The following is a 57,671-nucleotide window of genomic DNA, read 5'->3' on the forward strand; positions in this document are numbered from 1 at the left end:
TGATAAATTTGATTTTAGTTAACCTGTTGCCTTGTGCAGGGTTAATTGAAATATAAAAAAACTCAGGAGGTTATATGCCATGGCCAAGTTGCAAAAGAGTACAATCCTAACAGTCATTGCAGCACTGATGTTTGTCATTTTGGGGAGTGCGGCTCCCAAAGCCGCAGCAGCTTCAGGTTTTTACGTGAACGGAGGCAAATTGTACGATTCTACGGGTAAACCATTTTACATGAGGGGTATCAATCATGGGCACTCCTGGTTCAAAAATGATCTGAACACGGCTATCCCTGCAATTGCAAAAACGGGTGCCAATACGGTACGAATTGTACTGTCGAACGGTACACAATACACCAAAGATGATCTGAATTCCGTAAAAAACATCATTAATGTCGTAAACGCAAACAAGATGATTGCTGTCCTTGAAGTACACGATGCCACAGGCAAAGATGATTACAATTCGTTGGATGCAGCGGTTAACTACTGGATCAGCATCAAGGAAGCACTGATCGGGAAGGAAGATCGGGTTATTGTAAATATTGCAAACGAGTGGTACGGAACATGGAACGGCAGCGCCTGGGCTGACGGGTACAAAAAGGCTATTCCAAAATTAAGAGAAGCGGGTATTAAAAATACCTTGATTGTAGATGCAGCAGGCTGGGGTCAGTATCCTCAATCGATCGTCGATTACGGACAAAGCGTGTTCGCCGCGGATTCACAGAAAAATACGGTGTTTTCCATTCACATGTATGAGTATGCAGGCAAGGATGCGGCCACCGTCAAATCCAATATGGAAAATGTGCTGAACAAGGGGCTGGCGTTAATCATTGGGGAATTCGGAGGATATCACACCAATGGAGATGTCGATGAATATGCAATCATGAAATATGGTCAGGAAAAAGGGGTAGGATGGCTTGCATGGTCTTGGTACGGTAATAGCTCTGGACTAAACTATCTTGATTTGGCAACAGGACCTAACGGCAGCTTGACGAGCTATGGTAATACGGTTGTCAATGATACTTACGGAATTAAAAACACGTCCCAAAAAGCGGGAATCTTTTAAAATCTATACCATTTTCAATCGATATTGTTCGGTAATGATGGTTGAAGTTTAAACTGCATGTTGAAACTCTATTGGTTTTTCACTGCATTCTTGACACTCTGACGGCAGCGTCAGGGTGTCTTTTGATTAAAGACATTAGTAAGGATAACGATCTTTTGATTATTTCCGTTTATATTTAAAATCTTTTGTTTTCAAAACAAAACAAAGATGATAAACTCTGATTAGGAATAAAACAAACATTATCGGAGGGAAATGAATGGTACAGAGTTTATGGAATTCTTCACAGGCATCTGAGCAAACAACGGGACTTGAGCAGCTGGTTTACCGATCCAATCTGATTGGCGCAGACCGCAGTGTATGCAACATTTATGGTGGAAATACCTCTACCAAAACAACAGTGAAGGATTTTCGTGGGCGCGATGTAGAAGTCATGTACGTGAAAGGAAGCGGCTCCGACCTGGGCTCGATGCAAGCGAAGCATTTTACAGGCCTGGCTCTGGAAGACATTCGTCCCCTGATTGAACGTGAATCAATGACGGATGAAGAGATGGTTGAATATTTGGGTCATTGCATGATCGATTCCAAGCACCCTCGTGCCTCGATCGAGACATTGCTGCATGCCTTTCTTCCGTACAACCATGTGGACCACACGCATCCGGATGCGATTATCAGTCTATGTTGTGCAGATAACGGCAAAGAGTTGGCGCGAGAGATTTATGGAGATCGGTTTGTGTGGGTCCCATATGTTCGCCCAGGTTTTACGTTATCCAAGATGATTGCTGAAAGCGTATTCGCGAATCCGAATGCTGAACTGGTTCTGATGGAGAAGCACGGACTCGTCACTTGGGGAGAGACATCCGAGGAATGTTACGCACAGACCATCAAGATTATCAATGAGGCGGAAGCGTTCATTGAAGCTCGTGTGGATGAAGGAAGTTTGTTTGGTGGTGTTAAACATCCGGCACTTGCTGCTGAAGTGAGACGTGAGATTGTAGCCAAAATCATGCCAACGCTTCGCGGTGCCGTATCGGATAGCAAAAAAATGATTCTGTCCTATGACGATCAGGACGATGTACTTGCCTTTGTTGGTGGAGCCAATTCACCAGAGCTGTCACAAGTGGGGGCGGCTTGCCCGGATCATCTGGTACATACCAAAGTCGTTCCGTTGTTCATCGACTGGACGCCGGACGCTGAGGATGTTGATGGTCTGAAAGCGAAGCTGACAGAAGGCGTAGCTGCATACAAAGAGCAGTACAAACAGTATTTTGAAAGCAACAAAAACGAAGGCGATGTCATGTTTGAAGCAGCTCCTCGCGTTATTCTCATCCCGGGTGTAGGTATGATCAACACAGGTAAGAGCTGGGCGCTATCCCAAGTAAGCGGAGCACTGTATCACCGTGCGATTGCCGTTATGCGGGGCGCGACGAGCCTGGGTAAATTCGTATCGCTAAGTGCCAATGAGTCCTACAATGTAGAATACTGGCCGCTTGAATTGTATAAATTGTCCCTTGCACCGGCTGAAACGGAATTTTCCCGGAAAGTGGCGTTTATTACAGGTGGAGCCGGTGGGATTGGCAGCGAGACTGCACGCAGGCTGGTATCCGAGGGAGCTCACGTCGTTCTGGCTGACCTGAACCTGGAAGGCGCTCAAAAAGTAGCGCAGGAAATCAACGACCAATATGGTGCGAATCGCGCATATGCGCTAAAAATGGATGTAACCGATGAGGAAGCCGTGCAGTCGGCGTATGCTGAAGTGGCTGTACAATATGGCGGTGTGGACATTATCGTTAACAATGCGGGTCTTGCCACATCGAGTCCATTTGACGAAACCTCCCTGAAGGAATGGAACCTCAACATGAATGTGCTGGGTACCGGATACTTCCTCGTTGCCCGTGAAGCGTTCAAGCTGATGAAACAGCAAGGGATTGGCGGCAGTATGGTCTTCATCGGGTCCAAAAACTCGGTCTATGCCGGTAAAAGTGCATCAGCTTACAGCTCGGCAAAAGCACTTGAAGCTCACCTTGCACGTTGTATCGCAGCTGAAGGCGGCGAATATGGCATTCGTGTCAACACGATACTCCCTGACGCGATTCTGCAAGGGTCTGCGATCTGGAATGGTTCCTGGAGAAACGAACGTGCGGCAGCGTACGGGATTGAGCCCGATCAGCTGGAAGAGTACTATCGCAAGCGTACGACACTGCTCGTGAATATTTATCCGAAAGATATTGCGGAAGGTATTGCCTTCTTTGCTTCTTCCAAATCCGAGAAAACAACCGGATGCATGATGACCATCGATGGCGGTGTACCGGCAGCATTTACACGTTAAGAGGAGGGTTTCTGCGAATGGATAACCAAGTCAAGCAAGCGTATGAAGCAGCCAAATTGTTATATGCCCAGCATGGAATCGATACGGATGAGGTATTGGAAAAGCTTGCAGAGATCAAGGTATCTGTGCATTGCTGGCAAGGTGATGACGTGAAAGGCTTTTTGAACCAGGATGGAGAGTTGACGGGAGGCATCTCCGTTACAGGTCAATATCCGGGAGCAGCAACCACTCCTGCTGAACTTCGGGCAGATCTGGAACAAGCGTTTTCGCTGATTCCAGGGAAGCATAAGGTCAATCTGCATGCAATCTATACCGATACGGATGAAAAAGTGGAGCTGGATCAGATTGAGCCCAAGCATTATGAGAAATGGGTGCAATGGGCGAGGGAGCAGGGGCTGGGTCTTGATTTTAACCCGACATGCTTTTCTCATGAGAAATCAAGCGACGGATTCACACTGAGTCATCCTGATCCGGAGATTCGCAAGTTCTGGATTGATCACTGCAAGGCGTCTCGTCGCATCGGCGCTTATTTCGGCGAACAATTGGGCCAGACGTGCGTAACGAACGTTTGGGTTCCAGATGGGTTCAAGGATAATCCGGTTGATCGCATGACACCGCGTAAACGCCTCAAGGATTCGTTGGATGAAGTATTTGCAGAGAAGCTTGATCCGAAGCATAATCTGGACGCAGTTGAGAGTAAACTGTTCGGCCTTGGTTCGGAAGCGTACGTGGTTGGATCACACGAATTCTATATGGGATATGGATTGCAAAATGATACTTTGATCTGCCTGGATGCAGGCCACTTCCATCCTACTGAGGTCATCTCCAACAAGCTGTCTTCCCTTGCGCTCTTTACTAGTGGCATTCTGCTGCATGTGAGCCGTCCAATGCGTTGGGATAGTGACCATGTCGTCATTATGGACGATGAGCTGTTGGAAATTGCACGCGAACTTGTTCGTCACGACCTGTTGCCAACGACGCATGTGGGCCTCGATTTCTTCGATGCCAGCATCAATCGCGTAGCCGCCTGGGTTGTCGGTACGCGCAACACGATCAAGGCTTTGCTTCGTGCCATGCTGGAACCGGTGGATGCACTAAAAGCCGCTGAGCTGCAAGGTGATTATACGGTACGGCTTGCGCTGACCGAAGAATTCAAATCCTATCCATTTGGTGCCATCTGGGATTATTATTGTGCCCAGCAGGGAGTGCCTGTTCGCGAGAAATGGATCTCCGAGATTAAAACCTATGAAGAAGATGTTTTGCTGCAGCGTGGTAAATCGCTCGTTTAACTTGTTCTTATAAAAGGAATTTTGTATTAATTACTTTATCCTAAACTGATAAAAGTCCGCCGTGGAGCCAGCGTTCCTTGCGGGCTTTTTGGCATGGCGATATTCACGATGCATAAGTGAACCGAGAAATACCATACTACAAATACATAAACAGGCTTGTAGAATAGCCCAGTTACTGCAGCAAAGCGAAAAGGAGGATGCTTCAAATTGAATCTAGCCCACAATAAGTTGTATGTCGCTGCACTTGGCGGCGTAAACGAAATTGGTAAGAACATGTACATTATTCAGTACAACCAGGATATTATCGTCATTGATTGTGGTTCCAAATTTCCGGATGAGACCTTGCCGGGCATCGATCTCATTATTCCGGACGTCTCCTACTTGCTGGAGAATCTGGACCAGGTAAGAGCGCTTGTTGTTACCCACGGGCACGAAGATCACATCGGGGGCATACCTTATTTTTTGAAACAAATGAATATCCCCGTATATGCATCCAGGCTTACCCGAGGGTTGATTGAACTGAAACTGAAAGAGCATAATATGCTGCGAACCGCAGATCTTCATACAATCGATGCTCACTCCACTGTAAAGCTGGGGGATATCGACGTTTCCTTTTTTGCAACGAGCCACAGCATCCCGGACTGCCTGGGGGTATTCTTCCGGACACCTGGTGGAAATGTGGTACATACCGGCGATTTCAAGTTCGACATGTCACCGGTAAATGGACCTTATCCTGACCTATATCGAATGGCCGAGATTGGTAAACAGGGCGTTCATCTGCTGCTGTCCGAGAGTACAAATGCCGAACGACCTGGATTTACACCTTCTGAGCGTGTTGTAGGGGATCGCATTCTGGATGCATTTATTCGAGCCAGGCAAAAAATATTCATCTCCACCTTTGCTTCCAATGTCAGCCGGGTCCAACAAATTGTGAATGCCACCTTTGAGACCGGCCGCAAACTGGCCTTGCTGGGCAGAAGTATGGTTAATGTCGTATCTGTTGCTAGTGAGCTCGGATACCTGGATGTTCCTGACGGCCTTCTGATTGAAGCGATAGATGCGGATCAGTTTCCTCCTGAACAAGTGGTTATTCTCTGTACGGGAAGCCAGGGTGAACCTATGGCTGCGCTGTCTCGGCTCGCGACAGGTAAGCACCCTCACGTGAGAGTGGCAGCAGGTGACACCGTCATTATTGCGGCAGGAGCAATTCCGGGCAACGAACGCAATTTAGCCCACGTTATTGATAACCTGTATGTACTGGGGGCAAGAGTACTATATGGTTCGAGCGGGTCGGGGGGCATGCATGTTTCGGGGCATGGCAGTCAGGAAGAGCTGAAGCTGATGCTGACACTGATGAAACCGGATTATCTGGTTCCCATCCACGGCGAATTTCGCATGCTGTACCAGCACAGATTGCTGGCTGAATCGGTTGGCATCGATCCGGATCACGTATTTATCGTAAATAATGGTGACATGATTCAGTACAAGGACGGCGTAGCATCACCGGGTCCCAAAATCGCTTCAGGCAACAGTCTGGTTGACGGCTTAATTATGGGGGACGTAGGTAATATTGTGCTTCGGGATCGCAGACAGTTATCGTCAGACGGTATGCTTGTCATTGTGACGACACTTAGCAAAACGGAGAAGCAAATGGTCACATCTCCCGAGATTATTTCCAGAGGATTTGTGTTTGTAAAAGACTCGGAGGAATTTATGCGAGAAATTCATGGATTGGTGCTATCCAGAATGGAAGAACTGACCGGAGCCGGAGTGAACCAGTGGAATGTCATCAAAAGAAAGCTTAAGGACGAGATCGGACATTACATTTATGCCCAGACGAAACGAAGACCGATGATCCTGCCTATTATCATAGAGGTATGAAAAATGGTTAGAATAAGAAAAAGCCTGAGGAATGCTCATTCATATTTGATGAATAGGCAACTCCTTCAGGCTTTTTGTTTTTGCTTGCTTTAGAGAAAACTGTTCACTATCTTCTGCGACTATTAATCCTTCAATAAACCGGATTGTCTTACGGAGGAGAGGAACTGATGGAATTGTTCGATGTTCAACTGCTGCGCACTATCGGATAGCGCGACCGCTGGATTGGGATGCACTTCCACCATAACGCCGTCGGCACCAGCCGCCAGGGCAGCTTTGGCGCATGGAGCCAGAATATCTTTGCGTCCAGTAGAGTGGGTTACATCCACCAGCACGGGAAGATGGGTTTCCTGTTTTAGAATAGGCACGGCAGAGATATCAAGGGTATTGCGTGTGGCTTTTTCATAAGTGCGAATTCCTCGTTCAATCAGCATGACTTGTTTGTTCCCACGGGACACGACATACTCTGCAGCATGCACGAATTCATCAATGGTTGCTGCCAACCCTCGTTTAAGTAAAATCGGAATACGAGCGTCGCCCGCTGCTTTGAGCAGCTCAAAGTTTTGCATGTTTCGGGCACCGATCTGGATCACATCAATATAATCCGCTGCCAGCTCGATATGGCCTGGATGCACAATCTCACTGATCGTTTCGAGACCGAACTCGTCAGCTACTTCCTTCAGAATTTTCAGTCCTTCAATACCTAATCCCTGAAAATCATATGGGGAGGTGCGTGGTTTAAACGCTCCGCCGCGCATAACCGAAATCCCGGCTTCTTTCAAAGCCTTGGCAACCTCCCGGACTTGCTCGTAACTCTCGACGGAACAAGGTCCGGCAATCATGATTGGTTTACCCGCGCCAACCTGAATGTCACCAATGGAGACGATCGTATCCTCCTGCTGGTTTTTACGGCTAACGAGCAGCTGTTTCTTGTGTTCGTCAACCTGTAAATGCAGCGAAGCCTGAAAGATCTGCTTGAACAGCAGCTTGATGGCATCATCATGGAAAGGCCCAGGATTGGCTGCCGTCAATTCTTCCAGCATTTCTTTCTCACGAACGGGGTCAAACTTGGGAACGCCCTGTTTTTCCTTGATCTGACCGATTTCCTGTGTAATTTGCGCCCGCTCTGATAGTAAGTGAAGCAGATCATGATTAATCTCATTTAATCGGCTTCGTAATTGTTCCAAGGTTTTGTTCTCGTCCATTTACAACCACTCCTCCGTTACGTTGGATATGAATTCATTTTTATTGAAAAACAAAAAAAGCCCTTCATCCGCAAGGGACGAAGAAGCCGTGGTACCACCCTAATTAGAAACGGTTCAGCCTGATTGCAGGCATGCCGAATCTCACTTTGACCTTTTAACGCAAGGAACGGATTGTCCTAGAAGCTGACGCTTGAAGAAGCCGCTTTTCAGCAATCGGCTCGGGAGTGAACTTCGGCGGATGGTTGCCTCGGGTGCTCTCAGTCTTTGGCACCACGTCCCTGTAATCAACGCCAGATTCCGCTTACTCTTTCCGTCATAGCCTGTAATTGTTTATTGATATGTTAATATTCCATCGTGCACGATATGAATTGAAGTTATACTAGCATGTACACCTTCTGCACGCAATGAATTGAAGTGATGCCGCACATCAATAACGCTGTACTGCAGCACATCAATAACGCTGTACTGCAGCACAATGATATTCGCCACATCGACATCAACCAAGTATAATAAGAAGGGTGCATTATCCATTTTCATTTTTAAGCTGTACACAAGAGGAGTAACTATGAACAAAACCATATCTGATATCGCTCAACTGGCCGGCGTGGCCAAAAGCACCGTTTCCCGTTTTCTTAATGGCGGTTCGGTCAGTGAAGATACACGCCAGAAAATTGAGCGGATTATTAAACAATACAATTACGTACCAAATACCTTTGCTCAGAGCCTCAAAGCGAAGAAAACCAGTATAATCGGAACGGTCGTCCCCCGGCTGGACTCATTTGCAACTTCACAGACGCTTATCGGCATAGATGAGGAATTACGAACCAATCAGTACCAGATGTTGATTGCCAACACAAGCCAGGATATGCATCGCGAGATCGACGCCATTTATGATTTTGCAAGGCAGAAGGTATCTGGCATTATTCTGCTTGCCGCTGAAGTAACTGAAGCACATCTGAAGGCAGTCGAAGAGATTGGTATTCCGGTGTTGTTGGTGGGACAACAGCATGAACGTCTGCATAGTTTGGTTCACAACGATGACCAGGCCGGATACGATATGGGCAAATATGTGGTGGAGAAGGGGCACCGCCAGATTGTTTATCTTGGTGTAACGGAGAGGGACCAGGCCGTCGGCATACATCGTAGACAGGGATTCCAGCGTGCCATCGCCGAATATGGCGGGAGTGGGTGTGATGTTACCTACTACGAGACAAGCTTCAAAATGTCCGAAGCGATCGTTACAGCAGAAGCCATTCTTCGGGACAATAAACCGAGCATCATTGTAGGTGCCACGGATAACATCGCACTTGGTGTAATGAAGACAGCTTTCTCTAACAAGATTCGAATTCCCCATGAATTGTCGGTAGCCGGATTTGGCGGATACGATATCACGGAAATGATTCATCCGGCGCTGACAACAGTGAAATTTCATTATTTGCAAGCCGGTAAACTGGCTGCGAGCCATATGATTCGTCAGGTTACAGGTGAGCCGGTAGAGAAGCAAACTATACTTGATGTGGAATTGATTCCCCGAGAAAGCGTTGACAACGTATAAACTTATCCTTTATGATAATTCCATCGAACCGGTTCCATTCGTTTGAGATATTCGAATTGGAATAATGGTTTTGGCTGTATGCTGTGGAATTATTTTTTTATTTGTGTTGGAACCGGTTCCTCTTTAATGTAATAATTTTGGGCAAGGTTAGGAGATATGTTATGAAAATGACCAGAGAGCAGCGCTACCGATTCATTGAGCAGGCGGAAGAAGGAGAGATTGAGAAGCTGAAAGCAATGATTTCCGCTTGCTCGTGGAGACAATCCTATCACATTCAACCTGTTACGGGCTTGCTGAATGATCCTAACGGATTTTCATATTACCAAGGACACTATCATCTTTTCTATCAATGGTTTCCTCTGGGAACAGAGCATGGAATGAAATATTGGTATCATGTTCGCTCGACAGATCTTGTGAACTGGGAGCAGGTCGGCATCGGCATCCGTCCGGGTGATCCATTCGATTCGCACGGGGCTTACTCAGGAAGTGCCATTGTTAAGGATGACAAGCTGCACCTGCTCTATACAGGCAACACCAGGGATGAAACATGGATAAGACATCCCTATCAATGCTTGGCGGTCATGAATGAAAGCGGTTCAGTTGTGAAAGCCGACCAGCCTGTTATATCGTCAGTACCATCCGGGTACACAGAGCATTTCAGGGACCCGAAGGTTTGGCAGGATGGGGATACCTATTATTGTGTAATCGGAGCACAGCGGACAGACATGACAGGATGCGCGGTGTTGTATCGATCATCCAACCTCACAGCGTGGGAGTTTCTGGGTGAGATCCAGACGCATCTCTCCCAATTCGGCTATATGTGGGAGTGTCCGGATTACTTTGAGATGAATGGCAGAGGCGTGCTTCTTTTTTCACCACAGGGTATCGAAGGTGAAGGGGATTTATACAACAACATTTTTCAGTCAGGTTACCTGATTGGTGAGCCATTGAATCTACAGACGAGAGCGTTTGATCATGATTCTTTTCAGGAATTGGATCGCGGGTTCGATTTCTATGCGCCACAATCGATGGAAGCGCCGGACGGAAGACGCATATTGATTGGATGGATGGGACTTCCGGATGTGGAGTATCCAACCGATGCGAGCGGATGGGCCCATTGCCTTACGATCCCGCGCCAGTTGTCCCTCAAAGACAGCAAACTCATTCAGCAGCCTGTTGATGAGATGAAGAAGCTCCGTCGACAATCCGAGGGGTACCGTTATCAAACGATACTGGAGAACAGATCTGAAAGTATTGCTGCATTCAACGGGACTGCCTATGAGCTGGAATGTGAAATCAGTCATTTTGATGCTGAACGATTCGGGATTGAATTTCGAACAGGCGGTGAAGAAAAGACCGTTTTGCAATACGACCGTCTTCAGCAAAAGTTGATATTGGATCGAACCTCTTCAGGTGCTCCAATGGGGGGCATGAATGGCACGGTACGCCAGTGCACGCTGAACGGAGATCGGATCAAGTTACAGCTGTTTGTAGATACGTCGTCGGTTGAAATCTTTGTCAATGATGGGGAAGAGGTATTCACAAGTCGAATTTTCCCAAGCCCCGAAAGTACGGGAATTCGCTTTTTTGCGAGTGGAGGCAAGGCTGAGTTCAAAGCGACCAAATGGGATTACTAGATATTAGGTGAGGGGAATGAAATACCATGTCGGATAATCAACAAATAGCCAAGGAAGTTATTCAAGCCATTGGGGGCAAAGATAACATCGCATCATTTGCCCACTGCGCGACACGTCTACGCATTATGGTGAATGACAAAGAGAAAATCGATCAGAAGCAGGTCGAGAATATAGACAAGGTCAAGGGTGCTTTTTTCAATTCCGGACAGTATCAGATTATTTTTGGGACAGGTACCGTGAACCGGATCTTTGAAGAGGTCGAGAAGCTCGGAATCGAAGGTACCTCCAAGGAAGACGTGAAGAATCAGGGGAAAAAGGAAGGCAACGCATTTCAACGGGCAATCCGCACGTTCGGAGATGTGTTCGTACCTATTATTCCTGTACTGGTGGCTACAGGGTTGTTCATGGGGCTGCGCGGATTGCTTACCCAGAATGAAATTCTGTCCTTGTTCGGTGCAACCCCTGAGGACATTTCGCCCAATTTCCTGTTGTTTACGCAAGTTCTGACGGACACTGCATTCGCATTCCTGCCTGCACTGGTGGCCTGGTCTGCATTCCGCGTATTTGGCGGCAGCCCTGTGCTCGGAATTGTGCTCGGACTGATGCTTGTCAATCCGGCTCTGCCGAATGCTTATGCTGTGGCAGATGGATCGGCTCAAGCATTGCACATGTTTGGATTTATACCCGTTGTAGGCTATCAGGGGTCCGTTTTACCTGCATTTTTCGTGGGACTTATCGGAGCGAAGTTCGAAAAGGTTCTGAGAAGACGCGTGCCGGAGGCGCTGGACCTGATCCTCACGCCTTTTATCACACTAACAGTTATGATTACATTGGGGCTCTTTGCCATCGGTCCCGTCTTTCATTCGCTTGAAGAGTGGGTGCTGCATGGGACGACAGCTGTTCTTGACCTTCCATTCGGTATTGCCGGAATTATTATTGGTTTCTTCAATCAGATTATTGTCGTTACCGGTGTGCATCATATCTTTAACTTTTTGGAAATCCAGCTGCTGGAAAAAACAGGTTATAATCCATTCAACGCCATTGTAACTTCTGCGATGGCTGCACAAGGAGCCGCTTGTTTAGCCGTAGGATTAAAAACAAAAAATACAAAACTCAAGGCTCTTGCCCTGCCATCATCCTTATCCGCTTTTCTCGGAATTAGCGAACCTGCCATTTTTGGCGTAAACCTGCGCTACATGAAACCGTTCGTTATGGGACTGATTGGTGGCGGTGTTGGTGGTTTTCTCGCATCCTTGTTCCATCTGAAGGGTACAGGCATGGCCGTAACGGTGATTCCCGGTACATTGCTGTATCTGAACAGTCAGCTGCCCCTGTACATTCTTGTGAATGTGGTTGCTGTGGGTGTGGCCTTTGCATTAACCTGGTTCTTCGGTTACAAGGATCAGCCGCTTGCTGTAGATGAGATAACGAACAGTGGAAATGAGAGTGATCCTTCGGCTGTCCAAACCGCAGGTACGGATGATCGGACCAATCAAGCAGCGGTACATCGGCCCCAGGTGGATAAGCTGGAGATTGCTTCGCCGATGACCGGTACAGCGGTGGCTTTGGCCAACGTACCTGATCCTGCATTTTCAGAGAAGCATATGGGTGAGGGGATTGCCATTGAGCCTACGGAGGGTAAGGTATACGCACCTTTTGATGGCATCGTAGCCCATGTCATGAACAAGAGTAAACATGCTGTCATTCTGGAGCATGAGAGTGGTCTGCAAATGCTTGTTCACGTTGGAATCAATACCGTTGGTCTAAAGGGAGAGGGGTTTACCGCTCATGTCCAGAGCGGAGATGCAGTCACCGCTGGACAATTAATGATTGAGTTTGACATGAACTCCATTCAGGCGGCGGGGCTGCCACTCATCACTCCCGTTCTGATCCCGAACGGAAATGAAATCATAGAAGAAGTGCAGACGGCCAAGATTGGCAGTGTACAGGCGAATGGGGACAACATCCTTGTCGTAAAGTTTAAACAATAATGAACAAAGCAGGCAGAGAGAGCTGATGAATTTGACCAGACTCATTGCCTGCTTTTTTTGCTATTCATACAACGTAACATGTGTATTAAAACGAATAATAGGTGAGCGCATATTCCATCAAAAAAGAACGCACCTGTTCCTGGCTCATAGGTGAATTCCCGCCATTCTCCAGATTGAAGATCAGATTGTCTAGGCATTTTAGAAGAAAATGAGCACGGACCTCTCCCCACAGACTTTGGTGCTCGCTGATGTAATGGATAGCTCGCTTCGTTCCAACCCTTTTAACCCTGCGAATACCGAAGCCCATTTGACCAGATCAGCAGGCTCTGAACCTCGCGGTAAATTGAATTCTGCAAATCCGTTAATACCTCCACACGAAATTTTGAACAAGCCGCAGTAGCCGCCTGAATGTTCATGAGGGAGTAACGGCAGCTTTCGCATATCGTACCGAATGATTTCCATGGAAGTAATCTTCGTTTCATGGTTTATGGTAATTTGATTTATAAGTTCACAGCTCGGAAACACGCCACCAACCTCCATCGAATGAATGCGACTTTATGTTCTTCAACCTTTGGTTTATGTTACGGCTGAGTGACGATGAAGTAAAATGTTGGGGATCTTTTATTTACCGCATTTAAGTGCTTCCGGGTGAACATTTCCGTGATGTAAGCGATTAAATCGGGTTCAGTCTGCTATTTTTGCTGATTACATCCGTTTATTTCATTGGGGCATTTCCTCCACGGTAAACGGAAGCTAGAGGAAGCCAGCTGTAGATTAGGGTTAAAAAGAACTTGAGATTCGCCAGAATTGGTTGATTTACGCAGTAAATCGTTCCCTTACGGCCTTGCAGCCCTGCAAGTACAGGACTATGATTCGCTCATACCGTGCCAGAGGATATTTATTCTTGCTGGCTTGGAGACGAAGGGGAGGGAGTACGATGGTGGAAGACGCTGTAATGTTAGTTTCAACGGGACAGAGCTCAGCAGGAATGGAGTTTGTTCGTTTATTGCTGAAGAGGGGGATGGATGTAATCGTGCTTGTCCACAATGCAGAAGAGGAACAGCAGCTGACTGAATTGATCGGTAAACTCTCTGTGTATCGCCTTTATCACTCTGGTTCGGCAGACAAGACGCCCATTGCTTTAGATTGGGCGGTGAAACATGCCTTTGTATTTGAAAGAAATCTGCCAGAGTGCTGTCAGGACATTCAATTATGCCATAGCTGGTGCCCGCAGCGGCTTTATGTAGTTACAAGCAGCCTGAATCCGGTGCAGCTGGTATACCGCGGGTTGGGAGCCTCATATGTCATACACAGCCGAAGCGGTGATATATCGTTTGTTTTATGATGGGACGGTCATGCAAAAATAACAAGCGGTGATCTCGAATAATGAGATGACCGCTTGACATATGTTCAGCACTACAATCCTGCTTGGCGCTTCAGCCGTTCTGCAATCTGTAACAGATCTTCCGCAGAGACGCCAGGGGCGAATTCTTCCGGCAGGTCAGGCAGATCGGGAATAGCACCACTGTGTCCGGGCAGTCCTGCAAATGCCTCCAGTTTTCCGCCATCTGTCGGATGTGTGCCTTTCCAGATTTGGGCGATATTCTGGTAGTCCTTGTCACTAAAGGTGTATAGCCTGCGATGTTCGCCCATGGCTTCCCATTTCCGGGTCGTGTCAAACACCTTATTGTCCAGGCGGGGAATAGGGAACATCTTGGTCACATCAACGCCGGTTGCAATCTGCAGCGCTTTGGCATAGGCAAGAATATGTACGCCGCCACGGACGAGCAAATAACCGGTCATCTCTCTCGCAGTTGGATGATCCGTCATCTCGTACACCCTCATCTTGTGAGTACGTGCGCCGCATTCGAGGAAAAAATTATGCAGCAGGTCGAAGATCAAATTGCCGCTGTTCACGACATAGGAGCCGTTCCAGGGTCTGCCCATGGAATCAAAAGGGAGCGCGGTCTGAGCCGATTCAATGAAATGGGAAGTAATACGGGCATCCTTACCTGCACGAAGCGGGGTAGTATCAGGGTCTCCCGGAGCAGTAGTGCCAACCAGCATCAGATTAATGGTATTGGCGACAAGCTCCACATGACCGAATTCTTCAGCCGTAATACTTGCCACAATGTCATAAAAGGCACGCAGCTTTTTTTTGCCCCGGAAGTTGAAGGACTGGAACATGTAGTTATTTAGCGTGGACATCTCGCCGAACTTTCCACCAAGCAGTTCCTGGACTGCGCTTGCTCCATTGGGGTCAGGGTTATTGGAGATCGGCAGTTCAATTGCAAGGCGGTCTACCCGTTTAAACATGATTTTGCCTCCTCAAGCCAAATTACTGTAAAGGTATGAGGCATGACTTGTACGTTATTCGGACTTTGGTCAAAACAAAAACGTTCTGCCAGAGCTTTGCTCTGAACAGAACGTTCGCATTTGCAACTTAAGACGTTTGACCAACGACACTGGTACCGTTCTTCGTTATTGTGTAGGTGAGCACCTCGCCACTCCAGAAGTGGAATTTGAGAATAACCTCACCATCATTCGTTTCGTTGAAGAAGTTTGGTTTCAGTTCAATGACATTGCGGCTGTAATCCGGGCTAAAGGTGTAGGAGAACTCCTTGAAAGAAGTCCAGTTTTGCGGACCGGCGTTACCTCCGGTGGCATAAGTTGCTTCCATGGTAGCCAGCTGGTTTCCGTTAAACGTGGTTGGAATTGCAAAAGAATCGGTAGTTCCTGTAACATCGCTCAGCACAGGTGTATCATACGTAATGATATTCAGGTGCCAGTCGGCGCCTTTGTTGAATTTCGCTGTAAGCTTCGCATTGACACCAAGATTGCCGGAAGCGGTCAGTTTGCTTAACAGACTGGATTTAAGGGTCAGCACGTCATCCTTAATCGTGTAATCCTTGCCTTTAGACAGTTTCTTGTTACCGTTAGCCAGGGATATGAAGGTGTTTCCATTCAGATTCAATCGGATCGTTTGATCTTGAACGACTGCTCCTTTTTTGAGATGGACCAGATCGGATTCGGCTGTGGAGGAACGACCTTTCCAGCTCGCTTTCATCGTATTATAGAGATCAGGGTCAGACCAAGTATAGTTTGTACGACTGAAATGCTGCCCGTTATCCCACAGCATGGTGGTCATCTTCTTTTGACGCAGATACTGTCCAACGAATTCGAAGAATTTCAGTTTTTCACCTTGTTCGATGACACCCGTATGCTGGTCGAAACCCAGCAAGCCATATTCACCAACAATAACAGGAATGCCTTTGGCTACAAAAGCGTTGTATACGCGATCGAATGTATCCGTGATGTCTTTTTGTACTTCTTCATTAAACTTGGTAAAACCAGCGATGTTCACACTAAATGGCCAGAATCCATAATAGTGAACTGTGGCAATTATGTTTGGATCGTTCAATTTCGTAATGGTCTCATTCAATGCATCCAGATCGGCTTGGGCGGATGAGGTGTGCATCGTTGGGAGTACGAGTGGACGTGTCTTGTTGTTTCCGCCAGAAGACCTTACAATTTGATGAAAAGAAGTATTAAGCTCATCGAGCATACGGTACCCGACTGCGGCATCCGTTGTTCCACCTTCTGTGAAACGGGGCTCGTTAATACTTTCGAACATCAGCTTGGAAGGAGCATTTTTAAATTGGTTCGCAATCTGGGTCCATACGGAATTATAGCGTGCCAGCACAGGGTCATGATCCTTCTCCATGTAACTGACCCATCGCCAGGAATCGTGGTGGATATTAAGCATGACATAGAGATTGGCATCGAGTGCCCAATCCACAACTTTCTGTACACGGTTCATGTAGGCGGGATCAATGGTGTAGTCGGGTGCGTCGCCGATGTGGGCTTCCCAGGTCACAGGAATGCGAATGCTCTTATAACCTTGCTTTGCAATCTGCTTGATCAGTTCCTTGGTAATCCGCGGGTTACCCCAGGCTGTCTCGTCTTCGCCCACAGCGTCGAGCGAATTACCCAAATTCCAGCCTGGTTCCATGGCGCTGACGTAGGACTGGATTTTGGTTGGGGCAGCAGGTTTACTTGGCTTGCCTTTGTGATCAGGAGCTGCAGAGGCCATGGCAGAAGAGAACAGAGACAGAATCAGGGCTGTGACCAGTGTGAGGGATAGAACATTTTTACGAATTTTCTTCATTAACAGTGTCTCCTTCATGCTTGGAATAGTTGAACTGATGAATTAGGCTTGCTCAGATGGAGAAAAGCTCAGTTATAAAACAGTCCAGACAGGATTTACGAAGGAAGGATCACCTCCAAAATTTGTATTGAAAGCGTTTTCGTAGATGTTAATATAACATAGAATAAAAGAAGAGAGTACCCTCATAATTGGAACAGAAATCAGTTGTAAATTAGTGATCCGTCTCGCGATAATAGGATGGATAAACTGTTCGTATATGAAAGCATGAGTTTTCGAAGAGAAGCGGGCTTTAATGTGTAGATATGTTCTATGCAATGAGAAATATGTTTCTATGACTGGAGTGCAGCCTTCTTTAAAATGAAGATATCGTTAGCAAAATCAGCCATCCAGCTGCATGAACAGGGTGATATAATAAGTTCACCAGAGGGCAGCAAAAGGAGTCGGTTTATATGCGGAAGTGGCTGGGGTGGATGATCCCCCACAAGCTCAAATACCGTTTGTTTGCAGGGTTCGCGCTTGTCATTCTGCTTCCATTCAGTATTCTCAATCTGTACAACTACGAAAAAATTGAATCGCTTGTGCAGCAGAAGATTAGTGAACAGAGTCATGAACAGCTGGATAATCTCCACCAGTCGCTGGAAGATCAGCTCAGTATCGCTTTCAAAACATTGATCTTTCTGGAACAGGACTCTGAAGTTCGCCGAATTCTTCAAAATCCTAGCGAGCACAATGTCCTGGACAACAAGGAACGTATGGAGGACAAATTCAAGGGTTTGAATAACAGCTTTTTTCTCTACAATCCATCGGTTTATTTTACGCTGCTTGATGAAGACGGGCATATCTACACCTCATATCAGCCCAAGGTCCCGCTAGATTATGACACCGTTGCATCAGATCGTTCCTTCTTGGCCCTTCAAGACAGCGGAACTTCATATGTATGGACGTCGAATGACGAGAATTATGTATCCCGTGATGTGACCAGGAGCCCGACCCTGTTATCTCTTTACGCCAAATTACGTGACCGGAATAACAATACATACGGACTGGCAAGAATCAGCATTGATTTCTCCTACTGGTTTCAGTCTGTATTGCAGAAGTCCGAGAGTGACCAGCTCTATTTTATCATGACCCGACAGGGCGAAGTGATTGCTCGTTCCAATTCCGAGTCTAAGCTGCCCGTTGAAGTTATTCGTGAGGTTTCCCGCGAGCCGAGTAATGGATACTGGACTGACAAGTCCAGTGAGTCACTCATTAACTATAGTTATCTGCCTTCACTGGATTGGTATATGATAAACCGCATTCCCTTACAATTGCTGTTTGGTGAGATTGAAAGCCTGAAGAAGCATTATTTCGCAACGTTCTATGCCATTACGGCGCTTTTTATTGCTATTGCTTTCATGATTGCTTACACATTTACAAGGCCATTATCCCGTCTACAGGTCAAGATGAAAGAAGCGGTTGGCAAGGATCTCCGCATTCGGCTGCCAGAGGAGAATCACCGGGGAGAGGTGCTGGATCTTACACGGACCTTCAATACGATGATGGTAGACATGAACCGACTGGTTCAACAGCTTCGTGCCGAAGAAAGGCAGAAGGATGCCGTCCATTTTCAGATGCTTCTAGCTCAGATGAATCCACATTTTCTGCTGAATACGCTCAATACACTGAAATGGATTGGCCTGCGGAACGGGAATGAAGAAACGGTGGAAATATGTCTTTCACTCGGTAAACTGCTGGAAACCAGCCTTAATTCGGATGTGGATCTCATTCTCCTACGTGATGAAATGGATCTGACGCGAGCTTTTCTGTATATCCAACAAGTCAGATATGGAAATGTGTTTGATATAGAGTTCAGTTATGACGAAGAGCTGCTGTATGCCCTGGTTCCCAAGCTCAGTCTGCAGCCTTTGATTGACAATGCGATTCGCCACGGGATTGGCAATATGGCAGAGGGAGGCCGGATACAGATCCGGATGTTTAGAAATGCAGCTGTGCCTGATCGTTTGACGCTGGAGGTCGAGGATAACGGGGTGGGAATGGATCATTCGAAGAATAACAGGGAGCAGGGTCGTCAGAGACCGAGTATTGGGCTGCAGAATATCAGGGAACGGCTAAGACTTCTATTCAAGGACAAAGGCGAGCTCGAGGTGATCTCGTTGGAACAGGGGACATTGTGCCGGATTCATCTGCCTGTTTTGCTGTCCGAACCATATGCGAACCAAAACCTGGGCAACAAGAATGACGAGGATTAACGGAATGGAGGGACTACGATGTGGAAAGTATTACTGGTGGAAGATGAGACATTCGTCCGGGAGTCCGTGAAGGAGATCATTCGTTGGGAGGACATGGGGTTCACGCTAGCCGGAGAAGCAAGCAATGGGTTGGAAGCGTTACCAATGATTAAGCAGGACCCTCCGGATCTTGTTCTGTGTGACATTGTCATGCCGCAGATGGACGGACTAATGTTACTTCAGGAAACAAGGAAGGCTGGCATCCAATCCAAATTTGTCATGCTGACATGTATGGGCGATTTTGAATCCATGCGGCAGGCCATGGAATACGGAGCTTCCAATTACATTCTGAAGTTGTCGATGAGTGTGAAGGATTTGCGCGAAACTCTCGTTAAGGTAAGCAAGGAATTATCGAATAACGGAGTGCCACAAGAGCGCGCCATTCGTCCCGCATCCACAGCGCCCAAGGAGAAAATTACGCATCCGGAAGTGAATAAGATCATCCAATACATTGAACAGCATTATGATCAGGATATTACACTGAAGTTCCTCGCACGTTACGTCATGATGGGGGAAAACTACGTGAGTGCCCTGTTTAAAAAGAAGACCGGGGAGACGCTGATTCATTATTTGCATCGAACACGTATTAACAAAGCGATCGAGTATCTAACGGATACCGATTGGCCTGTGAACCAGATTGGCCACCAGGTCGGTTTTATGAACGATAATTATTTTATCAAAATCTTTAAACGAATGACGGGTACAACCCCGAGTCAGTATCGTCATCAGAAATAGAACAAAATGATTTGACTGAAGGATGATAACGGTTTCAAATGTGTATTTCTGTTCCATGGCAATCATGATTCTGTTACTTACGACCATTCTCACTCATTTGCTATCCTTAAGTTGCAAACTTCAATCCAGAATTTACGAGGGGGTCGTCTCTTGGTGAGAAAAAAAGGCTTGGTTGCACGAATGGTATCACTTGTCCTTGTTGTGGGCATGATCGCAGGTTGTTCCAATGATTCAGGTTCCAATGCTCAGACCGGTTCGTCTGACAATTCGGGTGATACAGTCAAACTGAAAATGTGGGGAGGCGTACCGCCTGAAGCGGGGCCGCAGGCAGTCATCGATGTGTGGAACAAGGAGCATCCCGAAACACAGATTGAATATGTGCGTTATGTGAATGATGATGAAGGCAATCTTAAACTGGATACGGCCATCATGACAGGTCAGGATGTGGATTTATTTGTGAACTATACGATTTCCCATACGGCCAAGAGGGTGGCATCCGGTGCTGCGGCTGACCTGAGTTCCTTCACCGACTACAACATCGACGAGAAAATGGGTCCTGATGCGGAGGGCTGGAAAATTGACGGAAAGTATTATGGTGTCCCTACCACGAAGAGCACCTATTTCGTGGCACTGAACAAGGAAGCACTCGATGCGGCCAATCTGCCTGTTCCGAAGGACTGGACCTGGGATGAGATGAGAGAATATGCGAAAAAGCTAAAAAAGGATAGTGGATATGGGTTCATTCAAAACACAGAACCTTTCGTTGATTCAATGGATTCCGTCCTGTCGCAGGAAGGGTATACCAAGGCAGACGGAACGTCCAACCTGGATCATCCCATGGTAAGAAAGTGGTTGGAAACCCTGAATGCCATGATGGCTGAGGATAAAACGACACCGCCGCTCGGAGAGCAGCTGACGTCAAAAATGCCTGTGGAGCAGATGTTTCTGAGCGGGGAAGTACCTATGCTTAACATTGGGGCATGGCTTCTCCGCAGCTCTAACAATTTTACCGATTACCCGCGGGATTTCACCATCGCCTTCGCACCGGTACCACGTTTGTCTGAAGATAAGGAAGGCTATGTCATGCGAGGTGGACTGGGAGATTACATCTCCATTAATGCCAAATCGAAACATCAGGAAGCAGCCTGGGAATTTCTGAAGTGGTATGCGGATGGCGGCATGGCCCCAATGGCTGAGGGAGGACGATTCCCAGCTTCCAAGGATGCAGATCAGGATAAGGCGCTGGAGAGCATGCTTGGAGACAAGAAAGATACGTATGATCTGGAGTCACTCATGTATGTCATGTTTGATTATCAAACGCCAACCTATGTCCGGACTGTGCCTCAGGAAGTAATGGATTTGCGAGCGCAGGAGTACGAAAAGTATTTTCTGGGCGTACAGGATCTGGATACAACGATCTCCGCTATGGTTTCCAGACATAATGATTATCTCAAGACGGCCAAATAAAAAGAGCAACATAATTCGTGTACTCCAAAAGGTTGAAATATCGAGACTGCTCCAGATTTATGGTGGCAGTCTCTTTGTTTTGACAGCAGATGGATAGGCATTCGCAGAATAGAACAAATTGATGTTTTTGAATGATCGGACTGCCTGTGGCAAAGCATTTTTTGCATCATTCTGTTTTATGAACAAGGTGGATTTGTTACTTATGGGAACATTGCCGGGTTGGTAGACTTGGGTTATCCCTGGAAGAAACGAGGCGAAGAACAATGCATAACAACTGGATGAGAAGACAGCGCATGCTGGGATATATTTTTGTCGGTCCAAACATGCTGGGAGTTCTGCTTTTTTTCCTGATCCCGGCCATCTACTCTTTTGGTCTCATGTTTACGGATTACAAATTTATGAACCCAGATATGACGTTTATAGGCTTGGACAATATCAAGCGATTGATGAAAGACCCGCTGTTCTTTCTATCCTTGCGTAATACCCTGATATTTTTGCTCGCCGTACCTGTCTCGATTGTGCTTGGTTTTATTGTAGCCGTCATCCTGAATCAAAAGATTTATCTGAAAAAGCTGCTGCGCGGGTTATACTTTATGCCTTATATCACGAGCGGAGTAGCTGTGGCATTTGTCTGGATGCTGCTGTTTCAGCCGAATCAGGGACCAATCAACGGTTTCTTGCGCAGTATTGGTGTAGATAACCCACCGGGATGGCTCTCCACGACAACCTCCTCCATGTACGCCATCGATATCATCTGGATCTGGTTTATGCTTGGCTACAACATGATTATTTACCTTGCTGCCTTACAGGAAGTGTCATCTGAGCTGCTCGAAGCAGCCAAGATCGATGGAGCCAGACCGCTTCAGATTTTGCGCAGAATCATATGGCCTCTGGTAAGTCCAACCACATTTCTGCTGCTAATTACCGGACTGATCATGGCTATCAAAACGTTCGGAATCATTCAGGCCACAACACAGGGGGGACCTGGGAATAGTACAACCATCCTGTCTCTGTATGTATACCAGAATGCGTTCCGTTATTATGACATGGGATACGCCGCTACGGTCTCCTGGGCACTATTCGCCATTATTCTGCTGATTACTGTTCTTCAGTGGGTAGGGCAAAAACGCTGGGTCCATTACTAATCTAAAAAGGGGGGACAGGAAGTATGGAACTCAAAAAACGTCTATCCATTGTGCAGCCTGGCAGTTTGCTCATCACCATCATTATGCTGGCACTGGCTATTGTCATGATTATTCCTTTTCTTTGGATGATAAGCACATCTCTTAAGACGCCTATGGAAGTTTTCAAATATCCCATTGAGTGGATTCCATCCAATCTGACCTGGGAGCATCATCAAAAAGTATGGTCCGGTGCCAAAAGCTTCGGTACGTATTATTTGAATTCACTCAAGATATCCATCATTGGCATGGTAGGCGCAACATTTCTTTCCGCTTTTGCAGCATACGGATTCGCCCGGATTGATTTCAAGGGTCGGAATGCGCTGTTTCTGCTCTATCTGTCGATGATGATGATTCCGCCGCAAGTGCTCTTCGTTCCGAAGTTCATCATGTTTGAGTGGGCGGGAATCTATAATACACATCTGGCATTGATCCTGCCTGGTTTGTTCACCATTTTCGGAGTGTTCATGCTTCGTCAGTTCTTCCTGTCCATTCCGAATGAAATATCCGAGTCAGCCTTTATTGATGGAGCGGGACACTTCCGCATATTCTTTCGCCTGATCTTGCCACTTGCCAAGCCGGCACTGGCAACACTGGCCATTATTGATTTTTCCTGGCAGTGGAACGACTATGAGAATGCACTTGTGTTTCTGATCGACGAGAATCTGTATACGGTACCTCTGGGACTGCAAAATTTCATATTGGAAAATACGGTGGATTATAATGGCATGATGGCTGCTGCTTCAGCGGGGATTATCCCCATGATCATTGTATTTGCTATAGGGCAGCGTTACATCATTCAGGGCTTGACCAATTCTGCCGTGAAAGGGTGATGAACATGAGAACAGAACAGATTACCAGTGACATTACGATTGTCGGGGCCGGGCTCTCAGGCATCTGTGCTGCCATCGCAGCGGCGAGATTGGGAAGTACGGTGGCCCTAATTAATAACCGGCCTGTGCTTGGCGGTAATTCAAGCAGTGAAGTAAGGGTGTGGGTTTGCGGAGCAACAGCACACGGAACGAACCGGTATGCCCGGGAGACGGGCATCATGGGAGAGCTGTTCCTGGAGAACCAGTACCGCAATCCGGAAGGCAATCCCTATTTGTGGGATCTGGTTCTTTTGGAAGCCGTTCGAGCGGAAGAACGGATCAGCCTGTTTCTGAATACGGATGTACACGAGGTGGAAGCAGAAGGAACGGAGGAAGACCGCCATATTCGATCGGTGACGGGGTGGATGATGGGATCGGAACGGCGCATTCGCTTTGAAAGTCCGGTGTTTCTTGATTGTTCAGGAGACGGCTTAGTCGGATTTCTGGCTGGAGCCCGCTATCGTCTGGGACGTGAGGCGGCACATGAATATGAAGAAGAGTGGGCACCTGAGACTGCTGATCAGATAACACTGGGAAGTACGCTGCTATTTTACACACAAGATGCCGGTAGACCTGTTCGTTTCGTGCCTCCGTCCTTTGCCAAAAACATTGAGGAAACGCCCATTCCAATCAAACGTGTCATTCGCAGCGGTGATTCAGGCTGTCATTATTGGTGGATCGAATGGGGAGGGGAACTGGACACGGTTCATGAGAATGAACGGATCCGGGATGAACTCTGGTCGGTCATTTATGGCATCTGGGATTATATTAAAAATTCAGGGCAGTTTGGTGCAGAAACGATGACACTGGAGTGGGTGGGGTCCATTCCGGGGAAACGAGAATATAGACGTTTTATGGGAGATTATGTACTCAACCAAAATGATATTCTAGCTCAGGAGCCTTTTGCCGACCGGATTGCTTTTGGCGGGTGGTCCATTGATCTGCATCCACCGCAGGGCATGTACGCCGAAGCCAGCGGTTCCAAGCATATGCATGCCGATGGCATCTATCATATTCCTTATCGCTCACTTTATTCGGCGAATGTGTCGAACCTGCTCTTTGCGGGAAGAAATGTAAGTGCTTCACATGTGGCCTTCGGTACGACAAGAGTTATGGCAACCTGTGCGGTGATGGGTGAAGCTGCCGGGACTGCTGCTGCGCTCTGTGCAGCCAAGGGGGTATCCCCGCGATTGATCCATAACCAGCATCTGAAGGAATTGCAGCAAACGCTGCTGCGACAGGATGCATCGGTCATCGGATTGCGAAATGAAGACAGGCAGGACCTTGCCCCTAAGGCTGTAGTAACTGCTTCAACAGCGTGTATGACCATTGCAATTGATCAACCGGCAGAGTCCTATCGATTGGAGAGAGATATCGGAATTCTTTTTCCCGTTGATCCTTCGCTTCAGGGGATGGAGCTACTGGTATCGACAGAGGAAGATACAGAGCTCCAAGTAGAGCTCTGGGATACAGGTCGGGAAGAGAACTACGTTCCAGCAAAACAGATTGCCGAAAGGACCATTCGTGTAACTAAGGGTGAAGAGCAATGGATTCATGTCAGCATCCAATGGGAGCCTGCCCATTCGCAGAATGCATTTGTTGTTATCAGGCAGAATGATAGAATTAGACTCTATCAATCCAGTCAGCAAGTAACCGGTGTGTTGTCCTTTGAGAAGGGTGCTGCCCCGCACGCGGTCGCTTCCCTTGAGGATCACGATGAGTCTCAGCCCGTTGTTGCCTGGAGCATGAAGGCACTGAACCGCAAACCATTTTGTTTTAAAATTACAGGAAAGACAGATACTTATCTGCCGGAAAAAGTAATCGATGGCTATAAACGCCCTTATGGCGGTCCTCATTCTTGGATGTCTCTACCTCTGTATGAGAACGAAGACGGTGAAGCCTGGTTGGAGTTGGAGTGGGAGCATGAGGTGTCTATCCGTGAGATTCTTCTTACATGGAATGATGATGTGAATGAAGATCTCATTAATCTGCATCATCACCGGACTCCGTTCGAGATCATTCCGGAGCTCGTAAAAGCGTACCGGATCGAGGCAGAGGTGGAAGGCAAACGGGTTCTGGTTGAATCCGTGAAGGACAATCGCAGGCGTACAAACCGTATTGCGTTGAAGCACTTTGTGTCGACAAGGAATTTACGAATCATTATTGAGGAGACAAATGGGGCTTCCTGTGCCGAGCTGATTGAAGTCCGTGTATATTCCTAAAAAAGGCAGCGCCATCGGCGCTGCCCTTCCATTTTATATTTGTTTTGAATTGAATGGGTTTAAGCAGATTCGCTAACTGGTCGTTAGAGCTGGGGAGCAAGAATCACCTTCATGATTCAATCATTAGCAAAGTTCCTCATTATATTTAAAAGTCGTTTCCTGCGAGGATGTAAGTACCTTCCTGCACGCGGAAACGACTTTTTGGGTTGAGCAGTTTTTATGATATGTGTTCCTTAGGAATCTGCCTTCACAATGGTCGAATTCAGATTACCTGTCAGTCGCTGCGGTGGGAATACCATACGAACTGGCGCGATAATGATTGCAGCCAAGAGTGCTTTGATCAGATCTCCGATAATGTAAGGATAGAAACCTTGAATCATCGCTTCCGGAAGAGACATTTTATAGGCATAGGCCAGCCAAGGTACGCCCGAAACATAGATCAGCAGCGATCCGAACAGTTCAAACACGACAAATGCCAGTAGATAACCGCCGATTCCTTTCAGCTTGATTCGTGCAAGCAGCAATCCAATGAGCAGGGCGGCGAAAGGCCACATGATGACGTATCCGCCTGTAGGACCGAGGAGTACGGCGAGGCCGCCGGCCCCGTGCAGAAGCGGAAACCCCAGAGCAGTCAAAATAACGACCAGAGCAATACTTAAGAAACCGTATAACGGGCCCAGTAATCCTCCCGCCAGCATAACGGCAAGCGTCTGCAGCGTAATAGGGACGGGTGAGAAACCAATGGGAATACTTATGTAACCAAAAAGAACGAGTATAGCTGCCATGAGTGCACTGAATACAATACCGCGCAAAGATAACTTCATGATTGAACAATCCTTTCGATTTTGGTAATCTTATTGTTAACCAAAACAGGAAATGGTGGTTAACGATTTGGATCGTACCACAAAAGAAGCAAAAGGGAAAGGACCAAATTTCGATGCAGGACGTTATGCCTTTAATTACACTAGAACATGCACGAGTCCATTATGCGGCCGAATCCGGCCAAGTTCGCAAGGCAGTCGATGGGGTTTCCCTGAACGTATATCCCGGGGAATGGATTAGTATTGTGGGAGCCAATGGTAGCGGGAAAAGTACACTGGCCGCAGTGCTGATCGGCTTCACACAACTATCAGGCGGAACAAGACAGGCGGCTCCTGAGCTTGCCGTTCGTGGAGTGCTTCAGCAGCCTGATGCGCAGGTGCTTGGAGATACGATTGAGGAAGAATTTCATTTCAGTTTATCTCCGTTCGTTGATTCAGTAGAGGAACAATTACGGCGTAGAGAAGACGCTTTACATATGGTTGGCCTTCAATATTCCCCGGACACAGCTATATCTCGTCTGTCTGGCGGCCAAAAGCAGCTGCTCAATATTGCGGTAGCTCTGGCCTCCAAGCCGGATGTTCTTGTCCTCGATGAACCTACGGCTATGCTGGATCCGGGAGCGAGAGAGAGGATAGAATCCATTGTGGAATCTGTCGTCCGGCAAGGAACTGCAGTTATCTGGATTACGCATCACTTGGAAGAAGCAACTCTAAGCAATCGGATTATGGCTATGGAACAAGGCAAATGTGTATATGATGGGGTACCATCGTCATTTTTCTATGGAAGTACGGTCGAGACTCCCCCGGCAACCATGGCTGAGGCACGTACACCCTGTGAGCGACTGAGACTTGACCCACCCTTTACAGTAAAAACAGCTCTCCTTCTCAAACAGCAAGGTTTTCTGAATCAAACCGCCACACCACTCCGGCCAGAACAACTGGTGAAGGAGGCTGCCCGATGACTATTGGAATAGATCATCTAACTGTAGAAGCGCCTGAATCCGGAACGCGGGCACTTTTGCAGGACATTTCCGTCCAGTTTAACAGCGGTGAAATAACCTTGTTACTGGGCTGCACGGGATCCGGTAAAACCACTCTATTGCAGACCATAGCAGGTCTCAAACCGCCAAGTGCTGGTCACATTGCATTAAACGGTGAACCTTTCTGGCAAAATGGCAAGGTACCGCGGTCTATTTTGCTGCAGATGGGATTGGTGTTCCAGTTTCCCGAGCAACAGCTATTTGCCCGAAGCATTCAACGGGAATTCTCGTACTCGCTTCGCCCGTACCCACTATCGGATGAACAAAAGAAACGCCAGATGACCGAGTCGCTTATACAATGGGATCCGCCAACGGATCCAGATGAGATGAAGCAGCGCTTCAATCTGGATAGATCTCCTTTTGCGCTGAGCGGGGGTGAACGAAGAAGACTCGGCCTCGCGCTCGGGACGGCAACGAAGCCTGAGTGGCTGCTGCTAGATGAACCGAGCGCCGGGTTGGAAGCACAGAGCGTTTTGCTTCTGCTTGACGTGCTTAAACGGCACCGGGACGCAGGCAAGGGAGCCATTGTGGCCACGCACGACCTGGATACATTTTTGCCGATTGCGGATCGTGTTCTTTTGCTGCGAGAAGGGCAGTTGATTGCGGATCTTACACCGAGAGAACTTCATAGGCAACCCGAACTGCTCGTAGCGGCAGAGATCGGGTTGCCGCCTTCCATGCGACTTGCCCAGCAGTTCAGAGCAGCTGGCATTGAATTGCCCACGGCATTAACGCCAGAGGAGATGGCTGCAAGTATTGCTCAGTCCTCATCTGCTGCGTCGGATAAGCTATACCGGCAGCTGAAGCAGACAAGTGTGCCAGAGACAAGTGAACCGAGCCAGCAAGAGTTGGCAAAAATGGAGCGCTCCATTGAAGCTCAAGTGGCAGTTCCACCCAATGACCTCTACCGTAATATGGACCCGCGTCTCAAATGGCTGCTGTATATTCTGCTCGTAACCGCAGCAATGCTGCAGCACCGCTGGATCGGGTTATCCCTCACACTGGTACCGGTCGTATTGGCGTTAAGTATATTGCCCCGTCAGACTCTGGCAGGCTGCGTGAAGTTAATGAAGCCCTTATTGCTGTTCTTTATTATATCTACAGCGTTATCTGGGACCACGCTTGAACCAGAGGGAGGGAGTCTACGCTTCGGTTTTTCCTTGCACCAGGCAGAGGCAACACTCCTGAATGTGTATCGTTTGTTTATCGTTACTTTGGCGAGTCTATGGTTTTCGCTAACCACGCCATATGGCCGAATGGTGGAAGGGTTAAACTGGGTGCTGGGCATAGGCAAAAAAATCAGGCTGCCGGTTGCTTCGTTTGCACTTGCCGTTTCATTGATCTTCCGGTTTATTCCGATGATCTGGAGCGAGTGGCAGCGATTCTCCCTTATCGTCCGGTCACGCGGTAAAGCTGCCCTGAAACCCAATACGGTTCGGGTTCGGGACATCGGACCGATGGTTATCCCCTTATTAATGTCGTTATTGCAGCGAGCGGAAGATATGACAATTGCCATGGAGATGCGGAAAGTGCGGGAAAATCCCATGGTTGGTGTACGTTCTACCCTGTTGGTATGGTCCAAAAGGGATACAATCATCTGTTGTATTGGACTTATTGTATTTGTTTTGTTTATATCGATACGTAAGTGATGACGAGAGAGCACAGCGCAGATTCATTCTATGAATCAAGGCATGAAACGCAGTGTTTTCCAGGGATGATGCATAAATGGTACGGTTTTCGCTCAAAATAGACGTGCTTTGGATACCTCAAGGCGGATATGGAGGGACGAACGATGAAGGACAAATTTTTGCACGAAGAACGGCGCGAATATACCGATCTGTCTACGGTGGAGTCGCAGCGGAATGATCTCGCACTGGAGGAGTTTCCGGAAGGCCCTTACGGCTCAACGTTACTGTCAGAATCACTTGGAAAGAGTTCGCCGTGGCGAGTGGATCAGCGATCCGCACATCGGTTTGATTATGAGAACCACGAGCTCCATGAAGGGGAAGTACGGGATTATCCAGGTCAGGATGTCTTCGACGAATCGGTTCCTGATCGCGTGACGAAGCCCCAATATTCGGAATAATCGAAGCGGTTCATCGTATACAAAAAATAAATCACAGTCTCCTGGCAGAATGTTTTGCTTGGGGGCTGTTTGGCGTTCACTTTAGTAAAAAAGAATCTACCGTTAATTCCACAATTTGGTTATTATAGGTTTAGTTCAAAAAAAGACGATGCGAACAAACCAATGGAAAATGGGGGATGAAAAATGAGAGAGATTGACTATAGCCATTAACTTTTGGCAGGATGAGCAGATCAGGCTGCGTGCTCTGCGCGAGGAAGATTGGGAAGCTCATTATTATAATCGGTTTGATACACCTGCCCGTCGTCTGCTCGAATGTGCAGTTGAACTGCCGCCGACGTCAGCCGAGGCCAAACATTTTACAGAAAGCTTCTCCAATTTCTCCAGTACACATGGACGCATCATGTTCTCAATTGAGGATTGGCATGGAGAGTACCTTGGCGGCGCTAACATAAACAGTATAGATGAGCGGAACGGCACGTTCAGCATTGGAATTCAGGTGGATCGTGATCATCGGGGCAAAGGGGTTGGGACGCGAGCCGTTCGCATTCTGCTGAAGTATGCCTTTTTCGAGAGAAGACTGAATAAATTCAATGATAGTGTCCTTGAAGGGAACGAGCCTTCAGCAGCCATGATGAGAAAGCTGGGTTGCGTTCAGGAAGGCGTAAGGCGCAAGGTTATATATACGAACGGCAGGTACCATGACATGATCCTTTTTGGATTAACCAAGGACGAGTTCATGGAGAAGGAGGGAATGGTATGAGCCCGATATTAAATCAGATCGGTACCGTGTTTATTCCAGTCCGTGACATTGAGCGCGCGAGAGATTGGTATTGTGACATCTTGGGTTTGCCAGCGGATGGCGAGATATTGTTTGAACACTTATATATCATTCCGATGAACGGAACACGGATTGTGCTGGACAGCAAAATTTATGCCGAAGCGCATACGTTCAAAACGCCTGCATTCCATTTTGATACGGAAGATATTGAGGAAGCCTTTGCGTTTATGCAATCCAAAGATGTTAATATAACGACACCCATTGAGCATGATCATTGGTTTAATTTTCAGGATCCGGATGGAAACATGTTAATGGTGTGCAAGTGTTAGCGCGTGGATTGAATAGAAGGCAAGGTGTAAAAGGGGGAGCATGAAGAAAATAATCTGGATAAGCATCAGTCTGCTTGTGCTGCTCATTGCAGGTCTCAACCTATTCTGGAATCGGATCTTTGGATATCCAACATTGGACCAGGCTGTCCAATCCAATTGGAAGACACCGGTGAAGATTGTGAATGTTGATCAGGAGAATGAGTTGGTTCTTTACCTGGACGAAACGCAGTATGTATTCGCAGCCTATGAACAGAACCGGGAGAGATTTCATGTGGATGAGGACACTGAGTCGGGTTGGACGGCCAGTTCAGATCGGGGTCCTGCCTTCCTCGTTGTCGCGGAGCCCAAAAACAATAGCGGAAATTTCATATGGGGTGCCTTATATTCCGACATCTCCATTGCCAAGTTCCAAATTGAATATATCAATGGAGAGACCCTGGATGTAAAAGCAATAAATAATACGTTTATCGTGAAAATGCCATTAGCCTTTCAAAACGAATCGGAGCTTAGTCTCATGGAGACGTTCAACAATATCCATGCCATCGATGCCAATCATAAGGTGATACAGTCATGGAAACCGGAGCGTTAGTTTGGCTTAGGGATGGTGGTGAGATAGATGACACTTAGCAAGAAACGATCAAGAAGGATACTCATCAATGAAGAGACTTTCCGGTGGGTAATTTCACCTGATAGTGGCTATATGGTTTTCGTTGCAGAGCATGAATTTATTCAGGGCCGAAGACTTGAAGTATACGTCGAAAATACGACAATGAAGATTATACAACCTAGGCAAGTAAGGCGTGTCATTGTCCAAGCAATCGAAGCTGGTTGGGAATATAAGTTGGCCGGAAAGCCGACCGTGTTTGACTTGAAAAATGATCAGATACTTGTAAGATAATTCAAAGAAATAACCCTTTCACAGTCCTAAGGAGCTGGAAAGGGTTATTAGTCATGCTAATGATCAAAAGTTGCCTCAGACAAAGGCAGCAAAAAGGTAAACGTGGTTCCGCTGCCTAACTTGCTGTTCACCGCAATACTTCCGCCATGCGCTTCCACAATGGAACGTGTAATGGCTAGACCAAGGCCGGCGCCGCCTTCCTTTCTGGAACGGGAAGAGCTGGTCCGGTAGAAGCGTTCAAAAATATGGGGAAGATGTTCCGGTTCAATCCCGGTGCCGTTGTCTTTTATGGTCAGTTCGGCCTTGTTATGAACAGCATAAAGAGCCACAGTAATGGAACCGGATTCCGGGTGGGTATGCTGCACTGCATTGTGGAACAAATTGAGAACCACCTGCTTCAGCTTGTGCGGCTCAGCCATTATGGTTATACCGGCAGTCAGGTCGAAGTGTACATGGCGTTCCCGCGCCATCATGTTCAGCTGGGGCTGCATCTCCATCAGCAAATGATCCAGCTGAACAATCTCCTGTTCTTGCTTCGGAGCTTGATCTAGCTTGGTTAGCATAAGCAAATCTTCAACCAGTTTGTTAATTCGAACAGACTCCCCATACATGCTGTCGAGTGCCCTATACAGTTGTTCATGATTGGACGCTGCCCCTCGCTGGAGAACTTCAATGAATCCGTGGATGGACGTCAATGGAGTTCGCAGTTCATGGGAAGCATCGGACAGGAAACGCTGCATCTGTTCCTTGGATTCACGTTCCGCTTCAAATGATTGCTCAAGCCTTTCGAGCATGCCGTTGAACGACTGCGCGAGCTGATCCACTTCCTGTTGGCCCTGCGTGGCGGGAAGACGTTCTGCCAAGCTGCCTGCATCGATCCGCTGGACGGTATCCACCATACTGGATAACGGAATCAGTGTACGGCGGAGCGTTTTGGTATAGAGAATGAGACCTGCGACCATCGCCAGAATGGATAACATGACGAAGATCAGCAGCTGTTTAACAATGAGGTCTCTTATTGGTTTCGTGGGGGTACCCATCTGAACCATGGAGAAATCCCGATTACGAGGCCCAGGCGAGGCAAAAACGATCAATTGCTCACTGCCTGTACGATCCGTCACGATCTGGTAAGGGGCATGTCGTTTGTCCAATAATTGGTCCGTGATTGTTTTGTATTCGGCGGTAGTGAGCTGGGGTGCTGCCAGACCGTCTTCTTTACCGAATATATCCTCGAATGTACCATTTTGATCGAATAGGGCAAGTGAACGATCGGGAATGTAAAGCATCCTGTTACCCGACACGCGTGCATCTGAGCCTGCCTGTCCGGCAAATGGGTTGTTGAATGACTCGTTCCGCGAAGATAAGCCGAGCCAGACAGGAGGCATGGACATGATCTGCTCTTCCATCGTTTTCGCCTGATTGCGATACAGAAAGCTCTCCATAATCCAGAACTGAAGCATGCCAATTAACAAGAATAAGGCTGCAAGAATAAACAAAGAGCGGGCGAGCAGCTGAGAACGGAGCGAACGGGGCAAGATCAATCGCTGCAGTCGTCCCAGAAGAGATTTGGTGGTTGGCTTCCTCGAATGACTCATCAGAGATCCACTCGGTATCCAACACCTCGAAGAGTGCGAATAAGTTTGTGCTCTTTATCCCCAAGTTTGTCACGCAGTGATCGTATATAGACCTCGACAATATTTTCTTCTCCGCCAAAATCATACCCCCATACACGACTAAGAATTGTCGCCTTGCTTAGCACGATACCGTGGTTCAGCACAATAAACTTCAATAGTTCATATTCGGTAGGGGACAACTCAAGAATCTGATCATGATAGGTGATCTCCTTGCGCTGATCGTCGATTCGGAAGGGACCATGTGTTACGGCCCCAATAAGCAATGGAAACTGATTACGCAGCCTTGCCTGGATCCGGGCGAGCAGCTCATCGAAGGCAAAGGGCTTGATCATATAATCGTCAGCACCAAGCCACAGACCTTTAACTCGATTCTCAACTTCGTCCTTGGCTGTAAGCATGATGACTCCAACCTGGGCTCCAGTCTTGCGCAGACGTTCAACCACCTCGAATCCATCCATTTCCGGCATCATGACGTCCAAAATGGCCATATGCGGATGGAACTCAAGTGCGAGTTCAAGTGCTGCAGCACCATCCGGAGCCGTGCGTACATCAAAACCCTCATTACTCAATCCAAGCTCCAAAAATTGCAAAATATGTGGTTCATCATCCGCCAAAAGGATTTTAATCCCGGTACTTAACTTCATAAGCGGGCATGCCTCCCTGTTAAATCCATCTAATGAATGCCTCAAAAAGTTGAGGGCTTTATGTTGTATTATCGCTTGCCAAGCTGAAAATTAGCTGAAAGGTTTGGAACTTATCCTCAGTTAACATTCAGCGGGGACTCATCCCAATTTTATTTTGGCATGTCACAATACAATCATGAAGAACGAGAAGGAGTGATTGACATTGAAACATGCCAAACGAAGGATTGATCTGGTCCTTCTGCCGATTGTCATATTGGCGGCAATTCTGAACGGATACGGGATTTGGAACGATTCATATGCAAATTCCTACTATACGACCGCCGTAGGGAGCATGCTGAGAAATTTCCACAATTTCTTCTATGCATCCCTTGATTCGGCTGGCTCCGTAACGGTAGATAAACCACCCGTCGTGTTTTGGATTCAGACGGCTTTTGCCTATGTTTTCGGATTGCATGGTTGGAGTGTTATTTTGCCGCAAGTGTTAGCGGGAATTGGTTCGGTACTGATTATTTATTTTATGGTTAAACCAACCTTTGGACTTGCTGCGGCACGTATTGCTGCTCTGGCTATGGCTACGGTTCCCGTTGTGGCGGCAGTAAGTCGTACCAACAATATCGACAGCATGCTGGTATTTACGCTATTGCTCGGTTCCTGGTTTTTGTTCAAAGGTACCAAGCAGGGCAGTCCGTGGCGGATCCTCGCAGCATTTGGCCTTATTGGACTGGCATTTAACATGAAAATGCTTCAGGCCTACATGATTCTTCCGGCATTTTATATCTTCTACCTGCTTGCATTCCAGGCGAAATGGAGAAAGAAGATCCTTCTGCTTATTGGCAGTACCGCAGTACTGGCAGTTGTTTCCCTATCCTGGGCAGTGACGGTCGATTCTATTCCGGAAAGTCAGCGGCCTTACATAGGAAGCAGCGAAACCAATTCGGTGCTGGAGCTTGCTTTTGGCTATAACGGTCTGTCCCGTCTTACTGGTCAGCAGAACAGAACCGCTGGTGCAGGCATGCCTAACATGGCAGATGATCGAAACCGTGATGATGCTTCCGCACCAGCCTCGGATTCTGATTCATCAGACAACTCCGTTGCTGCAGGCAACCCTTCAAGCGACGGTTCAAAGCGTGAGATGGGGCAAATGAACGGAATGAATTTCCCGCAAGGCGGACAGTTGCCGAACGGCGCTGAAATGCCAAACGGAAGCAATTTCGGTGGCGGCAATGGTGGCGGAATGGGTGGCATGTTCGGCACAGGGGAGAAAGGTGTGCTTCGATTGTTCCAGACTGAACTGTCCGGCCAGGCCAGCTGGCTTCTGCCAACGGCACTGCTGGGATGCATTGCTCTCTTTGCGGGGTTCAGACGGAGAAATATTACGATGAAACATAAGGAAGCTGCGTTTTGGCTGATCTGGTTGCTTCCGGTTGCGGCGTTCTTCAGTGTGGCTGGTTTCTTCCACCAATATTACCTGATCATGCTGGCCCCGCCAGTTGCAGCTTTGACTGGTGCCGGATTTGTAGCCATGTGGCAGGCCTATCGAGAACGTAACGGGTGGCAAGCCTGGCTGCTTCCTCTTGCCGTTCTGCTTACGACGATCTTCGGCTGGTATATCATGCAGGTTTATGATGACACCATCGGTGCAGGGTGGTCGATCAGCGAACTCATTGCAGGCATTGTGATTACGCTGATTCTAATTGTAATGCTCAATCGTTCACATCAATGGAAGCAAGGCATCATTGTGGCAGGGTTTATGGTTATGCTTATTGGTCCAGTCTATTGGGCATTCACGCCAATTACCTACGGCGGTAACAGCATGATTCCTGCCGCGGGTCCTACAGGTTCGAATGGAATGTTCGGCGGCATGGGCATGGCTATGGGAGGCAGACAAGGTGATCGAGATAGCGAGATGACTCTACCTAATGCTGCAAGTGATACAAATCCATCCTTCCCTGGTGCTTCTGGCAGCGGTGCTGCTGGTGATCCATTGAGTACAGGAACACCTCCGGCATCTGGTGGAAACATGTTTGGCGGTGGTGGCATGGGAGCAGCTGGCGGACGAGGCGGAGCCGGAAACAGGAACGAAGAAGTAGATACAACAACACTGAATTATCTCAGAGAAAATAACACAGGAGAGACCTATCTTTTTGCAACGACAGACTATAATCAGGCAGCTCCATACATCATTGATGAGAACGAGGCTGTCATTACACTCGGAGGCTTCTCCGGTTCTGATCCGGTCTATACCACGGAGGAACTGGCAGAGCTCGTGAAGAGCGGACAAGTGAAATACTTCATGGTTGGCGGCATGGGCGGCCGAGGAGGTAATTCGGATATTAGCAGCTGGATCATGGAACATGGTACCGAAATTCCGGCATCAGAGTGGATGTCAGGTACGGATAGCGGGGCTGGCTTCGGCGGACAGAGCACCCTATACGAAGTGAAGTTATAGAGATGGTCAAGTGGAACGAACTGAAATTGAAAAGGAGGGAACGAATATGGCCCAAAAGTGCCGTTACAGCATCATTATTCCGATGTACAACGAAGAGGCAGTCATTGAAGAAACCTATCGACGTGTGAAAAAGGTGATGGGCAGTACGGGAGAAACGTATGAACTGTTGTTTGTCAACGATGGCAGTGTCGACCGAAGTGCGCAGATGATCCGTGACTATGCACGTTGGGATGAAAGTGTAAAATTAATTGATTTTGCACGCAACTTCGGTCACCAGATCGCGATTACTGCAGGGATGGATTATGCGGCAGGTGATGCAGTTGTCATTATTGATGCGGACCTTCAGGACCCTCCCGAACTGATTCTGGACATGATTGCCAAATGGAAAGAGGGCTATGAGGTAGTGTATGCCCGCCGGACCAGACGAAGTGGGGAGACCCGCTTTAAGAAATGGTCTGCAAGCATGTTTTACCGCGTACTCCGGGCATCAACCGATACGGATATTCCAGTGGATGCAGGAGATTTCCGATTAATCGATCGCAAAGTGTGCGATGAGATGAAACGTCTTCCGGAAAAAAATCGATTTGTCCGTGGTTTGGTCAGCTGGGTTGGATTCAGACAAACAGCGATCGAATACGAACGAGATGAGCGTCTAGCAGGGGAGACCAAGTATCCGCTAAAACGCATGTTGAAACTGAGCCTGGATGGTATTACTTCCTTCTCGTATAAACCGCTCAAGCTTGCGGGTTACTTGGGAGCTATTCTGTCCGTTGGCGGATTCATCTACATGCTCAGCGTGATCATTTCTGCGATTTTCACCGATTCAACGATCAAAGGCTGGCCTTCCATCGTCAGCATCATGCTGATATTTAATGGATTTATTCTCATTATGCTGGGCATTCTTGGGGAGTACATTGGCCGGATCTATGATGAAACCAAGGCAAGACCCTTATACATTGTGCGTGACGTGTATCAATTGGAGAGTCAGTCCGGACAAGTGCGGATGACAGGCAGAGTTGCTCACCATGATTAATCGGTTGGTCACACTGATCAAATTCGGAATCGTAGGTGTGGTGAATACGGCGGTGGATGCATTGGTGTTTACCATGCTCGCCGCCTTGGGCGCACCCGCTCTGATTGCCCAGGTCATTTCCTATAGCTGCGGCGTATTGAATAGTTATTGGTGGAACGGACGATGGACGTTCAGGGATGCACGAAGACAAGGTCCAAATAATGAATTGCTGCGTTTTGTGACTACTAATCTGATTATCCTCGTCTTAATATCTCTGATCTTGTTTCTCTCGAACCACATACTTGGCTGGAACCTGGTCATAAGCAAAGTAGCAGCAACCCTCTTGGGCATGATCCTGAACTATATTGCCAGTCGATATTGGGTTTTCCGTGCTGTGTCCGCGACAGCGCCCTGTCCGAATACAGATGCGAACGAAAGGAGTGTTTCATGATATGAGAATTAAAAAGGCAGTCATTCCGGCAGCGGGACTCGGAACACGTTTCCTGCCGGCAACCAAGGCTCAGCCGAAAGAAATGCTGCCCATTGTGGATAAACCCGCCATTCAATATATTGTTGAAGAAGCGGTTCAATCGGGTATTGAAAATATTATTATTGTAACCGGACGTAATAAAAAATCGATCGAGGATCATTTTGACAAATCGGTGGAACTGGAACACTCCCTCTATGCCAAAGGCAAACAGGATTTGCTCGAGCAAGTGCAGGCGATAAGTGATATGGCAAGCATTCATTTTATCCGTCAAAAAGAACCACTGGGACTAGGACATGCCATCGGATGTGCGCGTCAGTTTGTGGGAGAGGATCCGTTCGCTGTGCTGCTTGGGGATGATATTATGGTATCCGATCCGCCGGCACTTGCACAGATGATTCATTTGTATGAAAAGACCGGCAGTCAGGTCGTTGGTGTACGTCAAGTGCAGCCTGCAGATGTAAGCAAATATGGAATTATCGATTCAGCGGGTGCGGAAGATCGGGTTCACCGAATTATGAATCTGGTGGAGAAGCCCTCAATAGAGGAGGCACCATCAAGGACTGCGGTAATGGGACGTTATATTCTGAAACCATCGATATTTCCCATTTTGGATCGGATCGAGAGAGGCGCAGGAGGAGAATATCAATTAACCGATGCATTAAAAGAAGTGAGTCAGCTGGAAGAGCTGCTCGCTCTTGAGCTTGAGGGCCGCCGCTACGATATTGGCAATCAGTTCGGTTACATCCAGGCTATTTTGGAGATCGGGCTCATGCGTAAGGAGCTGCAGCCGGTATTGTCCCCATACCTCAAACAGCTTGCGACGCAGTGGGGCTGAATTGCAGAATGTATAGGCACTTCAACTAATCCGGTAAAATCTGGTGATGTACGTATATTGCAGGCTTATTCTATTGGTAACGAATGCTTTTGTCACTAAAACGTAGTAAATAAATATCCATTTGCAGCAAATTATAAAAAATATGTTTACTTCGCAATGGTAACTTTGATATTATAATCGCAATATCAAATGCGACGAAGAGACGAGTAAATAAAAGTATTCTTTCTCAGAGAGCCCCGGCAGCTGAAAAGGGGTAAAGAATTTTTATTGAATAAAGACTCAGAGCAGCACATCGGAACTTGGCAATAAGGGATGGTGTGACAGGAGCTCCTGTTACAGAGCTGGAGTATAGGCTGTTACAACGAATTAACGGTTGTATCCTTAACTCTTAGAGGCTGATATGGCGACATATGGGCGAATCTGGGTGGTACCACGAGTGTTCAATCTCGTCCCTGAGACATCTGTCTTGGGGGTGGGATTTTTTTGGTTTTTCCGGGGTGCTCGCAACACGCTTTGGAATCACCTGAATAGTGTTTACTAAGGGAAGAATCATGAAGTCCCATCAACCGATGCAGGAATGAAAATAGCTAATATCGAACTCACACCGAAAGGAAATGATGATTATATGACAGCAAAATTGAAAGTCGGTATTGTCGGAGGAACAGGAATGGTAGGCCAGCGTTTTGTAGACCTGCTGGATGGCCATCCATGGTTTGAAGTAACAGCCATTTCAGCAAGTGCCAACTCGGCAGGCAAAACATACGAAGAATCCGTTCAGGGCAGATGGAAACTCGCAGTTCCTATCCCGGAAGCCGTGAAACAAATCGTTGTACAGGATGCCTCCCAGGTTGAAGCATTTGCCAGCCAGGTTGATTTTATCTTCTGTGCAGTAGATATGAAAAAGAATGAGATCCAAGCGCTTGAAGAAGCTTATGCCAAAACAGGCACTCCGGTTGTCTCCAACAACTCGGCTCATCGCTGGACTGCCGATGTACCGATGGTTATTCCAGAGATCAACCCAGGACACCTGGAAGTGATTGAAGCACAGCGTAAACGTCTGGGGACCAAAACTGGTTTCATCGCAGTTAAACCAAACTGCTCCATTCAGAGCTATGTACCTGCACTGCATGCGCTTCGTGAGTTCAACCCGACTCAAGTGGTTGCTTCCACGTATCAAGCCATTTCGGGAGCAGGCAAAAACTTCACGGATTGGCCTGAAATGCTGGATAATGTCATTCCATACATTGGTGGCGAAGAAGAGAAGAGTGAACAAGAGCCGCTTCGCATCTGGGGAAGCGTGCAAAACAACGAGATTGTGAAAGCTTCGTCTCCACTCATCACGACGCAATGTATCCGTGTTCCGGTAACGGATGGGCATCTGGCTACGGTATTTGTCAACTTTGAGAAAAAACCTTCCAAAGATGAAATTCTGGAGCGTTGGTTGCAATTCAAAGGGCGTCCGCAAGAGCTGGAATTGCCAAGTGCACCGAAACAGTTTATTACGTATTTCGAGGAAGAAAACAGACCGCAAACGAAACTTGATCGTGACATTGAACGCGGAATGGGCGTATCCACAGGAAGACTGCGTGAGGACTCCCTGTATGATTACAAATTCGTTGGTCTGTCTCATAACACATTGCGCGGTGCTGCAGGCGGCGCTGTCCTGATTGCTGAGCTGCTCAAAGCTGAGGGATATATTCAACCAAAATAAAAATGATCATTTGAAATACCAAAAAACGCCAACTGTTGTTGGCGTTTTTTGGGTTTACGTTCTTAGGCTGCCGACGTTTTGTCTGCATTTTGCAGCAGTTGTGAGCGACGTCCTAGCAGATAACCTGTCAGGGAAGCCAGCATTTGCTGAAATACCATTCCGAGAACAACCGGCACAGCAACGGGAGGTGGGAAATAGGATACGGCAAGCACCGCTCCTGCGCTGATATTGCGCATGCCTCCATTAAATACAAGCGCCACCTGGTCAGCCTCATTCCAGCCCAGCAATCTTGCAATGAAATAACTGAGTGCATAGCCTAAGGAAGCGAGGAAAATGATGATCGCCGCAAGACCTGCCAGTCTCCAGTTGAAATCGGCCAGATATGGAGCAACAACTGATCCGTTGATAGCAACTACCACCGCCATAAACAACTTGGAAAATGGATTCAGTCTTGGGCCCCATACTGGTACAATGGCTCCTTTGGTCCATTCATTCAGCAGCATACCCACCAATGATGGCACAACGATCATCCAAAACAGACTGCTCATGATAGCTCCCATATCGAGCGTAACGCTGGTGCCGATCAGGAGTGAAAGAACACCCGGAACGACAAAAGGGGCCAGCATGGTATCGATCAGGATGATGGATAGCGTCAGTGCAATATTGCCCCGGTAAATGCTAACCCAGATGAAGCTGCTTACACCTGTCGGAATTACGGCTGCCAGAACAAGTCCGGTTATCGTATAGGCGTCCATCGGAAAAACCAAATGGCCCATACCTAGTGCGATCAGAGGCATCGCCAAATGTAATATGAACAGACAAACAAACAGGGGAAAAGGCTTTTTCAAAACATTCAGAAAATCCCTGAACCCTAGACTGATGCTTCCCGCAAACGTCATAAATGCAAAAAGCCAGGGTGATAAAAAAGTGTACGAAGAAAGAAAACTTCCGCAAAGTACGCCAATGATAATGCTGGTTGGAGTAATCAGTGGCATGATGCGGTTCAAGCGCTGATTCAAAGCCTGAAGCATATTCATGACATCCCTTTACCGTGTGATTCTTCCATTATACATGTTCAATCCTATGAGTGCAGACCGATTTGCATTCGGGTATCCGGAACAGCTATCATTCAATTAAGTAAATAACTTCTGATACAAGGAAGGGAAGATGCTCATGATTTTACGTAAACGAAGGCAAACACTGATCATGACAGGCTTTATTGCTGCAAGTATTTTTGTCATCTCGGCTTGTTCTGTTGTGGAGCAGGCAAACGAAAGTTTAAACTACGTTAGCGGAGCAACGGACTATATCGAGCAAGTATCCAGTGCTGGCGCGGAGCTCCAGCAGCTCGCTTCGGATGCCGTCAACAATCCCCAGATCACCGAGCAGATTCAAACGAAAATTGATCAGATTCAAGCGGAAGCAAGTGAATTCTCCCAGCTTACGGCTCCGGCCATCGGTGAGAGCATCCATGAAAATTTGGTCAATTATAACAATCAGTTAACCGAAGTTGTGGATCAATTCGAGACCACCATAGCAGAGCAAGGCTTTACTGCAGAAAACTGGGAAAAGACAGGAATCCCGGATCTGATCAATAATATCAACAGTCTAAAAGATCCGTTGAGCGGATTAGGGAATGAATGAACCAAATTTCGAATATGAAGTAAAAAAGGTGCCAAACGTTATAATTCGTTTGGCACCTTTTCTTATATTTCTACATGTTGGAGTATGCGATTTCACTTGCTCTCAGGGCTTACTGCTTATCGAGGCAGCAGAGACGTGGTACAATGAGCAGGAATGTTTTTTTATCATTTTGTGGTGTCATACACAATGCGTACACCGAGAGAGCCGTAGCTTTCTTCCTTATAATTGCACTGGCTGCAGGTCTTGGTGGCGCAGAGCGAATCACTGCATACAAGCAATTTTTCGTTGCAGTGAGGGCATTTATTTTCAAAAAGAGTCTTGAACAGATTAAGCATGCTTAATCACTCATTTCTGATTAATTTACTTGGTTTTTATTATAGCCGATAAATTTCGCCGCGTATACAGTTTTTTGACAAGGTTTTTCAAGCGCAAGAAAGGAAGAATTACCGATGGATGTTCTGCTTTTTATCATCATGTTTATACTGGGTCTGGTCGGTTCCTTCTTTTCCGGTTTACTGGGTATTGGTGGAGCTATTATTAACTACCCCCTGCTGCTGTATGTTCCCTCTCATGTGGGAATTGAGCCTTTTACTGCACATGAGGTTTCCTCCATTAGCATGTTCCAGGTATTCTTTTCCTCATTGGCAGGTGTAGTCGCATTTCAGAGAAAGAAGAGAAGGGTCCGAGATGGGCATGCTTTGGTGAATAGGACGCTCGTGGCATACATGGGCATCAGTATTCTCATCGGCAGCTTGATCGGAGGCATCATATCCGGCCATCTGGATGGAGATGTCATTAATCTGATTTACGGCATATTGGCGGTTATCGCAATAATCCTCATGTTGATTCCGGGAAGAGGTACGGAAGATTCTGCTGATGTTGTGGAATTTAACCGATGGATTGCGGCAGGTTCGGCTCTGGCCGTGGGCGTTGTCTCGGGAATTGTTGGCGCTGGCGGTGCGTTTATTCTGATTCCCATCATGCTCACGGTGCTTCGTATTCCTACGAGAACGACGATTGCCTCGTCCCTGGCCATCGTGTTCATATCCGCGATTGGTGGAGTCATCGGGAAAGTCAGTGGTGGAAGCATTCCGATTGAGCCAGTCATCTACACCGTTATAGGGAGTCTGATAGGGGCATCACTCGGCTCGAGGGTCAGTTCAATGATCAATGTAAGTGTGCTTCGCTATGGTTTAATTGTTCTTATTGCTGTTACTGCCGTTAAAGTGTGGGCATCTATACTATAAAAACAAGAATCAGTGGAGTGACCGTGACGATTACGTAACCAAACGGTTCAAGCGCCGTATAAAGGTTATGAACATGAGCTGGCGAATTTGATACAGCATGAATTCACAACAGTTTTCGTCCATGGAGCACCCTCAATCTCCTCTCATGGATACATGTTTAACATTAATAGAAGTTGAGGTATCCATCCTATGAATAACGCACTTATAGATCATGCTGAAGCAGGATATCAGTTAGCCGAGCATAAGGCAGCCCAGTACTTTGCTTCCCTTCAAAGCCAGTTAATAAATAACACATATACAACGGTTCTAATGCAGGATTTTCATTTATGGCAAAAGAAACATATTCATCGATTCTCATGGTTACCCTGGATATCACGAAGCACAAGAAAACCCGATTCCCGGGATGTATATAGATATATCCACTGGTTGAACGTGACCGGCAAACTCGATGAGTATATGGATCGCAGCATCTCCTATATTTATATGAGAGATCTGGGCAAGGCGCTGGATGCTCCTGAGACGCAGGCTCGTATTCAGCGGGTTGCGCAGGATACGAAGAAATATTTCATGCGTAAGGGTGGAGCGAAAGGCCAGGGCCAGCCTGATTTTATTAGCCTGGCGGCATTGTATCGCTGGGCTCAGAAGGAAAACGTGGAGACTGCCGTAATCTGGCTGATTCAGAAACTCGAAAACGTCGCTTCAAATATTCCGAAGGAGCTCGATGCAGAGCAGGCACAACGCAAGCTGATTAAGATCATTCTTGGCGTTGTTCTGCATGTGAATGATGAATTGGATGAGACGACGCCAATTCCGGAGCGTTGTAAAAGATTTGATGCAGCCATCAGATTGGGGTATTCTTACGGGTTAACCTATCCTTTTATAGACGATCTGTTGGATTCACAGGCCCTGACTTCCCAGGAGAAAGAACAGTATTCCCTCCTGATTCGAAAGGCGCTGCTTACAGGAATTGTACCTGACATTGGCGAGTGGCACGGAGACAATGAGGAAGTCATTCGCTATGTTCACTCAGAGCTGCGTGAGGCATTTGAATACATCAAGAATTACCAGCGACCTGAGATGCAGCGAACCTTTTTCGAGCAATCCTATGTGTTTTTTCAGTCCCAAGAGCTGGACCGGGCGAAGAAACTTACCAATGCGAACTATACCAATGAAGAGCTCTATATCCCGATTATTATCAAGTCATCTTCATCCAGGCTGATTGTTCGTTCCGTCCTGAGCGCTTCGGAGGATGAAGGCTTTGATCTCCGCACGTTCTATTATGGAATTTACAATCAACTGGCAGATGATTTTGCAGATATGTTTGATGATTTGGAAGAGGGGGCAGTGACCCCGTACACGTATTATCTGAAATACCGGGATTTGCGTCCTGACTTAATTAATCCATATGAGCTCTATTGGACAGTGATCTCTCATTTGATCCATCGCGTGTATGACTCGGATGCCAAGACACGTGAGGTTATATTGGATCGTGCGATCAATGGCCTCAAGCGCAGCAGGGAACGACTGGGACCAGCGAAATATAATGAAATTATGGACATCTTTGCTTCGAGTCAGCCTGAATTTAACGATCTCATTCAACGAATGGTTCGAAAAGCGGATGATGTGGACTTTCTCGATAAATTGCTCAGGGATCAGGTTATTGTCCATCTGAAGAATGACAAAAAGGAAAAAGAAGATTTTATTCAAACGGTTCGAAACGTTCGTGAACGGATCAACATGGAAGTTCAAATATCCAAACCGAATGCAATTCCGGAAATGAAAGAAACGCTGATTGATGCAGCCAATTACAGCCTGCAGGGGAGCGGCAAACGGCTGAGGCCGATCTTAACCTGGGTTATGGGTGTGCGAGAGTATGGGCTGACAGAAGCATCGATCGTTCCGCTACTAAGGTCACTGGAGTATATGCATACCGCTTCCCTCATTTTTGATGATCTGCCAACGCAGGATAATGCTTCAACCAGGCGGGGGCGTTCAACCTTGCATCAGGTGCATAACAGCGCCACAGCTGAATTAACAGGCCTCTTTCTGATTCAGAAAGCCATTGGAGAACAATCCTCGCTCAGTCAATTCGATGCTGCAACGGTGCTAACCTTGATCCGATATTCGGCTGAAAAAGCAGAAGACATGTGTATGGGGCAGGCGATGGACCTAAACGCCAAAGGAAAAGCGCTGACGTTGGATCAACTGAACATGATCTGCTTCTACAAAACAGGGATTGCCTTTGAAGCGGCGCTTGTCATGCCTGCTATTCTGGCACAGGTTAAGGATTCTGAAATTTCTTCCTTGAAGACATTTGCCTACCATGCGGGTATCGCTTTTCAAATCAAGGATGATCTGCTGGATCTGGACGGGAATGACCTGGTGCTTGGTAAACCAGCCGGGCAGGATGTCCGTAACAACAATTCAACCTTCGTTTCCATCCTTGGGGAGGATGGAGCGAAAAAAGCAATGTGGGAGCATTATTGTCTCGCAACGGATGCACTTGCCGAAATGCCGAAGCATATCCCTTTTTTGAAACATCTGTTGGATTACATTGTTGGGCGTGAGCGCTGACAGAATTTACTCGCGATTTCGTGCACCATATGACTTATAATGAATTTTAGCGACAAAGGTCGGGAATTCCATGTCTATGGGATCCAGGCCTTGTTTCCGTTTAAAAGACACAAATCTCTTGGAAACTGATGTTTCAATCGCTATAATACGGGGTACTAAGCAGTTATTATGGTTCTAAAACGACTATCCCTTTCGGAACGGACAAGATGAAGCAAAATTCGAAATTTCGACAAACTATTACATGAGTATATATTTCAAAAAGGAGATCTTAAAATGCAGGTTCAAAAGGTTGACCATCACGAATTGTTCGAGCAGATTTATAACCAGGCACCTATCGGAATTGCACTCGTGGCTCCTTCAGGTCAATGGATGAAAGTAAACCCTGCATTTTGCTGCATGATGGGCTATACCAGTGAGGAACTCATGAATCTCAGCTACCAGGATATTACACATCCGAATGACTGCCCGCAGGATGTAGTCTATGCTTGTGATTTGTTTGAAGGCAGATCGAAAGAGTATACGTACGAAAAGCGCTACATCAAAAAAAATGGTGACGTACTCTGGATTTCATTGCATTTAGCCTTGGCTCGGGATGAAAGTACAGATGAGCCGCTTTATTTCATTTGTCATATTATAGATATCACAGATCGGAAGTTGTCCGAACAAAAACTCCTGCACAGTGAAGAGATGTTCAAACTGATTTCGGATAATGCACAGGAGATTATCTACATCGCCAATCTCGATGGGGTTTGTCGGTTCTGCTCACCTTCGGTTCGCGATCTGCTGGGTTACTCTCCAGAAGACATTATCGGCCAGAATAACAATGCCTATTTCCATCCGTTTGATTTGGAACAGATCTCACAGATGGACTTGACTACCGGAAATATGCTGAATATCAGAGTTCGCCATAAAGATGGACATTATCTATGGTTCGAGACCACATACAAGATTATTGGGGATGCCGAGCAAGAACGGCAGATACTTACCATTGGACGAGACATATCTGAGCGAAAGAAACATGAAGAGATCAGTGCAGAGGCTGAGCGCATTGCGATGATTGGTAGTTGGGAATGGGACATGGTCAATGACCAAATCGCCACTTCAGATCAGGTACTTGAAATTTTCGAGCTCGAGCGCACACACAAACGCTATCGGGCAAGGGATGTTCTTCGGGTGATGAATCCCGCGGATGCAGCATCCTTGCAAGAAAAAATCAGAGGCACGAAGCAAGGAGAGCCGCTTGATTTCGAATACAAACATATACGCTCTGATGGGAGTGAGAAATATCTTCATTTGCGCGGGCTGATTACGTTTGATGAACATCATCAGCCAGTACAATTGAACGGAACACTGCAGGACATCACTGAACGGAAACTCATTGAATTTAAACTGCAGGAATCCGTGGAACGATACACTTCACTTAAAAAATATAATCATGACGCCATTATCTCGTTTAACATGGACGGCAACATCATGAATGCCAACCCTGTAGCGGTGAAGATGACAGGGTGCCCTGTGTCAGACATGATCGGCACGAGTATTAGCAGATTCATCGGAGCTGTCAATCTGGGAATGATCCTGCGCAGCAACTACGAATTGGCTGAGAAGGAGATTAACGCCGTTCGTCACACGGATGGCAGTGAGACAGAAGTGTTGGCTACACTTGCTCCGATCATCATCAACAAGACCAATGTCGGATTCTATCTGATTGCGAAGGATATTACGGAACAGAAGAAGCTGCTTGTGGCCAAAGAGACCGCCGAGAGAATGAACAAGGCCAAAAGTGAATTTTTGGCAATGATGAGCCATGAAATTCGCACACCGATGAACGGTGTTATCGGGATGACCGACCTGCTTCTGGATACGCCGGGACTTAGTGAGGAGCAAAAGGAATATATTCAAATTATTCAGAAGAGTGGAGATTCCTTGCTGGCCATCATCAATGATATCCTGGATTTCTCGAAAATAGAGTCAGGTAAAACGGATCTGGTAGATGATCCCTTTGATGTTGGGGAAATCTTGACAGAGACCGTGCAAATTGTGAAACCACTGGCTCGTGAAAAGGATCTGGATATTCGTTTATGTCTGGATGAGGCCATACCGACTCCGCTCTATGGCGATGCTTACCGTTTGAAGCAAGTACTTACCAACATTATCGGCAATGCGGTCAAATTTACGCCAGAAGGCAGTGTGGCAATTCAAGTCGGAGTTAAGGACAAGTGCAGCAATAACATCCTTCTGCATTTTAAGGTGAAGGATTCGGGCATAGGGATACCTGCTGAGAAAAGACAGCAATTGTTTGAGCCGTTCTATCAGTTGGAGAACTTTATGACCCGTAAACCTCAAGGGACTGGTCTGGGGTTAGCCATTAGTAAGAAGCTGGTAGAGCTCATGCAGGGCGATATCTGGATCGAGGAATCGGACGAACCAGGTACAACCTTTATATTTACGGCTTCCTTCAAATTAAATAATGATGAAGGTAGCAACCAGTTTGATGAACAGCAGAAAAAGAACAGAAGTACACCTCTGCGCATTCTGATTGCGGAAGACAATGAGGTTAATTTGCTTGTCCTTAGCCGGATGGTTGAGAAAAAGGGACATTTTGTAGATCGTGTGGCAGATGGTGTGGAGGCTGTTGAGAAGGTCAAACGTAATGCATATGATATTGTTTTTATGGATGTGCATATGCCGCGGCTTGACGGATTTGAAGCCACTAGAGCGATTAAGGAACTTTCGGACCCGGAAGCATGTCCATATATTGTTGCGGTTACGGCAAATGCCGTCCGAGGCGATAGGGATAAATGCTTGAAGGCGGGCATGGATGATTATGTAAGCAAACCTATTAAGAGCGAGGCCATCATGCAAGTGATGGAGAGGTATTATCACAAGAAACAAATCCATCATTGAGCTCGTAAAAAAGGATCATTCCTGAACGAGTCAGCACCTGATGGGCAATAGAGCCGCTAACTTATCCTAGATAAGGCAGCGGTTTTTTGCTACGATTCCTAATCTAACGTATGCTCGTTAAGCTAACCACATATGATGATAAACATGTAGGAAATAACAATTCAGACAAAATGTTCTTGACGTAATGTGGTGGAGCGAATACAATAAACAACAAATATGTGTAACGGGTGGGTAGTTGAATATGTTCATGCCAATATGGGATATACATTCACTAACTGAATAAGCATGAGCATAGCTACGATCTTAGGATGAATGTCAGTGTGTAGACAGTCGTGCTTGTGCAGCCCCTGTCGTGGACACTATTCATTATTGCGATGCAGAGGAGAAATCCGGAAACGATTTTGATTTCATATGGTTCTCTTGTAGATACAAAGCTGTAGATGAACATCAGTTCATCTATGGCTTTTTTGCATGCATCCCGCCAATCGGTTCACATGGAAAGGAGATCTTGTAGGTCTGGGCTTCAATTCATTTTATATCCTGAGGGAAGAAAGTTGGTAAAGGTATGAATAAACCTTCTCAAAGCTATACGATTTGGTTTTCCCAACGCACAGGCAGTACACTGCTCGGTGAAGCCTTAGGTTCAACAGGCGTTGCAGGTAAACCTGGTGAATGGCTGCATTTTCAGTATAAGAGTCCGGAAACGTTGCAGCGCGCAGATCTGGAGCAAATCTGGGAGATGGGTACAACACCTAACGGGGTATTCGGCATCAAAATCAATTTCGAACAGCGTTGGATCGATGCCATTCGCCAACTGTATCAGCTGCCATCCGAAACGCCGAGGGCGGAAGTATGGAGTACAGGTTTCCCCAACTGTACGAAGCATATTTACATGACACGCCGAAACAAAGTGAGGTTGGCTGTCTCCTGGTGGCGGGCTATTGTTTCAGGTGAGTGGCATCGTCAGCATGGTGCTCAGGCTGAAGAGAAAGATATTGCAGATCAATACCGTTTTGATGCCATTAAACATTTGCTTGTTGAGAGCAGTATGTGTGAAGCTGCCATCGAAGATTTCCTTTCGGAGTCGGGCATCGTCCCTTTGACGATTGTTTACGAGGATTTCGTACAAAATTACGAGGAGACCATCCGGAAGGTGCTGGAGTACTTGGATGTTTCGTCTGCTGACGTTACCGTTGCGCCCCCGGCTTTTGACCCTATCGCAGATGAGATATCCGAACAATGGGTACAAAGGTTCCGGGAAGATTGCCAGAAGGGTTGGGAGAATACAAGATGGTAAAACCACAAGTCAAATATGATGTTTGGGTGCAAGAGATGGTATTTCATGATGTTCTGCATGATTCGTCTTAGCCATACGACATGAAAGACATATTGAAGTTCATTGAAAAAGGAATTAAATCGACGTAAAGGGGTGGGCAGCATGCCCAAACAAGAAAAAAGATCCATGACCTGGCTCTTCCGTTATCTGAAGCCTGTAAAAGGGCGACTCACTCTGCTGCTGGTAATGCTGCTGACTTCTACCGGCTTGCAGCTGCTGAATCCGCAGATCATCCAGCGGTTTATTGATACAGCCGCTAGCGGTGGAATGCTCACAAGTCTGATTCAGCTCGCAGGGCTCTTTCTGGTCGTTGCTGTATGTAATCAGTTGATTACGGTGGCAGTCAGTTATTTTGGCAATGATGTGTCTTGGCGTGCAACCAATCAGCTGCGGGGAGATCTGCTTAAACATTGTCTGCAGCTGGATATGCGTTTTCACAATGTAAAAACACCCGGGGAGATGATTGAACGTGTCGATGGAGATGTAACGAGCATTTCCAACTTTTTCGCCATGTTTATTGTTCAGGTTATCGGGAGTTTTGTATTGCTTGCCGGCATCCTCGGATTTATGTTCACGGTGAATGTACCTATTGCAATCGTCATGACCGTGTTTACGTTATTATCGATTTTATTTATGGTATTTATCCGTAATCTGGGCGTACAATCCTCCAAAAATGAGCGAGAAGCAAGTGCATCCCTGTTCGGCATGATCGAGGAACGGATTGCCGGAATTGAGGATGTACAGGCGAACGGGCACGTGCCGTATGTCATGAGCCGTTTCTACAAATTAATGCGCATGGTATTCCTGAAAGGACGGAGAGCCTGGATGCTCCGGGTAATTCCGTGGAATACCACCGTGATTTTATTTGCCATTGCTGTTACAGTGGTTCTCTTGCTGGGTGTTCATTATTTTATGCAAGGGGCGATTAGCATCGGAACCTTGTTTCTGATCTATCAATATACCCAGATGCTAAATGATCCGATTGAGATGCTGGGAGATCAGGTGCAGGAGTTTCAAAAAGCGAAATCCGGTATGCTTCGTTCCAGGGAACTGCTTGCCCTGAGCAGTGAAATCAAAGACGGAGACCAGGAACAGCTTCCGAATGGAGCGCTTGGTCTTGAATTTGATCATGTACACTTCAGCTATAACAATGATAAGCCTGTTTTACAGGACATTCATTTTAAGATTGAGCCTGGCCAGAGGCTTGGTATTATTGGTCGCACAGGCAGCGGTAAGTCAAGCCTGAGCCGGGTGCTGCTTCGTTTATATAATCTGGACCAGGGTGTTATCCGCGTTGGCGGTACGGATATTTCCAAACTTAGCTTGAAGGCACTGTACAGACGGGTGGGTATGGTCACGCAGGATGTTCAGCTGTTCGATGGCTCGCTGCGGGATAACCTCACATTGTTCAATCAGGAGGTATCGGATGACATGATCCTGGAAACGACGGATCGACTGGGTCTTCGTCAATGGATTGATACCCAGCCAAATAGGCTGGATACTCATTTGACGGCGGGTGGTTCATCCCTGTCCGCTGGGGAAGCGCAATTATTTGCTTTAACCCGGGTATTTCTGACCGAGCCGAGTCTGGTCATTCTGGATGAACCATCTTCACGTCTGGATGCGGCTACGGAACACTTGCTCCAGTCGGCTGTCAACCAGTTGATGCAGCATTGTACGGGAATTATTATTGCTCATCGTCTGGCTACGCTTGAACAGGTAGATCAGATTATGGTACTGGGGGATGGCCGGATATTGGAATTCGGTGCGAGGGAAGACCTGGCGAACAATCCGAATTCTCATTATGCACGGCTGCGAATGACAGGCAGAGAGGAGGAACTTGCGTGAATGTGGCAGGATTTATTGGACGGCTGTTTCGATTTAGAACCGTATTATTCATCATTAACGGTTTGTTGTGGTGCTTGTTTCATTCCTTGCCATTAGCTATTGGTATTGGGATGCAGTGGTTTTTTGACCGGGTGACGATAGGATCCAGTGACTACTTATGGCTGGCCGTTCCGTTAATATTCATTGCGCTAGTAAGAATAGCCAGAGTAGGCACGTTCTTTGCCGCTTTCTATGCGTGGATTACATATGTCTTTCACATTCAGGCCATTCTTCGTACCAATATGCTGGCTGGCATTATGCGCTGGCCTGGACGGAATCTTCCGGCTTCACCCGGAGAAGCGATGAGTCGCTTTCGTGATGATGTGGACGAAGTTGTCGAGTATGTTGAGTCCTGGGTAGACTTCTGGGGAAGGCTCGTGTTTGCCATTGTATCCATCGTCATTATGGCGAGCATCAATTGGAAAATCACACTGGTTGCCGTCATGCCATTACTTGTGGTTACGCTGCTGAACAATCTGTCAGGGAATCGCGCACGTAAATACGCCCAGAAAAATCGGGAAGCGACAGGGCGGATTACGAGTTTTATAGCGGAAACGTTTGGTGCAGTACAGGCTTTGAAACTGGGGCAGGCCGAGCAGCATGTTTCAGCCCGGTTCAATCAACTCAATGAGGATCGTCGTCAAGCAGCCTTAAGGGATAATCTGTTCAAACAGTGGATGAGATCCCTGAATCAGCATGTGCTTAGTATTTGTACAGGGTTAATCCTGCTGATGTGTGCAGCCGAAATGAGAACCGGACAATTCACTGTAGGTGACTTTGCCTTGTTTACATCGTATCTTGCTAACATCGGCTTTAGCATTTCCTTATTCGGGTACATGGTATTCCAGCATAAACGACTCAAGGTCTCATTTGACCGCATGCGCAAGCTGTTTCGTCCTGGTGAAGAGGATTGCATCATCGAATCAAGAGAGATCTATCTGTATGAGGATCCGCCGGAACCAGTTGAACTACAGAGAGAAAAGGACGATAAACTTAGGGAGCTTGAAGTCAGGAATCTGACATACCATTATCCTAATTCTCCAAAAGGAATCCAGAATATTAACCTCCGACTGAAACGCGGACAATTTATTGTGATTACCGGACGAATCGGATCGGGAAAATCTACACTGGTGAGGACGCTGCTTGGATTATTGCCGAAACAGGAGGGGGATATTCGGTGGAACGGTGAAGAGGTAGATCCCGCAACATTCTTGATGCCGCCTCGTGCGGCTTACACGCCTCAGGTCCCCCGATTGTTCAGTGATACATTGAAGGAGAACATTGTGCAAGGCAAAAAGGGCAGAGTAGGCGAATCGCTCGCACGTGCCATTCGCCTGGCTGTAATGAAAAAGGATATTGAACACCTCGATCAGGGATTGGAAACCTCCGTTGGTCCAAGGGGTGTCATGCTGTCTGGTGGACAGATTCAGCGTGCAGCCACGGCACGGATGCTAATGACTGAAGCGGATCTGTATATCTTCGATGATCTATCGAGTGCACTGGATGTGGAAACGGAACAGCAGGTGTGGGAGGGGTTATCCAACGAGCAGCATGTGACATGTATTGCCGTTTCACACCGGCAAGCAGCACTGGCTAAGGCAGATCATATTATCGTATTAAAAGATGGTCGTATTGAAGCAGAAGGAAGCTTGAGCGAGCTGCTTGCGACCAGTGAAGAAATGCAATTGCTCTGGCAGGGAGAACAAGCGCCTGTGAAAGTGGGATAAGATCAGATTAACAACCATATAAAAAGCCGTACAGTTAACTCTTTACAAGAGTTTGTCTGTACGGCTTGTTTGTATTCACATTACTGCAATTCTTTATCTGAGCAGCTGTGCAATCAGGGAATAAGCGATGATCACCAGGAATACAATCGTAATGTGATTGATGGAGAAAATGAACATTTTATGTGACCATTTCTTGGTTTGGTTACGATCAAATGTTGCCACGCTAAGAATGAGCCATGCCAAGCTGACCAAGAAAGCGACAATCGCCACTAGCGGGCTAAGCGGCCAGAATAAAAAGCTGGAGAGCAATAACAATACCAGATAGACATTCGTTTGAATATATGTGCGTCTGATTCCTTTGACAACAGGAAGCATTGGGACACCAGCTGCCTTATATTCGTCAAATCTGCGGATGGCAATACCGTAGAAGTGGGGCATTTGCCACAAGAGCATGGTAACGACCAAAGCCCAGATTTCAAAATGTCCGAGTTCCGGTGAGATTGCTGCCCAACCAATCAGAGGTGGAACGGCACCGGACAAGCTGCCTACTTCCGTATTGTATATTGTTGTACGTTTGGTCCACATGGTATACGGGAAGACATAAAGCAACAATCCCAGGATACCAAATACGGCTGCTGAAGGTGAAGCAATATACAGTAGAATGCCCCCGAGCACCGTAATCGTGATCCCCAGAATAAGTCCGGACTTGGTATCAACTTGACCCGTAACGGTTGGACGTGTTCTTGTACGTTCCATAATCGCGTCAATATCCCGGTCGTACAAGTTGTTGAACACACCAGCAGCCCCGATGATCAGGGAGGAACCGATGACAGACAGTATGATCGGCACAATGTTGGCTATGAATGAGGCATCAAATACATACAATGCCAGACACAAACCGGCAAGCATGGCGATCAGATTGGACTTGATGATTCCGACTTTGATCGTATCAAAGAATACTTTCGGAATGGAGCTATACTCTAGTTCAATTTTGGGTTGAGACCCCTTATTCAGTGTTTTCAAATGCTCACTTCCTATATCTATACTTATATATCTCGTGCCCTTATTATAGCATTTAGTTTACTATGTGAATTAAAACACGTTTTTGTTTAAAAATACTGTCAATTGATTGTGAACAATTTAAAAACAAGGTTTTTTTTAATTGTTAAAATTGAATTTCTGTGCTACACAATTCATGAAAAAAACAAAGATATGATAATAAATGAGAAAATTATACTTGCATTTTTGAAAGTAAGGGTCTATTGTAGATATCAAGGATCTTTAATTGATTTAAATTTCATTCTCTTTATTATAGCCTATCTGGTTGTTATTGTCAGGGGATACTGTTTTAATCCATAGGCCATGAAGAAGAGAATCTGTTTTTGGATTAATTAAGGACTTTAAGTATCTGGAAAGGGTGTTTAAAATGATTAAAACAGTAGATGTGATTATCATAGGCGGGGGACCATCCGGTCTGAATGCCGCATTGGTCCTCGGAAGAGCCAGAAAAGAGGTTGTAGTAATCGATGAAGGGCGACCGCGTAATATGGTGACTCGTGAAACTCATGGTTTCTTGACAAGAGACGGGGCAACGCCTAGTGAATTCCGCCAAATCGCCAAAGAGCAGATTCGCGCCTATCCTTCAGTACATATCATGGAGGACACAGCCGCTGCCGTCACAGGAACGGAAGGTTCATTTGAAGTAACAACGGTAGAAGGAAAGATGGTAAGAGGCCGGAAGCTTCTTTTTGCAGTCGGAAAAAAAGATCAGCCTCTCGACATTCCCGGACTGTCCGAGGTATATGGCAAGAGTGCCTTTGTATGCCCATACTGTGATGGCTGGGAGTTAAGGGATCAACCCCTTGGCATCATTGTGAGTGGTGATAAAGCCGTACACATGGCCAAAGTAATATCGGGTTGGACGAACCGATTCACCATACTAACGAACGGAACTGGAATGACGGAGGAACAGCGGGAGGTATTGAAACAGCATCAGGTGTCTGTATTGGACGCGCCGATCCAATCCATTGAATCAGAGGAAGGAATGGTTAGACAGATTGTGCTGGAGGACGGAAATACCCTAGAGTGTACAGGCATTTTCTTCGCACCAAAGCTTGTCATCGGTTCGGATCTGGCTCAAACACTGGGGTGCGAAGTAACGGAGTCGGGGACAGTTAAGGTAGATGAGTTGGCCAAAACGTCCGTACCAGGTGTATTCAGTTCGGGAGATGCTGCATCGGAAATATATCAGGCGATTACTGCTGCTTCGTTGGGCGCGCTCGCGGCCGTTAGCATCAATAGTGAGCTGAACGCCGAGGCCTGGGATAATTCAGGAAAGGTATAAATGCTGTAGTTGAGTCGAGTAGATCAGACTGGTTTTAATGAAATGAAGAGATGTTCTCCAAGATTTCAGAGATCGAGCACGAGCAGACGTACTAGGATCAAGGCGGCGAAAAGCCGTCTTTTTATATTCTAAGCCCATAATCCAGTCTCTTCGCTTCTTTTAATATGAAGATATCAAACTGTTAGCGTTTCCATAACATTTCTTTGATAAAGTTATTGACAGTCTTATTGGAAACGGGTTTAATTATGTAGACCGATTGTTATAATTCAGATTAAGGAAGTGGCTCCATTGAGTGAAAAGTCTAATGCTAAAGAACAAATTGTCAGCACAGCAGCCAGACTGTTTTTTTCACAAGGATATCATGCGACCGGTCTTAATCAGATTATTAAGGAGAGCAGTACGCCAAAAGGATCGTTATATCATTATTTTCCGCACGGCAAGGAAGAGCTCGCTCACGAGTGCATCCAGAAAGCCAATGAACAGATCATGCAGAAATTCGAGGATACCTTCGCAGCCCATGAGAGCACAGGAGATGCCATCCAAAGATTTATTCATGACATGGCTGATGAAACGGAAGCGGCTGGTTTCACGGGGTTTCTGCCATTCAGCTTTTGGGCAGCCGTGGAGACTTCCTGTATCAGTCATCAATTGCGTGTGGCATGCCAGGGTGTGTTCGCCAATTGGCAGAACATCATTACGAAACATCTGATGATGGAGGGCGTTGGTGAGGAGAAAGCACGAGAAACGGGTCTTTTGGTCATCTCTTTAATGGAGGGAGCACTGATTATCAGTCTGACCAATCAGGATAAACAGCCTCTGCTGACGGCTGCTGATTATTTGTCAAGTGTGGCTAAGAATGCCAGAGGGATTCAATAAGTCTGCACAAAGAGAGAGACAGTTATAACGTTTGAGGAGGATGGATCGTGGAGGTTTCCATGAAGGCTGGTTCTGTACAGGACCAAGAAGAAACAAAGCAATATAAGGTACTGCCCATATTATTCGCGATGCTGTTGAGCGGATTCATTGGCCTGTTCGGTGAAACAGCGCTTAATGTGGCACTGACGCCGCTGATGACCCTGCTTGAAGTTGGACCCACAACGATTCAGTGGTTGACGACAGGTTACCTGCTCGTACTGGGTATTTTGGTGCCGGTTTCCGGTATGTTATTACAATGGTTTACAACGAGACAGTTGTTTACAACGTCTCTGATATTTTCGATTGCGGGAACCCTTGTTGCTGCAATCGCACCAAGTTTTGAACTGCTTTTGGTTGCAAGGGTACTGCAGGCTGTAGGTACAGCTCTGTTGCTGCCATTGATGTTTAACACGATTTTGGTTATTTTCCCGATTGAAAAACGTGGTGCTGCCATGGGATTAATCGGTCTCGTAATCATGTTTGCCC

46 protein-coding genes and 1 other annotated feature (1 of these 47 running past the window's edge) are annotated in these 57,671 nt (G+C 46.9%); of the genes, 36 read left to right on the top strand and 10 right to left on the bottom strand.

The window, feature by feature from the left end:
* Positions 1-79 precede the first annotated feature (79 nt).
* From AC3WQ3_RS25945 to AC3WQ3_RS25960, 4 genes are all read left to right on the top strand, one after another.
* Entirely contained in the window at positions 80-1,060 is a 981-nt protein-coding gene (locus tag AC3WQ3_RS25945; protein WP_492474092.1) for a glycoside hydrolase family 5 protein, read from the top strand.
* Between the two features lie 256 nt (positions 1,061-1,316).
* Complete coding sequence (locus AC3WQ3_RS25950; protein WP_336779843.1) at positions 1,317-3,386, top strand: bifunctional aldolase/short-chain dehydrogenase; 2,070 nt, start codon at positions 1,317-1,319, stop codon at positions 3,384-3,386.
* Between the two features lie 17 nt (positions 3,387-3,403).
* Positions 3,404-4,675: an L-rhamnose isomerase gene (rhaA, locus tag AC3WQ3_RS25955; RefSeq protein ID WP_154893389.1), complete on the top strand. Its 1,272-nt coding sequence runs from the start codon at positions 3,404-3,406 to the stop codon at positions 4,673-4,675.
* A gap of 207 nt (positions 4,676-4,882) precedes the next feature.
* Complete coding sequence (locus tag AC3WQ3_RS25960) at positions 4,883-6,556, top strand: ribonuclease J (protein ID WP_336779844.1); 1,674 nt, start codon at positions 4,883-4,885, stop codon at positions 6,554-6,556.
* Positions 6,557-6,678: 122 nt separating this feature from the next.
* Here AC3WQ3_RS25960 and AC3WQ3_RS25965 read toward each other — a convergent pair whose 3' ends face one another.
* Together AC3WQ3_RS25965 and AC3WQ3_RS25970 are read right to left on the bottom strand one after the other, a co-directional pair.
* The gene (locus tag AC3WQ3_RS25965; protein ID WP_492474093.1) at positions 6,679-7,758 is read right to left on the bottom strand and encodes a bifunctional 3-deoxy-7-phosphoheptulonate synthase/chorismate mutase; all 1,080 of its coding nucleotides are present in this window, start codon (positions 7,756-7,758) and stop codon (positions 6,679-6,681) included.
* Positions 7,759-8,088: 330 nt separating this feature from the next.
* A complete protein-coding gene (locus AC3WQ3_RS25970) occupies positions 8,089-8,295 on the bottom strand; it encodes a hypothetical protein (RefSeq protein WP_492474094.1) in 207 nt (68 codons plus the stop codon).
* 28 nt (positions 8,296-8,323) lie between these two features.
* Here AC3WQ3_RS25970 and AC3WQ3_RS25975 point away from each other — a divergent pair, with 28 nt between their 5' ends.
* From AC3WQ3_RS25975 to AC3WQ3_RS25985, 3 genes are all read left to right on the top strand, one after another.
* On the top strand, positions 8,324-9,313 hold the full coding sequence (locus tag AC3WQ3_RS25975) for a LacI family DNA-binding transcriptional regulator (protein WP_492474095.1): 990 nt from the start codon (positions 8,324-8,326) through the stop codon (positions 9,311-9,313).
* A gap of 161 nt (positions 9,314-9,474) precedes the next feature.
* The gene (locus AC3WQ3_RS25980; RefSeq protein WP_492474096.1) at positions 9,475-10,950 is read left to right on the top strand and encodes a glycoside hydrolase family 32 protein; all 1,476 of its coding nucleotides are present in this window, start codon (positions 9,475-9,477) and stop codon (positions 10,948-10,950) included.
* A 26-nt stretch (positions 10,951-10,976) separates the two neighbouring features.
* Positions 10,977-12,941 (top strand): sucrose-specific PTS transporter subunit IIBC, encoded by a 1,965-nt coding sequence (locus AC3WQ3_RS25985; RefSeq protein WP_492474097.1) that lies wholly within the window; start codon positions 10,977-10,979, stop codon positions 12,939-12,941.
* A gap of 198 nt (positions 12,942-13,139) precedes the next feature.
* Here the strand turns inward: AC3WQ3_RS25985 and AC3WQ3_RS25990 are convergent, their stop codons facing one another.
* On the bottom strand, positions 13,140-13,403 hold the full coding sequence (locus tag AC3WQ3_RS25990; RefSeq protein ID WP_492474098.1) for a hypothetical protein: 264 nt from the start codon (positions 13,401-13,403) through the stop codon (positions 13,140-13,142).
* 475 nt (positions 13,404-13,878) lie between these two features.
* Between AC3WQ3_RS25990 and AC3WQ3_RS25995 the strand changes: the two genes are divergently transcribed.
* Positions 13,879-14,286, top strand: a complete 408-nt coding sequence (locus AC3WQ3_RS25995; protein ID WP_492474099.1) for a hypothetical protein — start codon at positions 13,879-13,881, stop codon at positions 14,284-14,286.
* 71 nt (positions 14,287-14,357) lie between these two features.
* Here AC3WQ3_RS25995 and AC3WQ3_RS26000 read toward each other — a convergent pair whose 3' ends face one another.
* Positions 14,358-15,257: a manganese catalase family protein gene (locus AC3WQ3_RS26000; protein ID WP_095358352.1), complete on the bottom strand. Its 900-nt coding sequence runs from the start codon at positions 15,255-15,257 to the stop codon at positions 14,358-14,360.
* 127 nt (positions 15,258-15,384) lie between these two features.
* The gene (locus tag AC3WQ3_RS26005) at positions 15,385-17,109 is read right to left on the bottom strand and encodes a cellulase family glycosylhydrolase (RefSeq protein ID WP_492474100.1); all 1,725 of its coding nucleotides are present in this window, start codon (positions 17,107-17,109) and stop codon (positions 15,385-15,387) included.
* A 449-nt stretch (positions 17,110-17,558) separates the two neighbouring features.
* On the opposite strand from AC3WQ3_RS26005, the gene AC3WQ3_RS26010 reads away from it, so the two are divergent.
* The 6 genes from AC3WQ3_RS26010 (at position 17,559) to AC3WQ3_RS26035 (ending at position 25,877) form a co-directional block, all read left to right on the top strand.
* Positions 17,559-19,361 (top strand): sensor histidine kinase, encoded by a 1,803-nt coding sequence (locus tag AC3WQ3_RS26010; protein WP_492474101.1) that lies wholly within the window; start codon positions 17,559-17,561, stop codon positions 19,359-19,361.
* An 18-nt stretch (positions 19,362-19,379) separates the two neighbouring features.
* Positions 19,380-20,135 (top strand): response regulator transcription factor, encoded by a 756-nt coding sequence (locus tag AC3WQ3_RS26015; RefSeq protein WP_095358349.1) that lies wholly within the window; start codon positions 19,380-19,382, stop codon positions 20,133-20,135.
* 153 nt (positions 20,136-20,288) lie between these two features.
* On the top strand, positions 20,289-21,602 hold the full coding sequence (locus tag AC3WQ3_RS26020) for an ABC transporter substrate-binding protein (RefSeq protein WP_336780235.1): 1,314 nt from the start codon (positions 20,289-20,291) through the stop codon (positions 21,600-21,602).
* A 263-nt stretch (positions 21,603-21,865) separates the two neighbouring features.
* Positions 21,866-22,747 (top strand): carbohydrate ABC transporter permease, encoded by an 882-nt coding sequence (locus AC3WQ3_RS26025; protein WP_095358348.1) that lies wholly within the window; start codon positions 21,866-21,868, stop codon positions 22,745-22,747.
* A 23-nt stretch (positions 22,748-22,770) separates the two neighbouring features.
* Positions 22,771-23,616, top strand: coding sequence for a carbohydrate ABC transporter permease (locus AC3WQ3_RS26030; RefSeq protein WP_336779854.1), 846 nt, complete (start codon positions 22,771-22,773; stop codon positions 23,614-23,616).
* A 5-nt stretch (positions 23,617-23,621) separates the two neighbouring features.
* Positions 23,622-25,877: an FAD-dependent oxidoreductase gene (locus tag AC3WQ3_RS26035; RefSeq protein ID WP_336779855.1), complete on the top strand. Its 2,256-nt coding sequence runs from the start codon at positions 23,622-23,624 to the stop codon at positions 25,875-25,877.
* Positions 25,878-26,110: 233 nt separating this feature from the next.
* Here AC3WQ3_RS26035 and AC3WQ3_RS26040 read toward each other — a convergent pair whose 3' ends face one another.
* A complete protein-coding gene (locus AC3WQ3_RS26040; protein WP_336779856.1) occupies positions 26,111-26,701 on the bottom strand; it encodes a biotin transporter BioY in 591 nt (196 codons plus the stop codon).
* A 2-nt stretch (positions 26,702-26,703) separates the two neighbouring features.
* Between AC3WQ3_RS26040 and AC3WQ3_RS26045 the strand changes: the two genes are divergently transcribed.
* The 7 genes from AC3WQ3_RS26045 to AC3WQ3_RS26075 all read left to right on the top strand — a co-directional run bounded on the left by AC3WQ3_RS26045 (position 26,704) and on the right by AC3WQ3_RS26075 (position 31,829).
* Positions 26,704-27,660, top strand: coding sequence for an ATP-binding cassette domain-containing protein (locus tag AC3WQ3_RS26045; protein ID WP_492474102.1), 957 nt, complete (start codon positions 26,704-26,706; stop codon positions 27,658-27,660).
* The gene (locus AC3WQ3_RS26050; protein ID WP_492474103.1) at positions 27,657-29,387 is read left to right on the top strand and encodes an ATP-binding cassette domain-containing protein; all 1,731 of its coding nucleotides are present in this window, start codon (positions 27,657-27,659) and stop codon (positions 29,385-29,387) included. Before AC3WQ3_RS26045 ends, AC3WQ3_RS26050 begins: the two co-directional genes overlap by 4 nt.
* Before the next feature lie 143 nt (positions 29,388-29,530).
* Positions 29,531-29,824: a hypothetical protein gene (locus tag AC3WQ3_RS26055; RefSeq protein ID WP_492474104.1), complete on the top strand. Its 294-nt coding sequence runs from the start codon at positions 29,531-29,533 to the stop codon at positions 29,822-29,824.
* 193 nt (positions 29,825-30,017) lie between these two features.
* Positions 30,018-30,584, top strand: coding sequence for a GNAT family N-acetyltransferase (locus AC3WQ3_RS26060; RefSeq protein WP_492474105.1), 567 nt, complete (start codon positions 30,018-30,020; stop codon positions 30,582-30,584).
* Positions 30,581-30,931: a VOC family protein gene (locus AC3WQ3_RS26065; RefSeq protein ID WP_492474106.1), complete on the top strand. Its 351-nt coding sequence runs from the start codon at positions 30,581-30,583 to the stop codon at positions 30,929-30,931. The genes AC3WQ3_RS26060 and AC3WQ3_RS26065 overlap by 4 nt, the downstream gene beginning before the upstream one ends.
* Positions 30,932-30,971: 40 nt before the next feature.
* Positions 30,972-31,520, top strand: coding sequence for a hypothetical protein (locus AC3WQ3_RS26070; RefSeq protein ID WP_492474107.1), 549 nt, complete (start codon positions 30,972-30,974; stop codon positions 31,518-31,520).
* Between the two features lie 27 nt (positions 31,521-31,547).
* Positions 31,548-31,829: a hypothetical protein gene (locus tag AC3WQ3_RS26075; RefSeq protein WP_492474108.1), complete on the top strand. Its 282-nt coding sequence runs from the start codon at positions 31,548-31,550 to the stop codon at positions 31,827-31,829.
* A 56-nt stretch (positions 31,830-31,885) separates the two neighbouring features.
* Here the strand turns inward: AC3WQ3_RS26075 and AC3WQ3_RS26080 are convergent, their stop codons facing one another.
* Both AC3WQ3_RS26080 and AC3WQ3_RS26085 read right to left on the bottom strand, forming a co-directional pair.
* Positions 31,886-33,424 (bottom strand): sensor histidine kinase, encoded by a 1,539-nt coding sequence (locus AC3WQ3_RS26080; RefSeq protein ID WP_492474109.1) that lies wholly within the window; start codon positions 33,422-33,424, stop codon positions 31,886-31,888.
* Positions 33,424-34,107, bottom strand: coding sequence for a response regulator transcription factor (locus AC3WQ3_RS26085; protein WP_492474110.1), 684 nt, complete (start codon positions 34,105-34,107; stop codon positions 33,424-33,426). The genes AC3WQ3_RS26080 and AC3WQ3_RS26085 overlap by 1 nt, the downstream gene beginning before the upstream one ends.
* Positions 34,108-34,303: 196 nt before the next feature.
* On the opposite strand from AC3WQ3_RS26085, the gene AC3WQ3_RS26090 reads away from it, so the two are divergent.
* The 5 genes from AC3WQ3_RS26090 (at position 34,304) to asd (ending at position 40,604) form a co-directional block, all read left to right on the top strand.
* Positions 34,304-36,556, top strand: a complete 2,253-nt coding sequence (locus tag AC3WQ3_RS26090; protein ID WP_492474111.1) for a glycosyltransferase family 39 protein — start codon at positions 34,304-34,306, stop codon at positions 36,554-36,556.
* A 46-nt stretch (positions 36,557-36,602) separates the two neighbouring features.
* Positions 36,603-37,589 (top strand): glycosyltransferase family 2 protein, encoded by a 987-nt coding sequence (locus AC3WQ3_RS26095; protein ID WP_492474112.1) that lies wholly within the window; start codon positions 36,603-36,605, stop codon positions 37,587-37,589.
* On the top strand, positions 37,582-38,019 hold the full coding sequence (locus AC3WQ3_RS26100) for a GtrA family protein (protein WP_492474113.1): 438 nt from the start codon (positions 37,582-37,584) through the stop codon (positions 38,017-38,019). The genes AC3WQ3_RS26095 and AC3WQ3_RS26100 overlap by 8 nt, the downstream gene beginning before the upstream one ends.
* A gap of 1 nt (position 38,020) precedes the next feature.
* Entirely contained in the window at positions 38,021-38,893 is an 873-nt protein-coding gene (gene galU, locus AC3WQ3_RS26105; RefSeq protein WP_492474114.1) for a UTP--glucose-1-phosphate uridylyltransferase GalU, read from the top strand.
* Between the two features lie 185 nt (positions 38,894-39,078).
* Positions 39,079-39,350, top strand: a binding site (T-box leader).
* A gap of 168 nt (positions 39,351-39,518) precedes the next feature.
* On the top strand, positions 39,519-40,604 hold the full coding sequence (asd, locus tag AC3WQ3_RS26110; RefSeq protein WP_127535993.1) for an aspartate-semialdehyde dehydrogenase: 1,086 nt from the start codon (positions 39,519-39,521) through the stop codon (positions 40,602-40,604).
* Positions 40,605-40,666: 62 nt separating this feature from the next.
* Here the strand turns inward: asd and AC3WQ3_RS26115 are convergent, their stop codons facing one another.
* On the bottom strand, positions 40,667-41,635 hold the full coding sequence (locus AC3WQ3_RS26115; RefSeq protein WP_153978271.1) for a bile acid:sodium symporter family protein: 969 nt from the start codon (positions 41,633-41,635) through the stop codon (positions 40,667-40,669).
* A 142-nt stretch (positions 41,636-41,777) separates the two neighbouring features.
* Between AC3WQ3_RS26115 and AC3WQ3_RS26120 the strand changes: the two genes are divergently transcribed.
* The 7 genes from AC3WQ3_RS26120 (at position 41,778) to AC3WQ3_RS26150 (ending at position 53,926) form a co-directional block, all read left to right on the top strand.
* Positions 41,778-42,248, top strand: a complete 471-nt coding sequence (locus AC3WQ3_RS26120; RefSeq protein WP_336779868.1) for a DUF6376 family protein — start codon at positions 41,778-41,780, stop codon at positions 42,246-42,248.
* 449 nt (positions 42,249-42,697) lie between these two features.
* Positions 42,698-43,495: a sulfite exporter TauE/SafE family protein gene (locus AC3WQ3_RS26125; RefSeq protein ID WP_492474115.1), complete on the top strand. Its 798-nt coding sequence runs from the start codon at positions 42,698-42,700 to the stop codon at positions 43,493-43,495.
* Positions 43,496-43,684: 189 nt separating this feature from the next.
* On the top strand, positions 43,685-46,069 hold the full coding sequence (locus AC3WQ3_RS26130) for a polyprenyl synthetase family protein (RefSeq protein WP_492474116.1): 2,385 nt from the start codon (positions 43,685-43,687) through the stop codon (positions 46,067-46,069).
* Positions 46,070-46,342: 273 nt separating this feature from the next.
* Entirely contained in the window at positions 46,343-48,976 is a 2,634-nt protein-coding gene (locus tag AC3WQ3_RS26135) for a PAS domain S-box protein (RefSeq protein WP_492474117.1), read from the top strand.
* Between the two features lie 565 nt (positions 48,977-49,541).
* Positions 49,542-50,273 (top strand): Stf0 family sulfotransferase, encoded by a 732-nt coding sequence (locus tag AC3WQ3_RS26140; protein ID WP_492474118.1) that lies wholly within the window; start codon positions 49,542-49,544, stop codon positions 50,271-50,273.
* Between the two features lie 141 nt (positions 50,274-50,414).
* A complete protein-coding gene (locus tag AC3WQ3_RS26145; protein ID WP_492474119.1) occupies positions 50,415-52,160 on the top strand; it encodes an ABC transporter ATP-binding protein in 1,746 nt (581 codons plus the stop codon).
* The gene (locus AC3WQ3_RS26150; RefSeq protein WP_492474120.1) at positions 52,157-53,926 is read left to right on the top strand and encodes an ABC transporter ATP-binding protein; all 1,770 of its coding nucleotides are present in this window, start codon (positions 52,157-52,159) and stop codon (positions 53,924-53,926) included. The genes AC3WQ3_RS26145 and AC3WQ3_RS26150 overlap by 4 nt, the downstream gene beginning before the upstream one ends.
* A gap of 93 nt (positions 53,927-54,019) precedes the next feature.
* On the opposite strand, the gene cyoE is transcribed toward AC3WQ3_RS26150, so the two are convergent.
* Entirely contained in the window at positions 54,020-54,949 is a 930-nt protein-coding gene (cyoE, locus tag AC3WQ3_RS26155) for a heme o synthase (protein ID WP_127535973.1), read from the bottom strand.
* A gap of 403 nt (positions 54,950-55,352) precedes the next feature.
* On the opposite strand from cyoE, the gene AC3WQ3_RS26160 reads away from it, so the two are divergent.
* The 3 genes from AC3WQ3_RS26160 to AC3WQ3_RS26170 form a co-directional block, all read left to right on the top strand.
* Positions 55,353-56,270, top strand: coding sequence for an NAD(P)/FAD-dependent oxidoreductase (locus AC3WQ3_RS26160; protein WP_492474121.1), 918 nt, complete (start codon positions 55,353-55,355; stop codon positions 56,268-56,270).
* A 288-nt stretch (positions 56,271-56,558) separates the two neighbouring features.
* Positions 56,559-57,146: an LmrA/YxaF family transcription factor gene (locus AC3WQ3_RS26165; RefSeq protein WP_154893360.1), complete on the top strand. Its 588-nt coding sequence runs from the start codon at positions 56,559-56,561 to the stop codon at positions 57,144-57,146.
* Between the two features lie 59 nt (positions 57,147-57,205).
* Positions 57,206-57,671: the start of a DHA2 family efflux MFS transporter permease subunit gene (locus AC3WQ3_RS26170; RefSeq protein WP_153980684.1), read on the top strand. It continues 1,016 nt past the right edge of the window; only the first 466 of its 1,482 coding nucleotides appear in the window; the start codon lies at positions 57,206-57,208; its stop codon lies beyond the right edge, outside the window.

It is taken from the genome of Paenibacillus sp. FW104-T2, from assembly GCF_058789975.1.

Coding starts and splice junctions, on each gene's coding strand:
- AC3WQ3_RS25945 (WP_492474092.1), top strand. CDS start 80: ATGGCCAAGTTGCAAAAGAGTACAATCCTAACAGTCATTGCAGCACTG.
- AC3WQ3_RS25950 (WP_336779843.1), top strand. CDS start 1,317: ATGGTACAGAGTTTATGGAATTCTTCACAGGCATCTGAGCAAACAACG.
- rhaA (WP_154893389.1), top strand. CDS start 3,404: ATGGATAACCAAGTCAAGCAAGCGTATGAAGCAGCCAAATTGTTATAT.
- AC3WQ3_RS25965 (WP_492474093.1), bottom strand. CDS start 7,758: ATGGACGAGAACAAAACCTTGGAACAATTACGAAGCCGATTAAATGAG.
- AC3WQ3_RS25970 (WP_492474094.1), bottom strand. CDS start 8,295: ATGAAAATGGATAATGCACCCTTCTTATTATACTTGGTTGATGTCGAT.
- AC3WQ3_RS25975 (WP_492474095.1), top strand. CDS start 8,324: ATGAACAAAACCATATCTGATATCGCTCAACTGGCCGGCGTGGCCAAA.
- AC3WQ3_RS25980 (WP_492474096.1), top strand. CDS start 9,475: ATGAAAATGACCAGAGAGCAGCGCTACCGATTCATTGAGCAGGCGGAA.
- AC3WQ3_RS25985 (WP_492474097.1), top strand. CDS start 10,977: ATGTCGGATAATCAACAAATAGCCAAGGAAGTTATTCAAGCCATTGGG.
- AC3WQ3_RS25990 (WP_492474098.1), bottom strand. CDS start 13,403: ATGGAAATCATTCGGTACGATATGCGAAAGCTGCCGTTACTCCCTCAT.
- AC3WQ3_RS25995 (WP_492474099.1), top strand. CDS start 13,879: ATGGTGGAAGACGCTGTAATGTTAGTTTCAACGGGACAGAGCTCAGCA.
- AC3WQ3_RS26000 (WP_095358352.1), bottom strand. CDS start 15,257: ATGTTTAAACGGGTAGACCGCCTTGCAATTGAACTGCCGATCTCCAAT.
- AC3WQ3_RS26005 (WP_492474100.1), bottom strand. CDS start 17,109: ATGAAGAAAATTCGTAAAAATGTTCTATCCCTCACACTGGTCACAGCC.
- AC3WQ3_RS26010 (WP_492474101.1), top strand. CDS start 17,559: ATGCGGAAGTGGCTGGGGTGGATGATCCCCCACAAGCTCAAATACCGT.
- AC3WQ3_RS26015 (WP_095358349.1), top strand. CDS start 19,380: ATGTGGAAAGTATTACTGGTGGAAGATGAGACATTCGTCCGGGAGTCC.
- AC3WQ3_RS26025 (WP_095358348.1), top strand. CDS start 21,866: ATGCATAACAACTGGATGAGAAGACAGCGCATGCTGGGATATATTTTT.
- AC3WQ3_RS26030 (WP_336779854.1), top strand. CDS start 22,771: ATGGAACTCAAAAAACGTCTATCCATTGTGCAGCCTGGCAGTTTGCTC.
- AC3WQ3_RS26035 (WP_336779855.1), top strand. CDS start 23,622: ATGAGAACAGAACAGATTACCAGTGACATTACGATTGTCGGGGCCGGG.
- AC3WQ3_RS26040 (WP_336779856.1), bottom strand. CDS start 26,701: ATGAAGTTATCTTTGCGCGGTATTGTATTCAGTGCACTCATGGCAGCT.
- AC3WQ3_RS26050 (WP_492474103.1), top strand. CDS start 27,657: ATGACTATTGGAATAGATCATCTAACTGTAGAAGCGCCTGAATCCGGA.
- AC3WQ3_RS26055 (WP_492474104.1), top strand. CDS start 29,531: ATGAAGGACAAATTTTTGCACGAAGAACGGCGCGAATATACCGATCTG.
- AC3WQ3_RS26065 (WP_492474106.1), top strand. CDS start 30,581: ATGAGCCCGATATTAAATCAGATCGGTACCGTGTTTATTCCAGTCCGT.
- AC3WQ3_RS26070 (WP_492474107.1), top strand. CDS start 30,972: ATGAAGAAAATAATCTGGATAAGCATCAGTCTGCTTGTGCTGCTCATT.
- AC3WQ3_RS26075 (WP_492474108.1), top strand. CDS start 31,548: ATGACACTTAGCAAGAAACGATCAAGAAGGATACTCATCAATGAAGAG.
- AC3WQ3_RS26080 (WP_492474109.1), bottom strand. CDS start 33,424: ATGAGTCATTCGAGGAAGCCAACCACCAAATCTCTTCTGGGACGACTG.
- AC3WQ3_RS26085 (WP_492474110.1), bottom strand. CDS start 34,107: ATGAAGTTAAGTACCGGGATTAAAATCCTTTTGGCGGATGATGAACCA.
- AC3WQ3_RS26095 (WP_492474112.1), top strand. CDS start 36,603: ATGGCCCAAAAGTGCCGTTACAGCATCATTATTCCGATGTACAACGAA.
- AC3WQ3_RS26100 (WP_492474113.1), top strand. CDS start 37,582: ATGATTAATCGGTTGGTCACACTGATCAAATTCGGAATCGTAGGTGTG.
- galU (WP_492474114.1), top strand. CDS start 38,021: ATGAGAATTAAAAAGGCAGTCATTCCGGCAGCGGGACTCGGAACACGT.
- asd (WP_127535993.1), top strand. CDS start 39,519: ATGACAGCAAAATTGAAAGTCGGTATTGTCGGAGGAACAGGAATGGTA.
- AC3WQ3_RS26115 (WP_153978271.1), bottom strand. CDS start 41,635: ATGCTTCAGGCTTTGAATCAGCGCTTGAACCGCATCATGCCACTGATT.
- AC3WQ3_RS26120 (WP_336779868.1), top strand. CDS start 41,778: ATGATTTTACGTAAACGAAGGCAAACACTGATCATGACAGGCTTTATT.
- AC3WQ3_RS26125 (WP_492474115.1), top strand. CDS start 42,698: ATGGATGTTCTGCTTTTTATCATCATGTTTATACTGGGTCTGGTCGGT.
- AC3WQ3_RS26130 (WP_492474116.1), top strand. CDS start 43,685: ATGAATAACGCACTTATAGATCATGCTGAAGCAGGATATCAGTTAGCC.
- AC3WQ3_RS26135 (WP_492474117.1), top strand. CDS start 46,343: ATGCAGGTTCAAAAGGTTGACCATCACGAATTGTTCGAGCAGATTTAT.
- AC3WQ3_RS26140 (WP_492474118.1), top strand. CDS start 49,542: ATGAATAAACCTTCTCAAAGCTATACGATTTGGTTTTCCCAACGCACA.
- AC3WQ3_RS26145 (WP_492474119.1), top strand. CDS start 50,415: ATGCCCAAACAAGAAAAAAGATCCATGACCTGGCTCTTCCGTTATCTG.
- AC3WQ3_RS26160 (WP_492474121.1), top strand. CDS start 55,353: ATGATTAAAACAGTAGATGTGATTATCATAGGCGGGGGACCATCCGGT.